This window comes from Streptosporangium sp. NPDC023963 (assembly GCF_040639135.1).
Classification (GTDB): domain Bacteria; phylum Actinomycetota; class Actinomycetes; order Streptosporangiales; family Streptosporangiaceae; genus Streptosporangium.
Genome location: NZ_JBEZZK010000011.1, coordinates 254,457 through 309,467, shown reverse-complemented (window position 1 = coordinate 309,467; position 55,011 = coordinate 254,457). Strand labels below are relative to the sequence as shown.

The 55,011-nt window shown below is 72.4% G+C and carries 44 protein-coding genes, 3 tRNA genes and 1 pseudogene; 25 read left to right on the top strand and 23 right to left on the bottom strand.

Translation table 11 applies throughout. The annotated features are described in order from the left end of the window. Positions 1-206 (bottom strand): ATP-binding cassette domain-containing protein (locus AB0F88_RS29695; RefSeq protein ID WP_362691193.1); only part of this gene is annotated, 206 nt, incomplete at its 3' end. Positions 207-437: 231 nt separating this feature from the next. Further along, the gene (locus AB0F88_RS29690) at positions 438-1,751 is read right to left on the bottom strand and encodes an ROK family transcriptional regulator (protein ID WP_362691190.1); all 1,314 of its coding nucleotides are present in this window, start codon (positions 1,749-1,751) and stop codon (positions 438-440) included. A 242-nt stretch (positions 1,752-1,993) separates the two neighbouring features. Between AB0F88_RS29690 and AB0F88_RS29685 the strand changes: the two genes are divergently transcribed. After that, entirely contained in the window at positions 1,994-3,277 is a 1,284-nt protein-coding gene (locus tag AB0F88_RS29685; RefSeq protein ID WP_362691187.1) for an ROK family transcriptional regulator, read from the top strand. 166 nt (positions 3,278-3,443) lie between these two features. Here the strand turns inward: AB0F88_RS29685 and AB0F88_RS29680 are convergent, their stop codons facing one another. Continuing rightward, positions 3,444-4,406: a 2-oxoglutarate and iron-dependent oxygenase domain-containing protein gene (locus AB0F88_RS29680; RefSeq protein WP_362691184.1), complete on the bottom strand. Its 963-nt coding sequence runs from the start codon at positions 4,404-4,406 to the stop codon at positions 3,444-3,446. Between the two features lie 246 nt (positions 4,407-4,652). Here AB0F88_RS29680 and AB0F88_RS29675 point away from each other — a divergent pair, with 246 nt between their 5' ends. Further along, the gene (locus tag AB0F88_RS29675; protein WP_362691181.1) at positions 4,653-4,943 is read left to right on the top strand and encodes a hypothetical protein; all 291 of its coding nucleotides are present in this window, start codon (positions 4,653-4,655) and stop codon (positions 4,941-4,943) included. Positions 4,944-5,121: 178 nt separating this feature from the next. Continuing rightward, positions 5,122-5,625 carry an NUDIX domain-containing protein gene (locus AB0F88_RS29670; RefSeq protein ID WP_362691178.1) on the top strand — a complete coding sequence of 168 codons (504 nt, stop codon included), beginning with the start codon at positions 5,122-5,124 and terminating at the stop codon, positions 5,623-5,625. A gap of 64 nt (positions 5,626-5,689) precedes the next feature. Here the strand turns inward: AB0F88_RS29670 and AB0F88_RS29665 are convergent. The 3 genes from AB0F88_RS29665 to AB0F88_RS29655 form a co-directional block, all read right to left on the bottom strand. Further along, positions 5,690-5,762, bottom strand: a tRNA-Leu gene (locus AB0F88_RS29665). A gap of 138 nt (positions 5,763-5,900) precedes the next feature. Further along, positions 5,901-5,973, bottom strand: a tRNA-Pro gene (locus tag AB0F88_RS29660). Positions 5,974-6,093: 120 nt separating this feature from the next. After that, a tRNA-Gly gene (locus tag AB0F88_RS29655) sits at positions 6,094-6,165 on the bottom strand. A 469-nt stretch (positions 6,166-6,634) separates the two neighbouring features. Here AB0F88_RS29655 and AB0F88_RS29650 point away from each other — a divergent pair. The 3 genes and pseudogenes from AB0F88_RS29650 (at position 6,635) to AB0F88_RS29640 (ending at position 7,205) form a co-directional block, all read left to right on the top strand. Next, positions 6,635-7,024, top strand: coding sequence for an alpha/beta hydrolase fold domain-containing protein (locus AB0F88_RS29650; protein WP_362691175.1), 390 nt, complete (start codon positions 6,635-6,637; stop codon positions 7,022-7,024). Next, positions 7,005-7,061 (top strand): annotated as a pseudogene (locus AB0F88_RS29645) (hypothetical protein); the annotation flags it as partial. The gene AB0F88_RS29650 and the pseudogene AB0F88_RS29645, both read left to right, overlap by 20 nt. Before the next feature lie 3 nt (positions 7,062-7,064). Then, positions 7,065-7,205, top strand: a complete 141-nt coding sequence (locus tag AB0F88_RS29640; protein WP_362691172.1) for a hypothetical protein — start codon at positions 7,065-7,067, stop codon at positions 7,203-7,205. Here the strand turns inward: AB0F88_RS29640 and AB0F88_RS29635 are convergent. After that, the gene (locus AB0F88_RS29635) at positions 7,182-8,276 is read right to left on the bottom strand and encodes a radical SAM protein (RefSeq protein WP_362691169.1); all 1,095 of its coding nucleotides are present in this window, start codon (positions 8,274-8,276) and stop codon (positions 7,182-7,184) included. The two genes, AB0F88_RS29640 and AB0F88_RS29635, sit on opposite strands and share 24 nt — an antisense overlap. A gap of 301 nt (positions 8,277-8,577) precedes the next feature. On the opposite strand from AB0F88_RS29635, the gene AB0F88_RS29630 reads away from it, so the two are divergent. The 7 genes from AB0F88_RS29630 to AB0F88_RS29600 are packed head-to-tail and all read left to right on the top strand — an operon-like array spanning position 8,578 to position 16,205. Further along, positions 8,578-8,802: a hypothetical protein gene (locus tag AB0F88_RS29630; RefSeq protein WP_362691166.1), complete on the top strand. Its 225-nt coding sequence runs from the start codon at positions 8,578-8,580 to the stop codon at positions 8,800-8,802. A 35-nt stretch (positions 8,803-8,837) separates the two neighbouring features. Further along, positions 8,838-10,004: a radical SAM protein gene (locus AB0F88_RS29625; RefSeq protein WP_362691163.1), complete on the top strand. Its 1,167-nt coding sequence runs from the start codon at positions 8,838-8,840 to the stop codon at positions 10,002-10,004. Further along, positions 10,001-10,900: a sugar phosphate nucleotidyltransferase gene (locus AB0F88_RS29620; RefSeq protein WP_362691160.1), complete on the top strand. Its 900-nt coding sequence runs from the start codon at positions 10,001-10,003 to the stop codon at positions 10,898-10,900. Before AB0F88_RS29625 ends, AB0F88_RS29620 begins: the two co-directional genes overlap by 4 nt. Next, complete coding sequence (locus tag AB0F88_RS29615) at positions 10,897-12,147, top strand: DUF6365 family protein (RefSeq protein WP_362691157.1); 1,251 nt, start codon at positions 10,897-10,899, stop codon at positions 12,145-12,147. Before AB0F88_RS29620 ends, AB0F88_RS29615 begins: the two co-directional genes overlap by 4 nt. Positions 12,148-12,154: 7 nt before the next feature. Continuing rightward, positions 12,155-13,066 carry a radical SAM protein gene (locus AB0F88_RS29610; protein WP_362691154.1) on the top strand — a complete coding sequence of 304 codons (912 nt, stop codon included), beginning with the start codon at positions 12,155-12,157 and terminating at the stop codon, positions 13,064-13,066. Positions 13,067-13,071: 5 nt separating this feature from the next. Beyond that, positions 13,072-14,379: a polysaccharide pyruvyl transferase family protein gene (locus AB0F88_RS29605; RefSeq protein ID WP_362691151.1), complete on the top strand. Its 1,308-nt coding sequence runs from the start codon at positions 13,072-13,074 to the stop codon at positions 14,377-14,379. Beyond that, positions 14,376-16,205: a radical SAM protein gene (locus tag AB0F88_RS29600; protein WP_362691148.1), complete on the top strand. Its 1,830-nt coding sequence runs from the start codon at positions 14,376-14,378 to the stop codon at positions 16,203-16,205. The genes AB0F88_RS29605 and AB0F88_RS29600 overlap by 4 nt, the downstream gene beginning before the upstream one ends. On the opposite strand, the gene AB0F88_RS29595 is transcribed toward AB0F88_RS29600, so the two are convergent. From AB0F88_RS29595 to AB0F88_RS29585, 3 genes are all read right to left on the bottom strand, one after another. Then, positions 16,116-19,016: a LuxR C-terminal-related transcriptional regulator gene (locus AB0F88_RS29595; protein ID WP_362691145.1), complete on the bottom strand. Its 2,901-nt coding sequence runs from the start codon at positions 19,014-19,016 to the stop codon at positions 16,116-16,118. The genes AB0F88_RS29600 and AB0F88_RS29595 overlap by 90 nt on opposite strands. A 2-nt stretch (positions 19,017-19,018) precedes the next feature. Then, entirely contained in the window at positions 19,019-19,876 is an 858-nt protein-coding gene (locus tag AB0F88_RS29590) for an ABC transporter permease (protein WP_362691142.1), read from the bottom strand. A 167-nt stretch (positions 19,877-20,043) separates the two neighbouring features. Further along, positions 20,044-20,997: an ABC transporter ATP-binding protein gene (locus AB0F88_RS29585; protein ID WP_362691139.1), complete on the bottom strand. Its 954-nt coding sequence runs from the start codon at positions 20,995-20,997 to the stop codon at positions 20,044-20,046. 192 nt (positions 20,998-21,189) lie between these two features. On the opposite strand from AB0F88_RS29585, the gene AB0F88_RS29580 reads away from it, so the two are divergent. The 7 genes from AB0F88_RS29580 to AB0F88_RS29550 all read left to right on the top strand — a co-directional run bounded on the left by AB0F88_RS29580 (position 21,190) and on the right by AB0F88_RS29550 (position 29,828). Beyond that, positions 21,190-21,861, top strand: coding sequence for an iron-containing redox enzyme family protein (locus tag AB0F88_RS29580; protein ID WP_362691136.1), 672 nt, complete (start codon positions 21,190-21,192; stop codon positions 21,859-21,861). Continuing rightward, the gene (locus AB0F88_RS29575) at positions 21,861-23,066 is read left to right on the top strand and encodes a radical SAM protein (RefSeq protein WP_362691220.1); all 1,206 of its coding nucleotides are present in this window, start codon (positions 21,861-21,863) and stop codon (positions 23,064-23,066) included. The genes AB0F88_RS29580 and AB0F88_RS29575 overlap by 1 nt, the downstream gene beginning before the upstream one ends. Further along, positions 23,056-23,244, top strand: a complete 189-nt coding sequence (locus tag AB0F88_RS29570; protein ID WP_362691133.1) for an aroma-sacti cluster domain-containing protein — start codon at positions 23,056-23,058, stop codon at positions 23,242-23,244. Before AB0F88_RS29575 ends, AB0F88_RS29570 begins: the two co-directional genes overlap by 11 nt. Positions 23,245-23,256: 12 nt before the next feature. Next, positions 23,257-26,265, top strand: a complete 3,009-nt coding sequence (locus tag AB0F88_RS29565) for an adenylate/guanylate cyclase domain-containing protein (RefSeq protein WP_362691130.1) — start codon at positions 23,257-23,259, stop codon at positions 26,263-26,265. Then, on the top strand, positions 26,262-27,089 hold the full coding sequence (locus AB0F88_RS29560; protein WP_362691127.1) for a S8 family serine peptidase: 828 nt from the start codon (positions 26,262-26,264) through the stop codon (positions 27,087-27,089). The genes AB0F88_RS29565 and AB0F88_RS29560 overlap by 4 nt, the downstream gene beginning before the upstream one ends. After that, positions 27,073-27,726, top strand: coding sequence for a GAF domain-containing protein (locus AB0F88_RS29555; RefSeq protein WP_362691124.1), 654 nt, complete (start codon positions 27,073-27,075; stop codon positions 27,724-27,726). The genes AB0F88_RS29560 and AB0F88_RS29555 overlap by 17 nt, the downstream gene beginning before the upstream one ends. Before the next feature lie 128 nt (positions 27,727-27,854). Next, entirely contained in the window at positions 27,855-29,828 is a 1,974-nt protein-coding gene (locus tag AB0F88_RS29550; protein WP_362691121.1) for a BTAD domain-containing putative transcriptional regulator, read from the top strand. 389 nt (positions 29,829-30,217) lie between these two features. Here the strand turns inward: AB0F88_RS29550 and AB0F88_RS29545 are convergent, their stop codons facing one another. Then, complete coding sequence (locus tag AB0F88_RS29545; protein ID WP_362691118.1) at positions 30,218-30,604, bottom strand: helix-turn-helix domain-containing protein; 387 nt, start codon at positions 30,602-30,604, stop codon at positions 30,218-30,220. A gap of 224 nt (positions 30,605-30,828) precedes the next feature. Here AB0F88_RS29545 and AB0F88_RS29540 point away from each other — a divergent pair, with 224 nt between their 5' ends. Continuing rightward, positions 30,829-31,119, top strand: coding sequence for a hypothetical protein (locus tag AB0F88_RS29540; RefSeq protein ID WP_362691115.1), 291 nt, complete (start codon positions 30,829-30,831; stop codon positions 31,117-31,119). A 123-nt stretch (positions 31,120-31,242) separates the two neighbouring features. On the opposite strand, the gene AB0F88_RS29535 is transcribed toward AB0F88_RS29540, so the two are convergent. After that, positions 31,243-32,559, bottom strand: a complete 1,317-nt coding sequence (locus AB0F88_RS29535) for an FAD-binding oxidoreductase (protein ID WP_362691113.1) — start codon at positions 32,557-32,559, stop codon at positions 31,243-31,245. Between the two features lie 315 nt (positions 32,560-32,874). Here AB0F88_RS29535 and AB0F88_RS29530 point away from each other — a divergent pair, with 315 nt between their 5' ends. Further along, a complete protein-coding gene (locus tag AB0F88_RS29530; protein WP_362691110.1) occupies positions 32,875-33,888 on the top strand; it encodes a glycosyltransferase in 1,014 nt (337 codons plus the stop codon). Positions 33,889-34,031: 143 nt separating this feature from the next. Here the strand turns inward: AB0F88_RS29530 and AB0F88_RS29525 are convergent, their stop codons facing one another. The 3 genes from AB0F88_RS29525 to AB0F88_RS29515 all read right to left on the bottom strand — a co-directional run bounded on the left by AB0F88_RS29525 (position 34,032) and on the right by AB0F88_RS29515 (position 41,282). Then, positions 34,032-34,523: a GNAT family N-acetyltransferase gene (locus AB0F88_RS29525; RefSeq protein WP_362691107.1), complete on the bottom strand. Its 492-nt coding sequence runs from the start codon at positions 34,521-34,523 to the stop codon at positions 34,032-34,034. 343 nt (positions 34,524-34,866) lie between these two features. Beyond that, positions 34,867-35,469 (bottom strand): hypothetical protein, encoded by a 603-nt coding sequence (locus tag AB0F88_RS29520; protein ID WP_362691105.1) that lies wholly within the window; start codon positions 35,467-35,469, stop codon positions 34,867-34,869. 89 nt (positions 35,470-35,558) lie between these two features. Further along, positions 35,559-41,282, bottom strand: coding sequence for a LamG-like jellyroll fold domain-containing protein (locus AB0F88_RS29515; RefSeq protein ID WP_362691102.1), 5,724 nt, complete (start codon positions 41,280-41,282; stop codon positions 35,559-35,561). A gap of 846 nt (positions 41,283-42,128) precedes the next feature. On the opposite strand from AB0F88_RS29515, the gene AB0F88_RS29510 reads away from it, so the two are divergent. Next, complete coding sequence (locus AB0F88_RS29510) at positions 42,129-45,482, top strand: BTAD domain-containing putative transcriptional regulator (protein ID WP_362691099.1); 3,354 nt, start codon at positions 42,129-42,131, stop codon at positions 45,480-45,482. A 158-nt stretch (positions 45,483-45,640) separates the two neighbouring features. Here the strand turns inward: AB0F88_RS29510 and AB0F88_RS29505 are convergent, their stop codons facing one another. Together AB0F88_RS29505 and AB0F88_RS29500 are read right to left on the bottom strand one after the other, a co-directional pair. Continuing rightward, entirely contained in the window at positions 45,641-46,618 is a 978-nt protein-coding gene (locus tag AB0F88_RS29505) for an aldo/keto reductase (protein ID WP_362691096.1), read from the bottom strand. Positions 46,619-46,706: 88 nt separating this feature from the next. Beyond that, the gene (locus tag AB0F88_RS29500) at positions 46,707-46,964 is read right to left on the bottom strand and encodes a DUF1918 domain-containing protein (protein ID WP_362691093.1); all 258 of its coding nucleotides are present in this window, start codon (positions 46,962-46,964) and stop codon (positions 46,707-46,709) included. Between the two features lie 111 nt (positions 46,965-47,075). On the opposite strand from AB0F88_RS29500, the gene AB0F88_RS29495 reads away from it, so the two are divergent. Further along, complete coding sequence (locus AB0F88_RS29495) at positions 47,076-47,453, top strand: metalloregulator ArsR/SmtB family transcription factor (protein WP_362691090.1); 378 nt, start codon at positions 47,076-47,078, stop codon at positions 47,451-47,453. Positions 47,454-47,699: 246 nt separating this feature from the next. Here the strand turns inward: AB0F88_RS29495 and AB0F88_RS29490 are convergent, their stop codons facing one another. From AB0F88_RS29490 to AB0F88_RS29470, 5 genes are all read right to left on the bottom strand, one after another. Further along, positions 47,700-48,152: a VOC family protein gene (locus AB0F88_RS29490; RefSeq protein ID WP_362691087.1), complete on the bottom strand. Its 453-nt coding sequence runs from the start codon at positions 48,150-48,152 to the stop codon at positions 47,700-47,702. 74 nt (positions 48,153-48,226) lie between these two features. Then, positions 48,227-49,141 (bottom strand): ABC transporter permease, encoded by a 915-nt coding sequence (locus tag AB0F88_RS29485; protein ID WP_362691084.1) that lies wholly within the window; start codon positions 49,139-49,141, stop codon positions 48,227-48,229. After that, positions 49,138-50,337 carry an ABC transporter permease gene (locus tag AB0F88_RS29480; RefSeq protein ID WP_362691081.1) on the bottom strand — a complete coding sequence of 400 codons (1,200 nt, stop codon included), beginning with the start codon at positions 50,335-50,337 and terminating at the stop codon, positions 49,138-49,140. Before AB0F88_RS29480 ends, AB0F88_RS29485 begins: the two co-directional genes overlap by 4 nt. Further along, the gene (locus AB0F88_RS29475; RefSeq protein WP_362691078.1) at positions 50,334-52,001 is read right to left on the bottom strand and encodes an ABC transporter ATP-binding protein; all 1,668 of its coding nucleotides are present in this window, start codon (positions 51,999-52,001) and stop codon (positions 50,334-50,336) included. The genes AB0F88_RS29480 and AB0F88_RS29475 overlap by 4 nt, the downstream gene beginning before the upstream one ends. Before the next feature lies 1 nt (position 52,002). Further along, positions 52,003-53,112, bottom strand: coding sequence for a BMP family ABC transporter substrate-binding protein (locus tag AB0F88_RS29470; RefSeq protein WP_362691075.1), 1,110 nt, complete (start codon positions 53,110-53,112; stop codon positions 52,003-52,005). A gap of 283 nt (positions 53,113-53,395) precedes the next feature. Between AB0F88_RS29470 and AB0F88_RS29465 the strand changes: the two genes are divergently transcribed. Further along, positions 53,396-53,908: a ribosomal protein L7/L12 gene (locus AB0F88_RS29465; RefSeq protein ID WP_362691072.1), complete on the top strand. Its 513-nt coding sequence runs from the start codon at positions 53,396-53,398 to the stop codon at positions 53,906-53,908. A gap of 157 nt (positions 53,909-54,065) precedes the next feature. Here the strand turns inward: AB0F88_RS29465 and AB0F88_RS29460 are convergent, their stop codons facing one another. Continuing rightward, complete coding sequence (locus AB0F88_RS29460; RefSeq protein ID WP_362691069.1) at positions 54,066-54,812, bottom strand: FCD domain-containing protein; 747 nt, start codon at positions 54,810-54,812, stop codon at positions 54,066-54,068. Positions 54,813-55,011 lie beyond the last annotated feature (199 nt).

Here is a 55,011-nt window from a genome sequence, read left to right as displayed (position 1 = left end):
GTGATCGTCCCCTCGTCGGGCTGGTGAGCGCCCGCCAGGGTCTTGATCAGGGTGGACTTCCCGGCACCGTTCTGGCCGAGCAGGCAGTGCACCTCGCCGGCGCGGACCTCCAGGTCGACGCCGTCGAGGGCGCGCACTCCGGGGAACTGCTTGACGATCCCTCGCATCACGAGGAGGGGTGCCGAGTCGGTTGACGGCTCCGGCATGGGGGGCCTCCGTGGATCTTCACGACAGAATCTCGATGGGATTTCGCTGCGAACTTCTATGACAAAAGGGACTTAGTTCCCAAAAGGGATCCCGCCCGTCCGGCCGGGCCGGACAGCACCAGCGTGGCGCCGCCGAGGTCGGCGTGAACGACGGCGTCACGAATCCGGTTTTCCGGTCGGACGGACGGGATGCTTGGGGGGCGGTACCGGGCTCTCACGAGGTACGGCGTCTCATTCGCGCTCCTTCTCGGGTGCCGGTGCCGCCAGGCGGACATCGATGGCGGTGGGGTTGGAGAGCACCCTCTCCGTGACGATCCCGGCGGCGCCGCGCGAGGCAGCGCCGAAACCGAGATCGGAGGCGACGAACTCGCAGCGGGCGACGGATCCCTCCACGCCCAGCCGCTTCAGCTCCGCCTGCGCGACCGGGATGAGCCGGTCGGCGAGCTTGGCGAAGTAGCCGCCGATGACGATGACGCGCGGGTTGAAGAGGTTGACCAGCGTGGCCGAGCCCCGCCCGAGCCAGCGGCCCACCTCTCCGATGGCCAGGTCGACCCGGGGATCGCCCGCGGCCCAGCGCAGCTCGATCTCGGCCAGCCGCTCCTCCGGGTCGCGCATCACCCCGTCGTGCATGCCGTAGGCGTGGTCGGGGGTGGCCATCCTGACCAGCGCCGCCAGGCCGACCTTCGTCTCCCAGCAGCCGATCCGGCCGCAGCCGCAGCGCTCGCCGGAGGGGTCGACCATGACGTGGCCCACCTCGCCGGCGAAGCCGTCGGCGCCGCTCAGCAGGCGCCCGCCCGAGATCACGCCGCCGCCGATGCCCACCTCGCCGGTGAGGTAGACGAGATCGGCCGTACCGGCCGCCACCCCGGAGGTGTACTCGGCGAGGGCCGCCAGGTTGGCGTCGTTGTCCACGCTGATCGGCACGTTCGGGGGCACTCCGGCGCGGACCAGCCACTCCGCCACGGGGACGCCGTACCAGCCGAGGTTGGGGGCGACGTCCACGGTGCCGGTGGCGGTGTCGACGAGACCGGGGACGGCCACGGTGATCCCGGCGATCCTGACCTCCAGGAGGTCGAGCTCGGCCATCGCCTCCCCTATCACCCGGGCCAGCTCCGTCAGGGAGCGCTCGGAGTCGCAGCCCATGGCGTCGAAGCTCACCCGCCGGTCGATCAGCACCCGGCCGCCCAGGTCGGTGGCGAAGGCGGCGATGTAGTCGACGTTGACCTCGAGGCCGAGGGCGCCGACGCCGGCCCCGTCCAGGGCGAGGGCCAGCCCGGGACGGCCGACGGCACCCGCGTGCTGCGGCCCGATCTCCTTGAGGAGGCCGCGGGCCTGCAGCTCGCTGACGAGACTGGTGACCGTGGTCTTGTTCAGGCCGGTCTCCATGGCGACGACCGACCTGGAGCGCGGGCCGTACTCGCTGACGTGACGCAGCACCAGGGACAGGTTGGACCGGCGCACCGTGGCCTGGTCGGCGGGGGTGCCGGCCGACCTGTTCGAGCTCGTCGAACCGCCGTTGCGACTGCCGGTCCAGCTACGGTGCACGCCACTCCCCTCAATTAATTTGCATGACTGGCCGAATTAAAGGCTCAGTTCGGACAGGGGCGCAAGGTCCGAAACGTTTCGATCTACGTAACGTTTTCGTAACATGGCTGCCCGTTTGCTCGATTACGTCACACGAACGACAGATATCGAGTTGTTATCGGGTCCGTGGTGCGCGACGGGACATCTCTGTGTTACAAATCCAATTAATTTCTATCCGAGACAAATAAAAGCCAGGTGACCGCGTGATCCAGGAGCAGCACCAGGCCCGCACGGTGGGCGGCACGCCCCAGGCCGCGGGTCACGCCTCGCTCCGCCGGACGAACCTCTCCCTGGTCCTTCGCCACCTGCGCGAGCACGGGTCCACCTCCCGCTCCGACATCGCGGAGGCCACCGGCCTGCACCGGGCCACCGTCTCCAACCTGATGGTCGAGCTCCTCGATCGGCGGCTGGTCCAGGAGGTGGGCGTCGACCACGCGGGCGCGGTCGGCCGCCCCCGGCGGGCGGTGGCGCTGCACGGCGCGCACATCGGCGCCCTCGGGCTGGAGCTCAACGTCGACTACATCGCCGTGCACGGCGTCGACCTCGGAGGCAACGTCCTGGTCGACCGCCGCCTGGGCTTCGACGCGGCCGGCAGCGGCCCCAGCCGCTCGCTCCGCGAACTCGGCCTCACGGCCCGCGACGCCATCGAGGAGATGACGCGTGCCGGGGCCGCCCCGGCGGGCATCGGGGTGGCGGTCCCCGGCCTGGTCGACGTCGACCACGGGGTGGTGGCCTTCGCCCCCAACCTCGACTGGCACGACGTGCCGCTGTCCGCCCGGCTGTCCTCCACCCTCGGCCCGCTGCGCGTGCCGGTGACGGTCGACAACGACGCGAACCTGGCCGCCCTCGCCGAATACACCTCCGGGGTGGCGGCCGGTACGGCCGACATGGTCTACCTCACCGGCGAGGTCGGCGTGGGCGGCGGCATCATCGTGGACGGCAGGCTCCTGCGCGGGGCGGACGGCTTCTCCGGCGAGGTCGGGCACCTGCCGGTCGACCCGAGTGGCGGGCGCTGCGGCTGCGGACGCTTCGGCTGCTGGGAGACGAAGGTCGGCCTGGCCGCGCTGGTGCGCATGGCGACCCCCGAGCGGGCGTACGGCCTCGGCTCCGGCCCGGTGCCCGATCCCGAGGAGCGGGTGGCCGAGATCGCCCGCGACCTCGCCGCCGGCGACAAGCAGACGCTGGTCGCGGTCGCCGAGGTCGGCCGCTGGCTCGGGCTCGGCGGCTCGATACTGGTCAACCTCTTCAACCCGCGCGTGATCGTCGTGGGCGGTTACTTCGCCACCCTGGCCGGCTGGATGCTCCCCTTCGCGCAGGCCGAGCTGGAGCGCCTGGTCGTCGCGGGCCCCGCGGCCCGCTGTCGTTTCGTCGCCTCCGACCACGGCTTCGGCGCGGCCTCCCGGGGCGCCGCGAACGTGGTGATCAACCAGATCGTCAACGACCCCACCGCGATCATGAAGCCGGCGCCGCAGCCCTCGGGCGCCTGAGGCTCGCGGCCCTCTCGGAGCGGTCCCCTCTCGGAGCGGTCCCCTCTCGGAGCGGCCCCCCTCTCGGAGCGGTCTCCTTCGGAACGGCCCTCTTCAGAGCGATCCTCTTCGGAGCGGTCCCCTTCAAAGCGACCCTCTTCGGATCAGGTCCTCTTCGGGGGAAGGTTCAGAGCACGTCCTCCCGCAGCCGCGGGAAGACCTTGGAGACCTTGGCCAGCAGATACTCACCGTAGGTTCCGGTGAAGGCGCGCAGGTCCTGGCCGTCCCAGCGGGCACGGCCGCCGCCGGCGGCCTCCCGCGAGGGCAGCGGGGGCACCTCCGCGTCCCAGGCGGGGTCGAAAAAGAACGGGAACGACAGCCGCTCGTTCCCGCTGACGTTGCGCACCCGGTGCGGGGTCGAGCGGTAGAAGCCGCCGGTGAGCCTGTCGAGCATGTCGCCGATGTTGCACACGAAGGTGCCGGGGATCGGCGGGGCCTCGATCCAGCCGCGGCCGGCGTGCACCTGGAGTCCCCCGTTGCGGTCCTGGGCCAGCAGGGTGAGCAGGCCGTAGTCGGTGTGCTCACCCACCCCCCACCCGTCGGAGGCGGGCGGGGCCGGAGGGTAGTGGAAGATCCGGAACAGGACGGTGGGGTCGGCGGTGTAGCCGGTGGCGAAGTAGTCCTCCGCGAGCCCCAGGCTGAGCGCGACACCACGCATGACCGACTGCCCGAGATCGGTGAGCCGGTCGAGGTATTCGAGGACCGCCTCGCCCAGCTCGGGCACCCGGGCGGGAAACAGGTTGCGGCCGTGCAGCGGCAGCCGGGCGCGGGGGTCGTCCTCGGGCAGCTCGGACCCGAAGTAGACGCCCTCCTTCAGGTCGGGACGGCCGGAGGTGAGCTCGCCGCCCACCGGGAAGAACCCCCGCCAGGCACGGCCTCCCCGCTCCATGGAGATCTCCGCCTTCACCTCGGGAGGCAGCGAGAAGAAGCGGCGGGCGGCGGTATCGAGGCGCTCGAGCAGCGAGGGCGGCACCCCGTGGCCGGAGACGTAGAAGAACCCGGTGTCGCGGCAGGCCCGCTCCATCTCGCGGGCGACCCGCTCGCGTTCCGCGTGGGACCCGCCCCGTACCAGGGCGCTGACATCGATCACCGGTAGCCGCTCCACCTGCCCATCATCACCCATCGACCCGTCGCCACGAGGCTGCGGCGTCTGAGGCGGCGTCGCCAGCGGTGGCGGGATCGAGGTCGGAGCTGGCGGGGTCGTCCAGGGTCGCGTACCGCTCGGCCTGCCAGTCCGACAGGTCCGACCGGCCCGGACCGAACCGGCGTCCGCCCGGCCGGGCACTCGCTCGCACCGGCCCTTGTGGAACGGCGGGACCGGGCGTACGGTCCGGCCATGGACGTCGTTCACCATCCGCGCGTGGCCTGGGAGGGCGCGCGTACCTTCGTCAACGCCGCCGACGGCAACGTCTACTGGTGGCTCAGCGACATGCTCGGGCGTTCCCTCGGCACCACGCACCAGACGAGACTTTCCGAGACGCGGCTACGCCTGCAACGCGAGGAGGCCTGGCCGGCCGAGACCGCGGCCTGGCGAGTACGCCTGGAGGACATGCTGCGCGCACGGCCTGACCTCGCACCGGTCGTGCTCCAGCTGGTCGCGGACACCTCGCGTCGCCTTTCTCCCTGAGGACGGGCACGCTCTCCCCGAGGACCGGCACGCTCTCCTTGAAGCCGGGCACGCGCGAAGGGCCGAACTCCCGCCGAGGACGAGTGCGCGAGAAGCCGCACCGCGAGTCGGGGGCAGGAGAAGGCGAGGCCGGGACAGGGCAGGGCAGGGCTGAGCGATCCCTTCTACGATCGGGGACGTGACCGCCCCCATCTCACGTTCCACCGCCCGGATCCTGCTGGTCGACGCCGACGAGCGCCTCCTGCTGTTCCGCTATCCCGCACCCGCCCGGTGGCCCGTCGAGCACTACTGGATCACGCCGGGCGGAGGAGTGGACGACGGTGAGACGCTGGTCACCGCGGCGGTCCGCGAACTGCGCGAGGAGACGGGACTGGAGGTCACGGAAAAACACATGGGGTCCGTCGTGGCCCGTTCCTCCGGCCTCACCTGGTTCGGCGACATCCGGGTCGCCGCGGTCGACTCGTTCTTCTTCCTGCGCGTCGGCGAACACACCGTCGACGTCTCGGGACAGGAGGAGCTGGAGCGCTCGGTGATCTCGGCGCACCGCTGGTGGACCCGGCACGACCTCCTGACCACCCGCGAGGCGGTCTTTCCCCTCGGCCTGGGGACCCTGCTGGCCGGTTTCCTGGCCGGAGACCTCCCCGCCGAGCCCATCCTGCTCCCCTGGCCCCACCACGAGTAGCGCCGGGCCGGCGGTGACGGGCGGGTGCCCGAGTAATCGGGCACCCGCCCGTCACCGTCTCGCGTGCCGCCCCAGGGATTCGAACCCTGATCATCCAGGTCCTGAACCTGGCGCCTCTGCCGTTGGGCCAGAGCGGCCGGGCGTGCCTCACGGCACGCCGGTGTCACGGTGTCGTCGTACTGCTCCTGCCGCCGTGCCGCTCTCCTCTCGCTCGTCATGCTCGTCTCGCTGTTGCTCGTGCTCGTGTCGCTCGTTTCCCCGTACTGCTCGTGTCGTCGGAACGGCAGGGCTCGAACCTGCGGCCTTCCGGTCCCTGGCCGGATGCTCTTCCTGCTGAGCTACGCCCCGTCACGCGTCCGGCCCGGCTGGCGTGGGCCGTACCGGACGCGCCGCGGTCCTGCCGACCGGGCGGGGGTCGCCACTCCCGTCGCCGAGTCCCAGTCCCATGCCCCGCTCCCGCGAGGGCAGAGCCGCAGCGGGGGTTCGAACCCCGTCCTGCCGGGTGGAAGCCGGCTGCCTTACCGATTCGGCCTCTGCGGCGTGTCTCCGGGAATCTCCCGGGGTGAATCCTTTCGTGCCCTCCGGGGAGAGTGCGTGAAAGAATTCGCGTTCAACGTGCTGCACTGTGGATTTGTCGAAAGCGGGAGACAGGCTCCCGCCCGCGGTGGTCAAAGCGGTGTCGTCTGGTTCCGGAAATGAAGAAGCCGCCTGGACCGGTGTCTCGGGCGGCTCGGCGGTTTCCCTCGCGAGGGTCATCCACCTGGCCGTCCGGGGGCCAGAGCACTGCCGTCGAGCAGCGGGAACGCCTCAAGCCCTCCCTGCCACACCGGTGATGCGCCGTAATTCACCGTCGTTCCTCTCCGAAGTGCGGAGCGGGTGCTCCTGCCTTTCTCCATTGAAGGGCAAAGGCGGCCTCCTACGCCAATGGTTTTATCCTCCCTTTCCGTCGACGGCGTTTCTCGGGACCGATGCGGAATTCACCGGTCGTGGTCATGCCGGATCGGCTCGGATGGATTCGGATGGGCTCGGCCCGTCTCGGCGGCCTTCGCGCCACGGGTCCGGGGCGGCCGAGCTGGGCATCGACCCCGAGCGCCTCGCGGTGAGCGGGATCAGCGCGGGAGGCGGCCTCGCCGCGGGAACCGCGTTGCTCGCGCGCGACCGCGGCGGCCCGGCCCTGGCGTTCCAGCTCCTGATCTGCCCGATGCTGGACGACCGCAACACCTCACCCTCCAGCCACGAGTTCGTCGAGGCGATCGTGTGGAACCGGGCGGCGAACCGGCTGGGCTGGAAGGCGCTGCCGGGCGGGCGGGCGGCGACGACGTCTCCCCGTACGCGGCCCCGGCCAGGGCGGCCGACCTGTCGGGCCTGCCCCGGCGTACATCGACGTCGGCGAGCTTGAGGTCTTCAGGGACGAGTGCTTCGACTACGCCCTGCGACTGGTGCGGGCGGGCGTCTCCACCGAGTTCCACCTCCACCCGGGGGCCTTCCACGGCTTCGACGCGATGATCCCCGAGGCGGAGATCAGCCGCCGCGCCGCCGCCGAGCGGGTGGTCGCGCTACGCAGGGCCCTGTTCGGCTGACGGCCCGCCCGCCCGCGGCGGCGAGGCCCGCGTCTCCGCGGCAGCCGGGGACCACCCCGCCGGCGCGACCTCCGGAGGGCCTGACGGCGAGGCCGCCGGGGAGCCGGGCGGCGGGATCAGCGCCAGCGCGCGCAGGAGCGGGTCGCGCTCGCCGCCGGCGCGCCTCAGCATGTGCCGGCAGATCCCGCAGATGCCGGAGAACTCCCGGCGGGCGAGGTCACGGTAGCGAGGCAGCGCGGTCAGCGCTCCGGTGCCCAGTGAGCCCAGCACCGCGAGGAACGGGTCGGCGGCGAGGTCGGCGAGCGCACGGCGCACGCCCTCGCGGTCGCCGGCCAGGCGATGCAGGTCCGGGGGCCCGGCCCCCATGATGACGTTCTCGTCGCAGCAGGCCGAGATCCGCCCGTCGTAGCGGACCGTCGGGGTGTGCGCGATCGCGCATCGGCCCAGCCGCTCGCCGGTCACGCGGCGGGGAGCGGGGAACAGGCCCCGGGCGCGGCCGTACGGCAGGGGCGCGACCGGGTGGATCTCGGCCCGGTCGGGCCATCCGGCCCCCAGCGCGCCTTCGAGGAGATCGCGCGCGTCCTCGATCTGGGCGGGGTCGTCCAGCACCTGGGCGACGAGCCACGCGCCCGCGTCCGCGACGGCCCGGGCCGCGGCGGCCACGGCGGCGCGCGGGCTCGTGTGGTGGGCGTCGACGCCCAGGACGACGCAGGCCGACATGCCCAGGACGGACCGGATCCATCCGGGGGGATCTCCCCCGGACCCCCAGTGACCGCTGGTGTAGGGGACGAGCGCCTTGCCCGACTCGTGGATCCTCCGGGCGGCGTAGGTGAGCCCGCGCCGCTCCGTGAACGGCTCCCCGCCGGAGACGCCGACGACCCGCAGGTCCTCGTCCGCGCAGAGCCCCTCGACCATCTCCTCGAAGAGGGCGTGGTCGGTGATGCGAGGGCCGTCGGTGCGGGAGTCGACCGAGCAGTGGGCGCAGCCGACGGGGCAGCGGTCGGTGATGAGGAGCAGCGCCGACCTGCCGCGTCGCCGCCGCAGGGCGTCGAGCTCGCCGAGCCTGAGCATGCCCCGACGGTACGCCGCCCGCGCCGCGCGGCGGTCGCCCGGCGGGACGGACGGGCCACCCCGCGCGGCCGCTTACGCCGTTCCCGCGGAAATCTAGGCCGGTCGGCCGTACGCGTAGGCCGAGGCCCGCGCCGTCCTGTCCGCGGGGGCGCGGCGATCGGCCGTCCGGCACCGGTCCCTCCGTCTCCCGTCCGGTCCGGAATACGCCTGCCAGGCGGTGGTTCGGGAAGCGCCGGATTCGTAGCTTGATCACGTGGGAAGCCCGACCGGCCCACGGAACCCCGTCCCATGGGAGGGACCAATGAGCGAGTCTCCACGCGTCCGCGATCTCGTGCAGCGCGCCGCATCCGACCCGGCGTTCGCCGAGCAGCTGCTCAGCAACCCCGAGTCGGTCGCCACCGAGTACAGCCTCGGCGCCGACCAGATCGACCAGATCAAGGAACTGGCCGGTGCCGGCCTGCTCCAGCCCGCCGTCCAGGCGCACACGGTTCCCGTCAAGGAGCCCGGTGGTGGTGGCTACTACTAAACCGCGCGGCCACTACTAGCTCTCCAGGGGGTGTCGTGCACTTCAACTCGATACTGGTCAGCGTCACCGAGATCTGCACCGTAGGCTGCCGGCACTGCGGTTTCACCGGCTCCACGCGGGACCGCCAGCCGACCGCGGACGACATCGGGCGCTGGGTGGCACAGGCGTGCGACAGCGGCATCCCGGAGATCATCTTCACCGGCGGCGAGCCCTTCCAACGGTTCCGGATGCTCAAGTCCGGGGTCGGGGCCGCCGCCGGCCATCCCGGCGCACCGCGGATCTCGGTGTTCACCAGCAGCTTCTGGGGACGCTCGCCCGCCGCGGTGGACAAGATCCTCGGGCAGTTGCCCGGCCTGACCCGGCTGTTCCTCAGCACCGACGTCTACCACCAGGAACGCGTGCCCACCCAGCACGTGGTCAACGTGATCGAAGGGGCCATCGCCCGGGAGATCCCGGAGATCAGCCTGTGCATCACCATCGCGGAGGACCACGAGGAGGAGCAGATCCGGAGCCTGTACCGGCGCTTCGAGGACCGGGTGCGAGTGCACGTGGACCGGGTGATCCCCACGCCGTTCATCAAGACGGCCCACCAGGTGGGCGTCCCCCCCGACCCGGAGAACTTCTCGGCCTCCTGCTATCTGGAGACCCCGCTGATCAATCCGAACGGCGACCTGTCGGCCTGCCACATCGGCAAGGCCGGGGCCTACGTCACGCTGTCGGACCTGGCCTACTTCATGGGCAACCTGCATGAGAAGTCGTTCCGGGAGATCCTCGACGACGCCGACCACAACTACGAGTACCAGTTCCTGCGCGTGTACGGGCCGCAGGGCGTGGCACGGATGGTCGCGTCCTCCCCCGCGGTGCGCAAGCTGTTCAAGGGGACGAACTTCACCAACGGCTGCGACCTCTGTTACAAGCTGCTCCGCTCGCTCGACGGGCGGGCCAGGCTGCGCGAGATCGCCGCCGACCCGTTCCAGCGCGAGCTGATCGACGCCGTCCGGCTGGTCCGGTTTGGCGAGCGGGCGCCGGACCCGCGGCGGCCCGCGCCCGGCGGCCCGGCGGGCCCCGGACTGCCCGGCCTCCCCCTGACCGGTCCAGATCTGCCCGGTCCCGTCCTGCCCGCGCCCGGTGCCACCGGGTCCGTGGTCGGTGTCCCGCTGCCGCTGATCGACGCTCCCCAACCAGTAAGGAGTGGCATGTGACGAGCACGAACCTCGTCGGACTCGTACCCGCCGCCGGCCGGGGCACCCGGATGGCCCCGCTCCGCTACCCCAAGGAACTGCTGCCCATCGTGTACGAGCCCGCCGAGGGCGGCGCCCGGCTGCGTCCCGTCGCGGAGTACGCGCTGGAGTCGCTGGCGGGGGCGGGGGTCGCCAGCGCGATCCTGGTGGTGGCCCCCTGGAAGCTGGAGGTCGTCTCCTACATCGGGGACGGGCGCCACCTCGGCGTCGACGTCGCCTACCTCTTCCAGGAGGAGGCGCGCGGCCTGGCCTGCGCGCTCGACCTGGCCCACGGGTGGACCAGGGGACGCGACGTCGTGTTCGTCATGCCCGACACGATCTTCACCCCGTCCGACGCGCTGTCGCGGCTGGTCGGCGTCTACGAGCGGACGGGCGCGGACCTCGCGCTCGCGGTCTTCCCCACGCCCGACGCGCACCGGCTGGGCCCGGTGGTCGTGCGCGGGGACCGCGTGCACCGGGTCTTCGACAAGCCCGCCGACCCGCCTGTCATGAACACCTGGGGCGCGGCGGTCTGGGGGGACGCCTTCGCGAGGCTCCTGCACGAGGAGCTGCTCCGGGACCTCGGCCGGGGCCCGGCGAACGGCCCGGTGATCGGCACCGCGAACGGCACCGCGAACGGCCCGGCGAACGGCCCGGCGAACGGCCCGGTGATCGGCGCCGCCGACGGCCCGGTGAGCGGTATCGCGGGCGGTCCCGCGGGTGAGCCGGTGCTCGGCCACTACTTCGACCTGGCGGTCCGGGGCGGCCTGCGGGTCCGGGCGGCCGAGTTCCCCGGCGGCACGTTCCAGGACGTCGGCACGCCGTTCGGCGTCCGCCGGTCCCTGGAGGGTCCCTCGCTTCTGGCGGTGAGCCCGTGAGACTCCTGTTCTTCGCGATGAGCAGCGCCGGGTACGGCGAGACGCTCATCGGCATGTCGCTGGCCCGCCAGCTCAAGCCGGCCGGGATCGAGTGCTTCTTCATCGTCGAGCCCATGTCGGAGAGGCTGCTGCGCGGCAGCGGGTTCCCGTACCTGGTGCTCGACAACTCGATGCGCGCGTTCGCGACGCTGCTGGTGGACGAGACGGTCCGCGAGTTCCGGCCGGACGCGATCATCCTGTCCGACTACTTCACCTACTGCGGCGTGTTCCCCAAGCGCTACGGCGTCGACCCGTGGTTCATCGAGCGGTACGGCCTGCCGATCATGCCGATCGACATCTGGGAGTGGGCCGGCACCGACTTCGCGGTGGACGTCTTCCACGGCAAGTCGATGAACGTCAGCCGGAAGATCATGGACATGCCCGCCCACCTGCGCCCGGCCCCGATCTGCCACCTCGAACCGGAGCCCGGCGCGTACCCGTTCCGGCTGTGGGAGGGCAACGAGCGGGTCAGCCGCCGCACCCGCCACCACCTGCGCGAGACGTTCGGCATGGCACAGGAGGACCGGATGGTGCTGCTCGCGGTGGCCGGGTGGCAGCAGGACAAGTACTCCGACGAGAACGGCGACCAGATGGCCGCGCAGGTCCCCGAGCTGATGGTGCACTACCTGCGGCAGCTGCCGCCCAGTGCCCGCTTCGTGTTCGTGGGCAGCGTGCCGCAGGTGCTGGCGGGGCTGGCCGACCGCGCGCACGTCATCCCGGCGTGCTCGCCGCACCGGTTCAACGTGCTGCTGGGCTCGGTCGACCTGGTCCTCACGCTCAACCTGCCCGCCACCACCCTGGCCAGGGCGGTGCTGTCCGACATCCCCGGGCTCGTGCTGACCAACAGGTTCGACGTACCGGACAAGCCGGACATCGACCGGGTGGAGGCGGAGCTGGGCGGCCTGTCGGAGGACGTGCGGTCGTGGCTGTCGCGGACCCTGCCCATGTATCCGTTCCGGATGTGGCCGCTGGGGTTCCACGGCTTCCTCGACCCCATCCTGGCGAACAACCCCTACACGTCGACGTTCGCCCACGCCGAGCTGCTCGACGAGCCCGCCGTGCTGTCGGCGCTGCACGGGGTGCTGTACGACCGCGGGGTCCAGGACGATCTGGCGCGTGAGCGGGCCGCGTACCTGGAGAAGCTGACCGATCATCCCGGCACCCCCGAGGTCTTCGCCTCGGCGGCGAGCCGCCTGGGCCTGGTGTGAGGTGGACATGAAACAGCTGAGCATGCACGTGACCGACCTGTGCAACGAGAAGTGCGGCTTCTGCGTCGTGGGGTCGCCGCTGGCGAAGTCCGACAGCGTGGTGTACGAGGACCTGATCCGCTTCCTCGTCGAGAACTCCGGCCAGGGCTACGCGTCGGTGAACCTGCACGGCGGGGAGCCGACGATCCACCCCCGCCTGTTCGACCTGCTGCGCACGATCAGGCTGCTGGAGTACCCGCGCGTGGAGATCCAGACCAACGCGCGGCGGCTGAGGGACCCGGAGTTCACCCAGCGCCTCGCCGACAACGGGGTCGAGCTGTTCGTGGTCTCGCTGCACGGCTCCACCGCGGTCGTCCAGGACTGCCTGACGCAGACGCCGGGCGGGTTCGACGAGACGATCGAGGGCATCCGCAACGCCAAGCGGTCGGGCGTCGCGGTGCGGACCAACACCGTCATCACCCGGCTCAACATGGGCCGGCTGATGGACATCTGCAAGCTCTGCGTCGACCTGGGGGTCGACCACGTCAACATCTCCAACCTGCACCCGGTGGGCAGCGGCTTCTTCGCCCTGGACATGCAGGCGCCCACGGTCGCCGAGACCCGGACGCACCTGCTGCCGGTGATCGAGATGATGCTCGCGTCGCCGGCGCGGCTGACGCTGGAGGGCTTCCCGCTGTGCGTGGTCGCGCCGCACGAGGAGCTGGCCATCGAGGACGGGACGCGCTCGATCCGGATGATGTACCAGGGCAGCGTCGTGGACGACTACGACGCGTTCATGGACGATGAGATGCGCTCGTACGGGCCGCCCTGCGACGGCTGCCCGCTGCGGGCGCAGTGCGGCGGCGTCTACAACGAGTACGCCGAGCGCCGCGGCTGGGAAGAGTTCGGCCTGCGCCGGCCGTCCCCCATCGGCGGGTGACCGGGGTGTCCCGGCGAATCGCGATCTGGGCGGGCGGCAGCCTGCCCAACGTCGGCGACCGGCTGCTGGCGGCGGTGACCGAGGCCCAGCTGTCACGCCGCCTGCCGGACGCCACCTTCCGGCACTTCTGCCCGTGGAGCACCGGGGCCGGCCCCGCGCCGCTCCGGGTGGACCGGGACGGGCGCTGGCCCGGCGCGGGCTCGTTCGACGCCGTCGTGATGGCGGGCGGCCTGTGGAGCGGCCCGCCGTTCCGGCACCCGATCATGCAGGTGTTCTGCCTGGGACCCGACCCGGGGGCGTTCGATCCCGGCGTGTGGGTCGCCTGGCACGGCGTGGGCCTGCAGGACGGCACCCCGGCGCCCGCGCGTGACGACTGGCGCGGCTACCTGGGGGCGGTCCGGGAGCGGATCGACCACCTGACCGTGCGCGGCGAGGCCGCCGCCCGGCGGATGGACGACGCGACCGGCGTGCCGGGCACGGCGGTCGTCCCCGACCCGGCCTTCGCCCTGGAGCCGCTGGAGCCCCGGGCGGCCCGGGCCGCCCGGTCCGCCCGGTCCGCCGGAACCGGGCGGCGCCGCCGTCCGCTGATCGGCGTCGCCGTCGGCGCCCCGGGGGTGACCTCGCAGCTGGTCACCCACCTCGTCGGCCGCGATCTCGCCGCGCGCGGCGCGGCCGACCCGGCGTTGTGCGTGCCGCCGGAGCAGGTCATGGCCGAGGCGTCGGAACCCGGGGAGCGCGCCGCGTCGCTGGGATTCGTGACGGAGCTGGGCCTCACCCTGATCGAGCTGGCCGCCTTCGCCGACATCGAGTTCATCACGGTGCCCAACATCTACGGCGACGAGGAGGCCGGCGCCAGGTTCGCCCGGGCGGTGCCGCGGGCCCGCGTCCGGGAGCTCCGCCTCCCCGGCGTCTCCGGCGGCGGCGTGTCCGGCGCGTCCACCGGGGCCGGCGAGCTCACCGAGGCCTTCGCCCGCTGCGACCTCGTCCTCGTCTCCCGCTACCACAGCGCGATCCTCGCGCTGCGCGGCGCGACCCCGTTCGTGGCGGTCGATCCCTTCTGGAGCCGCCGCAACGGCACGAGCAAGCTGCACGAGCTCACCGCCGGGCTGGGCATGGCGCACCGCTACTGGACGCACCGCGGCACGCATCCCGCCGAGGACCTCCTCGGGATCGTGGAGCGCGCGCTGGACGACGACCCGATCGAGGCGGACGCCTACCGGGACACGCACGCGCGGGCGACGGCGGCCTTCGACCGGCTCGCCGAGGGGCTGCGCTCCGCTCGGCCGAGAGTGACACTGGGGAGATCGTCATGACCCTGAAGGCCGTACTCGTCTACTCCAACGACGACGGGTTCTCGCTGGGGGTGGAGCTGATCCGGGCGGCCGTGGCCGAGCGGGTCCCCGCGTCGGAGGTCGAGCACCGGGTCTGGTTCCACGAGGACGTGGGCAGCCTGGCCGAGGACTATCTGGGGCACTACAACGCGTTCATGGCGCGGCTGTTCGACTACCGGCCGGATGTGATCGCCTTCTCCGCGTTCGTGTGGAACCACGACGAGTTCACCCGGATGGGGCGCATCGTCAAGCGGCACCTGCCGGACTGCCGCGTCGTGTGGGGCGGCGCCCAGGCCAACTCCCGGCGGATGGCCGCCCACCTGCTGCGCGAGTACCCGTGGCTGGACCTGGTGCTGCGCGGCGAGGCCGAGGAGGCGTACCCGCAGCTGCTGGAGACCCTGGCGCGGGACGGCGACCTGGGCGCGGTGGCGGGCGTCACCCGGCGGGACGGCGGCGAGCCCGTGCACAACGACGACCCGCCCGACGTCGACCTGGGCGCGCTGCCGCTGGTCTTCACCGCCGACAGGCTCCCCCTGGAACCGATCCTGCGGCGCAGGCCCGACGCGGTCCTGGCGTACGAGACGGGCCGGGGGTGCCGGCAGAAGTGCAAGTTCTGTCTCTACAGCGCTCCCAAGCTCCGCGCGTTCCCCATGGAGCGGATCGAGCGCGAGCTGGCCTACCTGCTGGACGGGGGCATCCCCTACCTGCGGATGTGCGACGCGCACCTGGGCATCTCGCGGCACCGGGCCATGGAGATCTTCGAGATCGTCGCCGAGCACAACCGGGGGACGGTGGTGGACGTCTACCCGGACGTCAAGCACGTCGACCTCGACTACGTGCGGGCGATGAACCGCGCCGGGTGCCGCGTGATCACCCTGGGCATCCAGTCGTCGGACGCCGACACCCTGCAACTGGCGGCCCGCAGGTTCGACCGGGGGCGGTTCGCCCAGGCCGCCTCCCTCATCCGCCGCCACCACAACCACGCCCTGGCCGCGGACATCATCATCGGCATGCCGGGCGACAACGCGGACAAGGTTCGCGACAGCATACGGTTCGCCTACGAGAGCGGCGTGGAGAAGGTGCACTTCGCACCGTTGATGGCCTTCCCGGGGACCGACTTCTTCGAGTACGCGGAGCAGTACGGGATCGAGTTCCTCGACTTCCAGCCGCCGCTCGTCGTCCGGTCGCGTGGTTTCAGCGCCGAGGACTACCAGCGGGCGATGGTCTTCGCCGGGCGGGTCGAGGCGCTGCAGGACGCCGCGCCCACGCTGCTGCGCTGCCTCATCGCGGTCCCGGACTGCGACGTCGCGGCCTGGGCCGAGCGCCTCGACCTGGGCTCGGGGGCCGACCCGGTGCCGCGTGTCGAGGAGGCGGACCTGCCGCCCGAGGTGAGGAGCCTGCTGCTCGACGGGCTCGCCTGGGACGCCGCGGTCCGCGCCCAGCGGGCGACGACCGCGCAGGACCCGCCGGGGCTCACCGACGACGCGCTCGTCAAGGGCGTCACGCCGGACGCCGTCCACTGGGCCGACCACCCCGTCCACCTGCTGCTGCGCGACTTCACGCTGACCTTCGACGCGCTGGCCCGCGAGCGGCAGGGCTACCTGTTCCCCCGGGGCGGCACCGTGGGCTACCCGCTGGGCGGGCCGCTGCTGGCGGCCTTCGAGGCGGCGGCCCCGGGGATCACGGTCGGCGAGTGGCGGGACAAGACGCGGGCGGGCTCAGCCACCGAGCTGACCCGTGAGGTGTGTGACTCCGCCTTCAGGATCCTGCACGCCACCGGGGTCGTCACGCTGCGCGGGGAGGATTGAGTCTTGGCCGGGGTCCCAGTCGGTGTCCCGGCCGGGGTTCCAGCCGGGGTTCCAGCCGGGGTCCCGGCCGGGGTCCCGGCCGCGCAGGGATCTGGCCCGCGAGTCGTACTCGCGGGCCAGATCCCTGCGCGAGGACAGGCCCAGCTTGGCGAACACGCTGGACAGCTGGGCCTGCACCGTGCGGGGCGACACGAACAGCTTCGCGCCGATCTCGCGGTTGGTCATCCCGCCGGACGCCAGCAGGGCCACCTGGCGCTCGGCCCTGGTCAGAGCCGCCCAGCCGACCCCCTCCCTCCGCGGCCCCCGGCCCCGCCCCGCGTAGGTGACGGCCTGGCCGACGTCCAGCCCGGCGCCTTCCTCCCACAGGGCGGCGAACCCGCCGGCGCCCAGCGCGGCCCGCACCCCTGCCAGGTCCGCCTCGTGCTGCGGCGCCACCGCCGGGGGCCGCGACAGCCCCAGCCGGTCGCGCAGCGACTGGGCCGCGCCGAACAGCCTGGCGGCGTGCTCGTGGCGGCGGTGCCCGGCCGCGAGCCCGGCCATGGCCTCCAGCGAGTCGGCCGTCTGGGCCCGCAGCCCCATGGCGGCTCCGGTCCGCAGCGCCGCGTGGTGCGCGGAGGCGGCACGGGACGGATCGTCGCGCCGGGTGACGCTGCCGAGGGTGAACAGGCATCGCCAGGCGAGCGGACGGTCGTCGGTCTCCCGGGCGCGCGCCATGGCCTCCTCGGCGAAGGTGAGGGCCGCGGAGGCCGCGGAGGCACCGCCGGAGCCCAGGATCGCGGTGCCCAGCCCGGCCAGCCCCATGGCCGCCAGCCGGGCGGCGGTCCGCTCGCCCACCTCGACGACCTCCGAGAACACCTCCCGCGCCGCCTCGTACTCGCCGACGTCGAGCAGCATCCTGCCGAGCGTGTCGAGGCAGTCCCCGAGCAGCGGCGGGGAGTCCGCGGAGCGGGCGATGCGGACCGCCTCGGCGAGCCGCTCCCTGGCCGGTCCGTAGTGGCCGCGACAGGCGGCCACCTCCCCCAGCCCCCTGAGCACCGCGGCCCTCCCCCAGACGTCGCCCATCCGGTCGGCGGCGGCCAGACTCTGGCCGAGCGCGCTCTCCGCCTCCGCGTACGCGCCCTGGTAGACGGCCACCTGCGCCAGGGCGAGCAGGCCCATCTCCAGGTTCAGTTCCGAGCCGCGCCTGCGGCCGACGGCGACGCACCGCTCCAGGGCCGCGCGGGCCCCGGCGAGGTCGCCGGAGGCGAGAAGGGCGCGGCCGAGCAGGAAGAGGGGCACGCCGCTCCACGCGTGGCCCATCGGGGCCGTGCCCCGGGCGGCGAGCTCGGTGAGGGTGCGGCCCGCCGACGCGGGCTCGCCCATCGTCCGCAGGCCCGCCAGCACCGCCAGCGCCCGCGTCTGCCCGGCCTCGTCCCCCAGCTCGCGGAACATGGCCAGCGCCCGGCGGCAGGCGTCCGTGGCGTCGGCGTACTCGCCCAGGGCGCAGGAGAGCACCGCGCCGCTCAGCTCCGCGGCGGCCAGCACCTCCGCGCGGACCACGCCGCCCGCGGAGACCAGCGAGGCGATCCAGCCGCGCCCCTCGCGCGGGCGGCCCCGCAGGATCCAGTACGTCTCCAGCGCGCTCGCCAGCCGCGCCCCGACCGTCGTCGGTCCTCCGGACACGCACCAGCGCAGCACCGCCCGCATGTTGGCGTAGGCGGCCTCGACGCGTTCCAGGTGCGGCGCGGCGGCGCCCGTGGCGAGCGCCTCCGCCGCCCGCTCGGCCAGTGCCGCGTAGTACTCGGCGTGGCGCGCCCGCACGGTCTCGGTCTCGTCTCCGGCACGCAGTTCCTGCCGGGCGTAGGCGCGCACGACCCGCAGCAGCCGGTAGCGGGTCACGGCGCCGCCGGTGTCGCACTCGACGAGGGACCTGGACACGAGCATGGCCAGCAGGTCGACGACGGCGTCCGGCCCGATGCCCGCGCCCGCGCAGACCCCCTCCACATCGTCGATGACGAACCCGTCCTCGAACACCGCGAGCCTGCGCAGCAGCAGCCGCTCGCCGCCGGGCAGCATCTCGTGGCTCCAGCCGATCGCCGCCTCCAGCGACCTGTGCCTGGGATGGGCGGTGCGGTTCCCTCCGGCCAGCAGCCGGAGCGGGTCGTCGAGCCGCTCGGCGATCTGCGCCGGCGACAGCATGACGGAGCGGGCCGCGGCCAGCTCGACGGCCAGCGGCAGGCCGTCGAGGCGGCGGCAGATCTCCCGCACCGCGTCCGCGGTCTCCGGGGTGGCGGGCCGCCCCTGCGCGGCGGCGCGCTCGGCGAACAGGCGGGCGGACGGCACCGCGTCCAGCGGGGCGAGGCGGCAGGTCACCTCGCCGGGGACGCCCAGCGGCTCCCTGCTCGTGGCCAGCACGCCGAGCCCCGGGTGGGTGCCGAGCAGCTCCGGGACGATCACGGCGCACCGGTCGGCGACGCGCTCGCAGGTGTCGAGCACGAGCAGCGAGGGTCCCTCGCCGGGGACGACGCCGAGATCCGCGAGGCCGGACCCTCCGGGACCGCCCCTTCCGGGACCGCCCGCGGGGCCGGGGGGAACGGGGGCGGTGGCGGCGGGGCCGTCGAAACCGGCGGCCAGGTCGCGGAACCAGACGCCGCCCGGATAGGCGTCGGCCCAGGCGCGGGTGTACGCGTGTGCCATCCGGGTCTTGCCGACCCCCGGAGCGCCGGTGAGCGTGACCAGCCGCGCCGAACCGAACAGGTCGCGCAGGCCGGCGAGTTCGGCGTCGCGGCCGACGAGGTCGCCGGACCAGTCCCGGGGCAGGTCGCCGCCCACCGCTAGGCCACCAGACGCCGGGAGAACGACCGCAGCGACAGCGCGCCCGTCACGAGCGTTCCCACGGTGAGGACGGTCAGCGCGACCGCCTCGGGCATGTGCGGGACGGCGGGACTCAGCGCGCCGCGCAGCGCCTCGCTCACGTAGACGAGCGGGTTCGCCAGGACGGCCGTCTGCAGCCACGGGATCGCCTCCAGGGCCGCCCAGGGGTAGTACACGCAGCCGAGCATCATGAGCGGGACGATGAAGATCGCGAACAGGGTGCTGAGCTGCTGGGGCGGGAGCAGCGTGCCGATGAGCAGGCCGATGCAGGCCGTGAGGAGGGACGACAGCACCAGGACCGCGACCAGCAGCGGCCAGCGCCCGAAGTCGATGTTCGGGGCCTCGCCCGGCGCGTGCACGAAAAGCACCGCGAGGAAGACGACCACCGCCGCGACCACCCCCTGGATCGCGCCCGCGACGATCTTCTCGACGCCGACGACCCAGACGGGGATCGGGGCCAGCGCCCTGTCGTCGATCTCCTTGGTGTACGAGAGCTCCATGACCAGCGGGGTCGTCACGGCGAAGATGCCCTGCAGCACGATGCCCGAGGCGACCAGGCCGGGGACCAGGATCGTGGCGAACGTCTCCGCGCGCCCGTCCGCGGAGAGCCCCTGGCCCGCCCCGTACCCGATCCGCGGCAGGACCACGGCGAAGACGAAGATGAACAGGACGGGCTGCACCACGGTTCGGGCCATGAAGGAGCGCAGGTCCCGCCGCAGCACCCGCAGGTCGCGGGCGAGCAGCGCGCCGAAGGTGCGCGCGTAGTGGCGCGACGCGGCCGGAGGCGCGGCCGGGGGCGCGATGGTCGATGCCGTCATCGAATCTCCTTGAGCGTGGAGACCCCGGGCCTTGGCCCCGGGGCGGAACCGCGGCGCGGTGGCCGCGTGGTTCGGAGTGGTTCGGAAGGGTCGCACCCGGGAGGCGACGATGCCGCCGCCTCTGAGCGGTGCCCGCGCGGTCCGGAAGGTCTTCCGCGAGGCGGCGGTCAATCCCGGTACTCCCGCCCGGTCAGGGCGAGGAACACGGTTTCGAGGCTGGGCCGGACGACCCGGACGTCGGCCAGCGCCAGCCCGGCGTCCTGGCCCATGCTCACCAGGAGGGCCAGGACGCCCTCCGGGGCCGGGGTGAAGACGCGCAGCCGGTTGTCGGCGACCTCGGCACCCGTGACGCCCGCCAGCCGCCCGGCCTGCGCGACGATCTTCTCCGGGTCGCCGTCGTAGGTCAGGGTCAGCACGGTCCGCAGGCTGGTGGACGCCTTGAGCTCGGAGAGCGTCCCGCAGGCCAGGACCGCCCCGTGGTCGACGATCGCGACCCTGTCGCAGAGTTCCTCGGCCTCCTCCATGTAGTGGGTCGACAGGACGACCGTCTGTCCCCCGTCGCGGATCTCCCGCAGGATGTCCCAGAGGTTCACCCGGGTCTGGGGGTCCAGGCCCGAGGTGGGCTCGTCGAGGAAGAGGATGTCCGGCCGGTGCATCAGCGCCCGCGCGATCATGATGCGCTGCGCCTGGCCGCCCGACATCTCGGTGACCTTGGACCCGGCGCGGGAGCCCAGGCCGAACCGCTCCAGCAGTTCGGCCGCCCGCCGCCTGGCCTCCCGCGCGGGCAGCCCGGCGTAGCGGCCGCGGAACTCCAGGTTCTCGCCCGCGGTGAGCTGCCGGTCGAGGTTGTTGTACTGGGCCACGACACCGATGCAGCGCTTGACCGCGATGGGGTCGCGCACCACGTCCGCGCCCGCCACCCTGGCCGTACCGCCCGTCGGGGCGATCCTGGTGGTGAGCATCCCGATCGTCGTCGTCTTTCCCGCCCCGTTGGGCCCGAGGAGGCCGAACAGCTCGCCCCTTCGCACCCGCAGGGTGAGTCCGGCCACCGCCTCGGTCACCCTGGACGAGCTCACGTAGGTCTTGCGCAGTTCGCTGGTCTCGACCGCGACGTCCGCCATGTCCGGCTCCCTCTTCGGCACGTGGCGCCCAGTGTGGGAGCGCCCGGTTAAGGCGCGCCTTGACGATGGTTGGAATCCGGTTTGAGACGTCGCGCCACCCCTGTCCGGGATGGATATCAGGCAGTTCCATACCGGGTTCCAACCGTTATCCAACCGGCCGAGCCGACACTTCGTTCAGACGACGGGAGCCCGATGACACCCCCCAGCATCACCTTGCGGGCGAAGATCGACCTGACCGGCCACGCGCTCCGCAGCGCGGGGAGCTCGCTGTGGCGGGCTCCCGACCCGCGACGGCGCTACCGCGACTACCTGTGCGCGATGCACATGGTCATCAGGGCGTCGGTTCCGCTGCTGCGGGTCGCGGCGGCCAGGTCCGCGGAGCTGGGCGAGACGGAGCTGGCCGGATACCTGGACCGGCACGCGGAGGAGGAGGCCGGCCACGACGACTGGCTGCTGGAGGACCTGGCGCTGATCGACCCCTCCGCGGAGGACGCGCTGCGCGGCACGCCGCCCCCGTCGGTGGCCGGGCTCGTCGGGGCCCAGTACTACTGGGTACTGCACCACCACCCCGTCGCCCTGCTCGGGTACATCGCGGTGCTCGAGGGCGAGGCCCCCTCCCCCGCGCTGCTGGAACACCTCGAGCGGAGCACGGGACACCCGCGGGCGGCGTTCCGCACGCTGTGGCGGCACGCCGCGCTGGACCCCGGGCACCGTGAGGACCTCGACCGGATGCTCGACGGCCTGCCGGCGGTGCGGGAGCGGCAGGACGCCGTCGGGACCAGCGCCCTGCACACCGTGCGCGCGGCGGCCGAGCTGCTGCGCGAGCTGGCCGGCGAGCCCGCCGAGGTGCTCTCGTGCACCTGATGGACATCCTGGCGCTGCGCCCCGTACCCGCCGCCGCGGTGCTCATGGCGATCACGCGGCGGTGCCCGCTGCGCTGCCGCCACTGCTCGACCGGCTCGCTGCCCGCCTCCGAGGAACACCCCGGGGAGATCTTCCAGCGCTTCGCCGGGACGTTCGCGCCGGGGGACGGGCCCCGGCTGGTCATGCTCACCGGGGGCGAGCCGCTGCTCCGGCCCCGCCTGGCCCGTTCGCTGGCCGAGACCGCCGCCCGCGGCGGCGCCCGCACGATGATCCTGTCGGGCATGTTCTTCGCCCCCCGGGTGCCCCCCGCCGCCGGCGAGGCGGTCCGGATCCCTCCCGCGATCGACGCGGCGATCGGCGCGGCCGACCACTTCTCCGCCAGCCTGGACGCCTTCCACGAGGAGGAGGTGCCCCGGGAGAGCGTCTTCGCGGTCATGCGGGCGCTGCTGGCGCGGGGCAAGGACCTCAGCTTCCACGTCACGGGGACCGGGCCGGGCGACCCCTACCTGCGCGACGTCACCGCGGCGATCCGGCGGGAGTTCGGCGACCGGGTGCCGATGCTGGTGGGCCGGGTGGGACCCGTCGGCCGGGCCCGTACCGCCGCGCTCGCCGTACCCTCGCCGCCCTCGCTCCCCGCCGCGACGGGGAGCCAGCCCGTGCCCGGCGCGCCGGCCGGGACCGCCTCGCGCGCAGCGCCCGCCGGGGCCGACGGAGCGGTGACGGCCTCAGAAGCCGGCCCGACAGAAGCCGGCCCGCCCGCCGGAGCCGGGACCGCCGGGAGCGCGCTGCCGTGCGCGATGGCCGCCTGGCCGACCGTCGGGTTCGACGGGACGATCACCGCGTGCTGCAACCAGGACGTCGTCGACCACCGTCCCGTTCCCGGTCACCTGCGCCTGGGACACGCGGGCACCGACGACTGGGGCACGGTCAGGCGGCGCTGCCTGGAGTCCGGTGTGCTGCGCGCCCTGAGAACGTACGGCCCGCTCTGGCTGGCCGGCGCCCCGCCGGAGCGGGGGTACTGCGAGACCTGCCGGAAGCTGAACGTGCCACCCCCCGCGCCGACGCCCGCCGCCGCCTTCGTGGAGCGGCAGGTCCGTGACCTGCAGCTGGCCGGCGGCGGCACGGGGTTCGCCAGGCGGTACGGATGTCCTCCCTACGACGACCTCGTGTCGCTCGGCCACCCTGAGAGGGACCATGACTTTTGACCCTGTTCGAGAACTGGCCCGCGCGGGGATCGACCTCACCCTCGTCAGCCCTGAGCAGCGCGAGGTCGTCCTCGCGCTGAGCGAGGCCGAGGTCGCCCTCCTGGCCTCCATCCACGAACGGCTGAGGGACAGCGCCCCCGAGGTCGAGGCCCACATCGTCGGCGGACTCCTGTTCTGATCGGGGACGATCATGCGATGCCCTTCCTGCCTGGCCGAGACACCGGGGCGGCCCCGGTTCTGCCCGTCGTGCGGCACGCGCCTCATCGCGCCGGCGGCGGAGGCGCGCAAGATCGTCACGGTGGTCTTCTGCGACCTGGCCGAGTCCACCGCGCTGAGCGAGCGCCTGGACCCCGAGTCGCTCCGCGCGGTCCTGATCCGCTACTTCACGCTCATGCGCGACCAGCTCGCCTGGCACGGCGGCACCGTGGAGAAGTTCATCGGCGACGCCGTCATGGCCGTCTTCGGCGTCCCGGAGCTGCACGAGGACGACGCGCTGCGCGCCGCCCGGGCGGCGGTGGACATGCAGGCGGCGCTCGAACGTCTCAACGACGACCTCGAACGCGACCTGGGGATCCGGCTCAGGGCCCGCATCGGCGTCAACACCGGCGAGGTCGTCACCTCGGGTCCCGGCCACGGCGAGCAGGCGCTCGTCGCGGGCGAGACGGTGAACGCCACCGCCCGGCTCCAGCAGCTCGCCGGGCCGGGGGAGATCCTGCTGGGCCCCGAGACGTGGCGCCTGGTCGGCCCCTCCGCGGTGGGCGTCGCGGTCGGGCCCCTGGTGCTGCGCGGCAAGCGGCATCCGGTCACCGCCTGGCGGCTGGACTCGATGCGCTCCGACGACCCGGCGGTGATCCGGCGGTTCGACGTCCCGTTCGTCGACAGGCGGGAGCCGCTGCACGAGCTGGACGGCATCCTCGACGGGATCATCAGCCGGCGCCACTGCCGCATCGTGACCCTGCACGGCGAGGCCGGGGTGGGAAAGACCCGGCTGGCGCGGCTGTGGGCCGAGCGCGCGGGGCAGCGGGGCGTCCTCGTCGGTTCCGGCCGCTGCCGCCCGTACGGCGCGGGAGGCACGCTGCTCGGGGTGGCCGACGCGGTGCGCGAGCTGGTGACGGTGGGCACGCCCGACCCCGAGGCCCTGGCCGTGCTCCGCGACGGCCTCCTGAAGGACGGCACTCCCAATCCCTCCCAGCAGGAGACCTCCTGGGCTCTGCGCAGCGTCCTGGAGAGCCTGGGGCGCTCCACGTACGTGCTGATCGTGCTGGACGACGTGCAGTGGGCGGACGGCCCGGTCTTCGACATGCTCGGCGACCTCGCCGAGGAGCTGCGCGACACCGCGATGATGGTGCTGTGCGTGGCCCGCTCCGACCTGTTCGACCGCATGCCGGACTGGCAGCCCGCCTCCCGGCTGGCCCTGCCCCGGCTCGGGCCGGCCGACTCCCGGTTCCTGGTCTCCGAGCTGGCCGAGGTGACGGCGCACGACGGCGCCCTGCTGGAGCGGATCGCCGAGCGCGCCGAGGGCAATCCCCTGTACCTGGAGCAGCTCGTGGCCATGCTCGGCGACGGCGGGGAGCCGCACGGCCTGCCGCTGACCGTGCACGCGCTCATCGCGGCCCGCGTCGACAGGCTCGGGCCCGACGCCAGGGCGATGCTGGAGTGCGCCACCGTGGTCGGCAGGGAGTTCAGCGTCGAGGAGCTGCGGGCCGTCTCGGGAGCCGACGAGCCGGACGAGCTGCTGGAGGAGCTCGGGCGCAAGTCCTTCGTCGAGCACCGCACGGAGGCGACGTTCCGGTTCGCCAGCGGCCTCATCCAGGAGGTCGTGTACGGCGGCATGGCCAAGCGCCGGCGGGCCGAGCTGCACGAGAGGTTCGCCGATTGGCTGGCCGTGGGAGAGGCCGGGGACGAGGCCGTCGGCACGCACCTGGAGCGGGCCTACCGGCACCGCGCCGATCTGGGTCCTCCCGACGACCACACCGTGCGGCTGAGCGGCGCGGCCGCGGCCCGGCTGTCGGGGGCGGGCACCCTCGCGCTGCGCAGGAGTGACCTGTCCAGGGCGGAGAAGCTGCTCAGCAGGGGTGCGGAGCTGCTGGGGCCCGCCCATCCCGGCTGGCCGCAGATCAGCGGGCGGGTCGCGGAGACCGCGATCACCCTGGGCGACGTCGAGCGGGGGCGGCTGCTGCTCACCGAGGTGCTGGAACGCGCGACGGGCGACGCGGACGCGCTGGTGGCCGCGCACGCCTCGCTCTACCTGAGCCACTTCGACCCCGCGGGGTCCTTCGAGGTCGCGCGCCGGGCCATCCCGGTCTTCGAGACGGCCGGCGACGACCTGGGGCTGGCCAGGGCCTGGACCATGGTCGCCCAGGAGGCTCAGGGGCGTGGCAGATTCGCCGAGACGAGGGGGATGCTGCAGCGTGCCCTGGGGTACGCCGTGCGGTCCGGCGCCGAGCTGGAACGCGCGACGATCCTGGGCAACATGGCCGCCTCCCTCTGGCTCGGCCCCGAGCCGGCCCCCGTCGCCATCTCCCGGTGCCGCGACCTGCTGGCCGCGCACGGCAGGGACCGCGGGACCGTGCGTGCCGTCGTCCGCTGCCCGCTGGCGGTCCTGCTGGCCACGCGGGGGAAGTTCGACGAGGCCAGGGCCACCCTCGCGGCGGCCGAGCGATCCTTCGCCGACCTGCGGCACGCGTACGCCGACGCGTTCATGCCGATCTTCTCCGCGGCCGTCGAGTCGCTGGCCGGGCGCTGGGACGTCGCCGGGGACCTGCTGCTCCGGGCGTGCGCCAGGGCGGAGGCGCTCGGCGACGCCCAGCTCCTGGTCACCGCCTCGCGTGATCTGGCCGGCACGCTGCTGCGCCGGGGGGATCTGGACGGCGCCGAGCGGTGGGCGGGCACGGCCCTGGAGGGCTCGCCGGGGGACGCGCCGATGAACACGGCCGAGCTGCACGCGATCCGGGCCGAGGTGCTCGCCGCCCGGGGGGCCGGGGACCCCTCCCGCGAGCTCATGGACCTGGCCCTGCGCGAGGCCCGCGGCACCGATTCCCCCACCTGCCGCGCCACCGTCCTGCTCGGCAACGCCCGCGGCCTCGCCCTCCTGGGGGCGTACGAGGAGAGCGGGGCGGCGGCGCGCGGCGCGGCGGCCGAGTTCGCGGCCAAGGGGCATCTGGTCGGCAAGGGGTGGGCGTCGGCGGTGCGGCGATGACCGCCCCTCCGGACCTCACGTGGCGGCTCGGCGCCGAGGACGACATCGCCGTGTCCGCCGCGGGCAACGCCGCCGTCACCCCGGAGTGGGCGTGGCAGGGCGCCACCGGGCGCGGCGTGCGGGTTTGCGTCGTGGACAGCGGGGTCGACCGTGACCATCCGATGCTCGCCCCGGTGCACGCGACCCACGCCGTGGTGACGGGCCCGGACGGCAAGGCCGTCGTGCGGGAGAGCGACGGCGCCGACAGCTGCGGGCACGGGACGGCGTGCGCCGGGATCATCCGCTCGATCGCGCCCGGGTGCGAGCTGCACAGCGTCCAGGTGCTGGGAGCGGGGTTCTCGGGAACGGGCGACGCCCTGGTCACCGGGCTCCGCTGGGCCATCGAGCAGGAGTTCGACGTGGTGAGCCTGAGCCTGTCGACCAACAGGAGACACCTGGCCGAGCCGCTGCGCGAGCTCGGCGATCTCGCCTACTTCCGGCGGACGGTGCTCGTGGCGTCCGCGCACAACCTGCCGGTGGAGAGCTTCCCCTGGCGGTTCTCGTCGGTGATCTCCGTGGGCAGCCACGCCGAGGACGATCCCGGCCTGATCCTCTACAACCCCCGCCCGCCCGTGGAGTTCTTCGCCCACGGATCCGACGTGGAGGTGGCCTGGCCCGGTGGCGGGAGCACCCGGTGCACCGGGAACAGCTTCGCGACCCCCCACGTCGCGGCCCGGTGCGCGCTGATCCTGAGCAAGCACCCCGGGCTGACGCCCTTCCAGGTGAAGACCGTCATGTACCTGACCGCTCAGAACGTGAGGAGGCCCGATGACAGGGAACGGTGAGATGGTCGCGGCCATCTCCGCCGCGGTCGCCGGCTCGGAGAGGGAACACCGGCTCCTGCTCCAGTCGATCGTCGACACGGCGCGCGTGATCTTCGGCGCCAAGGCCAGCTCGATCTTCCTGGTGAGCGAGGAGCACGGGGACCTCGTCTTCGAGGCGGTCTCCGGCGAGGGCGAGCAGGTGCTCGTCGGGCGGCGCTTCCCCGCCACGCGGGGCATCGCCGGGTGGGTGCTGAACGCCAGGGACGCGCTGATCGTCGACGACCTCTCGGCGAGCACCGTGTTCGCCCGCGACATCGCCGAGTCGACCGCGTACGTGCCGGGCGGGCTCATGGCGGTGCCGCTCGTCCACGACGACGAGGCGCTGGGGGTCCTGGAGGTCCTGGACCCCCACCCGCAGGCGCGGGCGAGCATCGACGAGCTGGCGCTGCTGACGCTCTTCGCCTCGCAGGCCTCGGCGGCGCTGCGGATCGTGCAGCGCAACCGCTACGCCCGGCGGGTCCTGGACGGCACCGGGGCCGAGTTCGGCGACCTCGTGTCCATCGTCTCCGCGCTGGCGGGCGGGACCGCGGAAAGACGGCGGGCCGGACTGCGCCTGATCGGCTCGCTTCACGAGCTCCTGGTTGACAACCAGAGCTGACCAATTCAGGCAGGATTCACCCATTTACTAATACTAAAGCGCATATATCATGACAATTCCATGAGGCCGCCTCACGAAACCTGATTATCCTTCCTAAGTCGCCTGACCAGTCAATGGAGAATTCCGCCGTGGGTGCAACCGCAGTGCGCGAGGAGGCAGAGGCGGGAGAAACCACTTTCGCCGTGCTCGGCCCTCTCGAGGCCCGCCGCAACGGCAGTCTGGTTCCGCTCGGGCCCTTCAAGCAACGCGTGCTCCTGTCCCTGCTGCTCTGTCACGCCAACAGGATCGTGCCGGTGGACCAGCTCAGCACGGCGGCGTGGAGCGAGGAGCCGCCCCGGACCGCTCTGAAGAACGTCCAGGTCTACGTGTCCGCGCTGCGCAAGAACGTGCTCGGGACGGCCAACCGCGACCGGTTGACCTACCGCCCCCCCGGCTACCAGCTGCGGCTCGGTCCGCAGCACCTCGACATCCTGGACTACGAGACCCTGGCACGCAGGGGCCGTCAGCACCTGCGCGACCGCGAGATCACCAAGGCGGTGGACCTGCTGCACGAGGCGCTGAAACTCTGGCGGGGCGACCCCCTGCCCGACATGGCGCAGGTGCCGCTGATCAGCGACGAGCTCTCGCGGCTGCACAGCGAGCGCATGTCGGTCTACGAGGACTGGGCGGAGGCGCAGCTCATCCTCGGACACCACGCCCACATCATCGACTCCCTGGAGGAGAACGTCCGGAGCCATCCGCTCAGGGAGCGGCTGCGCAGCACGCAGATGGTCGCGCTGTTCCGCTGCGGGCGGCAGTCGGAGGCCCTGGCGCAGTATGAGGACATGCGCCAGACGCTGGCCAGGGACCTCGGGTTGCAGCCCAGCCCGGTCCTCGAACGGCTCTACCGGGCGATCCTCGCGGGCGCCCCGTCCCTGGACAGCCCGTCCTCCGACGGCCCGCAGCACCTCGGCACCCCGCTGTTCGGCGGCCCGCGGCGCGACGGCGCGGCCGTGCTCAGGGCGCGCTCCTCGACCGGCAACGGCCATGACGTCATCGCCCACCTCAGCCAGCTCCCCCGCGACCTGGCCGACTTCACCGGCCGCCGCGAGACCGTCCAGGACATCCTCGACGTCTTCCGCGCCCGCCGGCACAGCCCGCCGGTGGTGATCTCCGGTCCGGCCGGAACGGGCAAGACGGCGCTGGCGGTGCACGCCGCCCACCTGCTTCGCGAGCGCTTCCCCGACGGACAGCTCTTCGTGCGGCTGCGTACGGCGGGCGGCCGGGAGCGCTCGATTCCCGACGTGCTGGCCGAGATCCTGCGCACCTGCGGCTTCGACGGCGACCCGCCGCGCCGGGCCGGCGAGCGGGTCGCCGCCTGCCGGGCCTGGCTCGCGGAGCGCAGCATCCTGCTCATCCTCGACGAGGCGTCGACCGCCGCGCAGATACGGCCCCTGCTGCCCGGCACCGGTGACAACGGGGTGCTGATCACCGGCAGGAGGCGGCTGAGCGCCCTGGAGTCGGCGCACCACGTGGCGCTGGAGGGCTTCACCCCCGAGGAGGGCGTGGAGCTGCTGCGACGGACCGCCGGCGCGGAGCGCGTCGACGCCGACCCTACGGCGGCCCTGAGCGTGGTCGGCACCTGCGGCAACCTGCCCCTCGCCGTCCGCATCGCCGGAGCGCGGCTGGCCGCCTCCCGGCACGTCCTGCTCCCCCTGTTCGCCGACCGCCTCGCCGACGAGCACTCGCTGCTGGACGAGCTGTCGGTGGACGACCTGTCGATGCGCGCGTGCGCGGCCACCTACGAGCGCGACCTCGGGCCCGACCTGTGGGCCTCGCTGCGGCGCCTGGGCGCGCTGCCGACCGGCGAGTTCACCGTCGACGACCTGGCGGCGCTGATCGGCTCCGACGCCCGGCTCGCCGCGGGCGTCGCCGACAAGCTGGTCGAGGCCCACGTCGTCACCGCGGAGTCCCGGCCCTCTCCGGTCTACCTGATCGCCGACTGGCTGCGCCTGTACGCGCGGGAGCGGCTGGAACGGGAGGAGTCCGCGGCTCAGCGCACGGCGGCCGAGAGGCGGCTCCGCAGGGCGCGCGCCCGCACCCGGTCGGTCCCGGCCCGGTGACCGATTCCCGGACTCGATAAAAGCGCGCCAAAAAACAAAAAGGCCCTTAAAAGGTCTTTCCGTATTTCCCTTAACGGGCCGAGCCTCGGCGGGCCGCTCCAGGGGAAGCCGAAATGCCGGAAGGCTCGGGAGAACCGGTAAAGGGAGTTTTTCCAGGACCGAAAATTCCGGCACCCCTTTTACCCGTCCCGCTTACTCCGCCCGTCCCGCTTACTCAGCCCGTCTCGCTCGCTCAGCCCGTCCCGCTCGCTCAGCCCATCCCGCTTACTCCGCCCGTCCCGCTTTTCCGGCCCCGGAGTCATCGACCGGTGCGGTCGGGCGTCCCCACCGGGCTCCGCCTCCGCCCGGGGCCTTCCACGGCCTCGACGCGACGATCCCCGAGGTGGAGATCAGTCGCCGGGCCGCCGCCGGATGGGTGGTGGCGCCGCGCCGGGCCCTGCTTCGCCGGCGGAGGGACGCAGGCGTACCAGCCGCATGGCCAGGTGGGCCCGGAGCCTGCCCGCGGAGTCGGCGAGGGAGAAGCCGAGGGCCTCCTCCGCCCGCGCGATGCGCGCGGCCAGCGAGCTGTGGTGCAGGTGCACGGCGACGGCGGCCCGGCGGACCGTGCCCTCGGCGCCCTCGGCGCACAATGCGCGCACCGCCTCCAGCGCCTCGGCGCCGTACGGCCGCCGTGCGAGCTTCTCGACGGCTCGCACGTCGGGCAGGGCGGCGATCTCCTCGTCCGGCACGTGGGTGGCGAACAGGGCCGGCGCGCCGAGACCGGCCCAGTCGACCACCCGGTCCGCCGGGTGCGGACCGGTGAAACGCAGGGCGGTGCGGGCCGCCGCCCAGGATTCGGCGGCTCCGGCTCCGGGCGTCTGCGGCCCGACGCCGACGCGCCAGGTGTCCGGTATCCCGGGCGGCTCGCCGGGCCCGTCGATCGCCGGGCCTGGGCGGCGGCCCGCTCCAGGGTGACCTCCGCCGCGCCCGCGAAGCGCTCCAGGACGATCTCGTCGAGGCCGTGCGCCGTCCCCTCGCGTTCCATCCAGACGGCGCCGAGCTCCGAGCCGAGCCGGCGGTGGAGCACCGGGCCGGAAGGCTCCTCGCACGGCTCGGGGACCCCGCCGGGCACGACCCGCGTCCGCCTGCCGGTGACCGCGTCGACGAGCCCGACCGGGCACTGCGCCAGGCGCGCGGTGGCCTGGAGCAGCACCGGGACGCCGGCGTGGCTCCGCACCAGCACGTCGAAGTAGGCGATGACGCGGACGGCGCTCTCCGCGTCGGAGTCGAGCGTCGACAGTCGCAGCAGTAGTCCCTGCACGGCTCCACACCAGGTCGCCGCCCGCGCTCCCGGCCAGAACAGCGCACATCAAACGGCTCATACCGGACATGACACGCCCGAAACGGCGTACCAGGCAGCGGATCGGACGGCCCGTCAGCGCAGCACCGGGTAGTTGGCGCGGATGAGGCCGTGCGGGTCGCGGGAGCGCTTGACGTCGCGCAGCCGGGCCAGCACGTCGCCGGGGAACGCGGCCGCGGCCCGCTCGCCGGGGCTCAGCGAGGTGTAGGGCTTGCGTCCGCTGGTCCGCGGGACCAGCGCGCCGGCGATCCCGTCCTGGCGGGCCCGTACGGCGCCGGCGGCCTCGGGCGAGGGCGTGAGGCCGAACATGGCCAGCAGGTACGGCTCGGCCAGGTGCCCGCAGGCTCCGCCGCCCTCGGCCGGGCGGGACAGGGCGCCGCCGAGATGGCGGATCTGCACGCTCAGCAGCGGTTCGATCGGCTCGGCCAGCAGCGTCGCCGCGACCGCGTCGTCCAGGCCGGTCAGCAGTTCCCCCCGGTTCCGCCCGGCCCCGGGGGCGAGGGGCTCGGCGCAGACGGAGCCCAGCTCGGCCACCGGCAGCGGGCCCCGGCTGTCGGAGATCACGCCGTCGATCTTGTCCAGGCGGCGCAGCAGGTCCTGAGCCTCCCCCGTCTCGCCCAGGAACGTCACGTCCACGGCGACCGTGGGCGCCGCTCCGGGGAAGTGCAGCAGGTCGAACCAGACGCTCAGTTCCTCGGGGGCCTCGGCGGTGATCTCCCGGAACGCCTGGAGCACGCGCGGGGCTCTCTCGGCGGGCCACAGGACGCGCCCCCCGTACAGGTGCGGCGCCGGATGCAGGTCGAACTCGACGGCGGTCACCAGGGCGAAGTCACCTCCTCCCCCGCGCAGCGCCCAGAACAGCTCGGCGTCGGACGCGGCGTCGACCGTGGTCCGCACGCCGTCGGCGCCGACCACGTCGAAGGCGCGCACGCTGTCGGCGGCGAAACCGTGGCGGCGGCCGAACCAGCTCAGGCCCCCGCCCAGGGTGTAGCCCACCACGCTGGGCCCCGGGGAACTGCCGGCCAGCCCGGTCAGGCCGTGCGGCCCGGCGGCGGCGAGCACCTCGTTCCACCTCACCCCCGCGCCGACCCTCGCGGTGCGCCGTTCCGGCCGTACGTCCACCCCGCCCAGCCGCCCGGTACGCAGCAGGATCGCCCCTTCCACGTCGCCGCTCGCGCCGTGTCCCAGCGGCTGGGCGGTCACGCTCAGCCCGGCCAGGCGGGCCCAGGTGACCAGCGCGGCCACGTCGTCGGCGTCCTCCGCCTCGACCACCGCCAGCACCGGCTGGTCGACCGCCAGGTTCCACGCCCGCCCGGCCCGCTCGAACCCCTCGTCGCCCGCCGCCAGCACCGGTCCCCTGACCGCGCGCCGCAAATCATTCCCGATCGTCATGATCTCTCCCTTTCGCCGTACCCACTCTCGGACGACCGGGCTGGGATCGAGCTGAGGTCGAGCTGGGATCCGGGCACGGCCCCTCCGCCGCGAGGTCACGTCGCGATCCCGCGCCTTTGCGGACGTGCCCCTGACCTGGGACCTGCTCGCACTTGACCGTCTTTTACCACCTTCTACTGCGTTTCAGCGTCTATAGGGTCAAAGCGGGAATGCGGCTCTGTCGACACCGGCGTCGTCATCGCCACCAGGCCCGGGCTCAACCTGGCCCTGGCCCAGCTGGCCGCGCCGGGCGTCATCACCGTCGGCCAGGAGCACGTGGCCCTGCGGGGACAGCCACAGGAGGTGCAGGAGCTCATCAAGCGCCGCTACCGCGAACTCGACGCGCTGGTCACCCTCACCAGGGCCGACATGCGCGACTACCGCGCGACGCTGCGGCGCAAGCCCGGGAAGCTGGCCAGGATCCCCAACGCCGTGCCGCCCATGAACGGCGAGATCTCCAGGCTGGAGAACAAGGTCGTGGTCGCCGTCGGCCGCATGACCAGGCTCAAGGGCTTCCACCGGCTGATCACCGCGTGGGAGACCGTGGCCGCCGCCCATCCCGACTGGACCCTGCGCGTCTTCGGCGCGGGACCGCAGGAGGACAACCTGCGCGCCCAGGTCGCCGAGGCGGGGCTGCAGGGCAGGGTCGAGCTGCCGGGCCCCACCGCCGACGTCGGCGCCGAGCTGGAGAGGGCCTCGGTCTTCGTGCTCAGCTCCCGCCACGAGGGCTTCCCCATGACGATCCTGGAGGCGATGGCCAAGGGGCTGGCGATCGTCAGCTTCAACAGCCCGCACGGCCCCAAGGAGATGATCACCGACGAGGTCGACGGGCTGCTGGTCAAGCCGCGTACCGACGCCAACCTCGCCGCCGCCCTCATCCGCGTCATCGAGGACGAGAAACTGCGTCACCGGCTGGCCCGGGGCGCTCTGGCGACCGCCGCCACCTACGACGTGGAGTCCGTCGGCGCCAGGTGGGACGCCCTTCTGGAGGAGCTGCTGGCCCGCCGCGACGGCACCTATGTCAAGCCGGTGCCCGCCGTACCGGCCCCCGCCGAAGAGCCCGCACCCGCGGCACCGGTTCCCTCGGGAGAGCCGAGGCCCGCGGTGCCGGACCCCGGCGGGGACGAGATCGTCTCGCGCCAGGGCGACAGATCGAGGCCCGGATACCGAAGCGCCATGCGGCGAGCGTGTCAGGTGTCCAGAAGGCGTGACCGGGCGGCGGGAACCCGAAGAGTTCGAGCTGGCGTCGCGAGGCTCGCTCGACGAATCGGCGACACCTCCGCCCCGTAGAGCTCCGGGCTGCCGCCGGTGCGGACGAACCCGTTCTCGCTGCCGGCGGCGCCGTCGCGCGGATACCAGTTGGGGCGGGCGGGCGCCCCGGCTTTCCCGGAGCAGGCGGGCGGCCGACCCCGCCGAGCTCAACCGGGTAGCGCTCAACCGGACGGCGTGACCGGGGACCACACACCGAACCACTGCTCGGCGCCGTACTCCTCGAACCGCTCCACCTCGGTGAACCCCAGCTTCGCCGCGAGGCGCATCGATCGGTCGTTGGCGGTCTGGGTGCTGAGCACCACCGGCTCGCCGGGAAGCGCGCCGGTGACCCAGCCGAGTGCCGCCGCGCACGCCTCGGCGGCGTACCCGTATCCCCACGCCTCCGGCAGGAACATGTAGCCGAGCTCGGCCTCACCGCCATCCGGACGGACGTGACCCGGACGCTCGGCGTCGCGCCGGTCGATCTCGACGATGCCGATCATCGCCCCGTCGAGATCGGCCACGAAAAGGCCAGGGCGCCGCCCGGGCACGGCAGGCAACGCACGTTCGAGCTCGTCACGCGGCCGAGGGCCACCGATGTAGGCGCCCACCTCGGACGAGGTGAACAGCTCGATGAGCGCCGCACGGTCCCGGGCCTCGGGCTCACGGAGCACGAGCCGTTCAGTCCTTATCGGGGCGGGTGGCCAGGCGACGGGACCGAGTTCAGCCATGGCGGGCAACCTACCGCACGCCCGTGAGGGCGATCCGAAAGAGAAGGCCTGGCCGGAGTGGGTGACCCGCGTCCTCAACGGAGACCAGGACACCTGACACCGAGGGGCCGGGGCGGCGCCGGTGGACGGCCATCGCCGTCCTTCGAAACCACCGCGTCGCCCAAGCCGCCAGAGGATGAAAAAAGGTTCAGTGGACTCCTTCCGGGAACCGGGGCTCTCCAGAGATCAGGCGTCCACCAAACCGGATAACCTCCACATCTCCCCACGCGAGCTCATGGCGTCACAGTTACCATGCGCCTGGGACGATACGACAAAAGGTATGTTCACCATCGAACCATGTCTCGTCCAGCGGCTCGCCGGTGATACGGCCGATCACCTCGAGGAACGCGTTCTCCTGAGTTCCGTCGGGCCCATCAAACCGCACACCGGTCATGTTTCTCGCGAACAACCCGTCAGGTTGCTCGGGAGTATTGTCGGCCCAGCGGAGATAATCCACGAGCCGGCCATTTTCCACCAACACGAGATCCTCGGTCCCCTCGACATCCGTGGTGACCATGGAAAGCAGGCGCTCGCCCTCTCTGGTCAGGCTCGCGCGCATCGAATCATGCAGCGAATAGGTCCCGCTGATCTGCAGGACGTGCGTCCATCCACGGTGGTGGCGCCCGATCCACAGTGTGTCCTCCATGCTGTCGCCAACACCGAAGGGATACCAACGCATAGCGGTTTGCAGGTCACAGCGAACCGCGGACGCCGCTGTCACCCTACGGACCACTTCGTCCTCATCCGAGCACTCGACCCAGGTGCTCAAGAAGTAGTCGCCGAGCCCTCTCGAGCGCACGATCTCCCATAGCCGGGCATCGGTGTCGTGCACTTCTCGGTCATCGGTCATATGTTTTTCCTTGAAAAGCGGGGTTCATTGGAACGGGCGGAGTCACTGGCTCGACCGTCGAGCCAGTGACTCCTGTGCGACAAGGCGCCTTATGGTTTGGTGCGGACCAGGAATGGGTCCCCGTCGTTCACAACACGGTTGCGCGAGTAGAACCAATTGAGCCATCGCAGGCCATGGTTCCCGTTATGGTCACCGTTCAGCGCTCTGATGGAATAGTGACCGTTTGCCTTAGAGGCGCCCTGGTTGGTGCTGGCGAAGGGATACTCGTCACATTGTCTTCCCGTCTGCTTGTAGGACGTGTATCCGGGATACTGGAAATAGTATTGACAAAGCCCGTCCGGGTATCTCTGCCCATCTATAACAGTCGATTGCGAGAACTTCTTGCGATTGGCATCCTTGGTGGTCTTGCTGCCCCGGGTCAAGTTCTTCCCAGCCGGAGTGTTCCGGGCGGCGTCGGCGTTTCCTGGGATGTTCTTCGGCTGGGGATTCGTCTCGGGCAACGGCGGGACGGTGGCGCGGTTCCGCTGCGGGTCCAGCGCCATGGCGATGTGGTCGATCACCTCGTCCATCGGCAGCCCGCGATCGATCGCCTCCTGCTTCGACATGGTGAAGACCGGGATCGTGAGGGGGTCGATGCAGCCTCCATCGTGCACCCCCGCGGTGTTGCTCACGGCCGCGGCCCTGGTCGTGGTGAAAGCCTCATCGCCTTCTGGATTCTCGGCTCCCTCGCGGATGGAGTCGCAGCGGAAGTTCGGCCTCCACATGTACTTGCCGCCACCGACCGGCGCCGTGCCCACGAGCTTTCCGCCGTCGATGCCGAGATTGTCGAACGTACCCGTCGGCCAGAGCGGGATCGGGAACCGGCCGTACGTCTGGTCTCGTTCGTCTCCCTCCCCGTCACTGTCCCAGTCCCCGAGGCGGTTCATGAGCTGCGGCGCGATGGAGCACATGTGCGTCTCGTCACCGTCGGTGAGGTTCGTGTCGCGTGACTCGAAGCGGAAGTAGTCGTCCGGGTCGGACTGCCACTCGGGAACGCTCACGTAGCGCTGTTTGGCGCCCGAAGGAAGTACGCAGGATGATCCGGCCTCACCGCCGGCATCGACCTTGAGCCCGATGTGGTATTTGCCCAGCCCGCTCTGCGGAACGCGGTCCCCGTCCTCGTATACCTGGATGTTCTGCAGCCTGGTCCACAGGGCGATGTTCCGGGGCTTCAGACCGCTCGCACCGCTATTCACCACATCCGTTCCGGCGGCGTTGCCGAGATAGGTGTGATACACGGTCGCGACCTCCACCGCGAAGCCGTCTACGACGGTCGGCTTGACCCCTTCAGGGTTCAGCCAGTTCTTGGTGTACTCACCCACGCCGACGTACTTACTCCAGCATGCGCTGTACGGGGTCTGAATGTTCTGATTCTCCCACCAGCCGAAGCTGGCGTAGGGCCAATTCGAGGACCTGCGGGCCGCCATGCAGGTTTCGAGCGACGCGTGGTGGTAATCGAAGCCCGTGCCCGCCGGCGCTGTGACGGCCGGTACGGCGGGCGTGGCGGATACCGCGGGCGCGGAGACACCCACTCGCAGATCCTGCCAGCCGGACCATGCCCCAGCTTCGCCGTCCACGCTGGCGCGGGCTCGCCAGCGCACCTGTGCGCCCTTCTCCAGAAGGCCGGCCGGAACCTGTAGCGTCCTGCGGGAGCCGGTGGCCTTATCGCCCGCCCTGCCGGTCCAGACAAGCTGCTTGCGTGCCGACGACTTCACCGGTTCACGGATGACCTCGACCTCCGCCGTCACCGGACGGCCGCGCCCATCGGTCACCCACGCCTCGAACCGGGGCCGGAGAGTCTTGACCCAGGTGCTGCCCTTCGCTTTCGTGGAGTCCTTCACGGTCAGCTTCGCGAGGGTGGGGGTGGCCTCCGCGGTAGTGATATCACCGGATCGCGCGGCCGGCGCCGCGACGGCCGCGGGAGCAGCGGTCCCGACGGCGGTGTTCATGTCGGCCTGGATCTGGGCCGTGGTCTGGGCGATGTCGTAGACGCGGACCTCGTCGATGAGGCCGCTGAAGTACTCGCCCCACACGCTGTTGCCGCCCAGCCGCAGCGGGCCGGCGTCCGCGTACAGATCACCGGTGAACGGCAACTGGCTGACCTGGACGCCGTTGACGTACAGCCGGGCTGTGGTGCCGTCGCGGGTGAGGGCGACGTGGTTCCAGGTATTCGGGGACAGCGGTGCGGTGCCCTCGGGGGCCACCACCTCCGACGCGTCCTCGGCGGGCATGAGCCAGCCTGAGGGGACCGCGCCATTCGAGGCGTACAGCCCGTAGGCGGGGGCGATGCCGTCCTCGTCTTCCTTCATCAAAACGGTGCGCCAGTTGTTCACGGTGGTCGGCCGCACCCACGCCGACAGGGTCAGGCGGTTCGACAATCGCAGCGACGGGGAGTCGGCGACGGTCACCCAGCTCGAGACGCCGTTGAACGACAGCGCTTTCCCGTGCTTACCGCTGGTGACCCGAGTGGTGTCCAGGGCTGTACCGGTGTTGTTCCGGCCCGAGGAGTCGGACACCGTCGTTCCGGAAGCCTCCTCCATGCCATACGCCGCGACCAGCCCGGTAACGGGAGTGGGCGGCGTCGGTGTGGGCGTGGGTGTAGGCGTGGGGGTGGGTGTGGGGGCCGGGGGGGTGCCGGCGACCGGCGTGTTCATGTCGGCCTGGATCTGGGCTGTGGTCTGGGCGATGTCGTAGACGCGAACCTCGTCGATGAGGCCGCTGAAGTACTCGCCCCACACTCCATTGCCCCCGATGCGCAGGGGACCGTCATCGGCGTACAGGGGACCGGTCAACGGCACCTGCGCAACGTGCGTGCCGTTGAGATAGAACCGGCTGGTGGTGCCGTCGTAGGTGAGAGCCAGGTGACTCCACGTGTTGACGGGAAGTGGTGACGTGCCGCCGACCTGTGAGGCGCTCTCCTCTTCGGTCTGCAGCCATCCGGAGGGGACAACGCTGTTGGAAGCGTACAGTCCGTAGGAGGCACCACCCTCCTGGGTGAGTTCCTTCATCAGCGCGGTGCGCCAGTTGTTCACGGTGGTCGGCCGCACCCACGCCGACAGGGTCAGGCGGTTCGACAATCGCAGCGACGGGGAGTCGGCGACGGTCACCCAGCTCGAGACGCCGTTGAACGACAGCGCCTTCCCGTGCTTACCGCTGGTGACCCGAGTGGTGTCCAGGGCTGCACCGGTGTTGTTCCGGCCCGAGGAGTCGGACACCGTCGTTCCGGAAGCCTCCTCCATGCCATACGCCGCGACCAGCCCGGGAACCCCGGCGGGCGGAGCCAGCGTGGTGAAAGACCACGGGTGTGGGGTCATCGTGTTCCCGGCGGCGTCCTTCGCCTCGCTCGCCGTCGCGGTGTACGTGACGCCTCTGCTGAGCGGAGCGGACGGCGTGAAAGTCAGGACCTTGTTCTCCTCGCTCATCGCGAGGGCGCCGGCCACTTCCGCTCCGGCGGGGTCCTTGACGATGATCCGCGCCTGCGACACCGGCTCACCGAAGGTCGCCCGTACCGGCGTGTCGACCGCCACGTTGGCAGCATCACGAGCCGGGACCGTCTCGACGACCCCCGGCGGCGTGATGTCGGGCGGTGCGGTGGTGAAAGACCACGAGTGGTCGGTCATGGTGTTGCCCGCGGCGTCCTTCGCCCCGCTCACCGTGGCGGTGTACACGGTCTCCGGGATGAGGCGCTGTTCCGGAGTGAAGGTGACGACCTTGTCCTCCTCGCTCATCGCGAGGACGCCGGCCACTTCCGCTCCGGCGGGGTCCTTGACGATGATCCGCGCCTGCGACACCGGCTCACCGAAGGTCGCCCGTACCGGCGTGTCGACCGCCACGTTGGCAGCATCACGAGCCGGGACCGTCTCGGCGACCCCCGGCGGCGTGATGTCGGGGCCCTCCGTGCTGAAGGACCAGGTGTACGGCTTCATCATGTTGTCCCAGATGTCGAAGCCGTCCCATACCTTGGCGGTGTACGTCATGCCGGGTGTGAGAGGCTGCGCCGGGGTGAACACCATTGTGGTCGCGTCGGTCGGCTCGTCGTACGACTCGGCGAGGGAGCCGGTGAGCACGGCTCCGGAACCGTCCCTGACCTCGAGCTTCCCGCCGACGGTTTCCTCGTCGAAGGTGGCGGACACCTTCGTGCCCAGGGCCACACCAGTCGCCTGGTCGGCGGGCGACGTAGACGTGACCCGGGGCGGAGTACCGTCCTCCCCGTTGCCCTGCGGCACGTCTTCGTAGCTCTCCCCTTCCAGGGGGAGCAACTGGGTCAGGTCCACATCCGCGTCCGCGTAGCGGTGTGATGCCAGCGCCTTGGCCTGCGTCTCCACCATCGGGACGAGGCCGGTGTCCTCCGGCGTGTGCTCCTCCCAGGCCACCGCCTGGTCATAGGTGGGGAACGAGGTCAGTTCCTCACGCGTGCTGAAGACGACCCTGATTCGCTCCGCCGGCTCGAAGTCGACTTCGAGCTTGGGCGGGTGGGCACCTGCGCTGCAGCAGTAGTACTCATTCGTGCGGTAGCGGCGCCAGTTGGTGATGTCGGACTCGTTGCCGGCGGCGAGTTGGAAGCCGTAGTTCGGCTCACCGTCGGCCCATGCCTGGACAATCCCGTTGACGGAGTGAATCAGGTCATGCTCGTAGTTCATGTAGCCGCGGGTGCAGCCAGGGAGATAGGCGCCGTACTCGGTGTCCGCGCCTGCGCTGGTGGCCAGCGGCTGGTTGCTCCATGTCAGGGTAGAGACATCCCAGCGCTGGGTGACGCGGCGGGCGGTGATACCGGACCCGACACTCTCCCCGCAGTCATTGGACAAGTGGTTCCACAAAACCAGATCAGCGTTCTGGACCCTCCCGCCCCGCAGCGGAGAGTCTTGGGGGATCTCATCGAAGCGGATGTAGCTGCGCCAGCGCACCGCCCCGCTGTTGGACTTACCCACCAGGATCCGGTCCAGGCTGCTGTTGTAGTAGCCGTCCTGGTAATCCAGGCTGTTGACGAAGGTGTCGTTTCCCAGGGCGGGTTCCCACCAGTCGGAGTCGACGGCCATCAAGGTCACCGGGTAGGAAACCGCCGGATCGGCGAGGAACGTCACGTCGGGGGTGAACACCAGGGTGGAGCTGTCCTGCTCGACCCTCACGGCGGCCTTGCCGACCTTGCCTGCATCGATCGGCCCGTTGCCATCGGCGGCCACCGCGTCGAGCAGCGGCGCCGGCCGAATGTCGGCGATCTTCTTGTTGTCTTCAGCCAGCAGAGTGGGCTGCCCGGCAGCATTCGTGCCGTAGGACATGCCCCCGGGCAGGTCCACCGGAAGCCGGAAGGTCAGCGGGCCTGTGGGCCGCTTGCCGATGACGATCCGCTGCCGGAAGCCGGTCGCGGTCGCGGTAACCACCAGGTCTATGTCTTCTCCGTAGACGGACTGGTAGGTGGCGGTGTTTCCGGTGAGCTTCGGCTTGGGCAACTTGCGGGAAGCGGCGATCTCCGCAGTGCCCTGCGCGCTCTTGCTCTTCACCAAGGCGGTGTCATCGCCCACCGACAAGGTCAGCTCGCCCCTGACGGCTTTAGGCTTGATGCCCCCGTCCTCCTCGACGAGGTTGGTGTCGATCGGCGTGAAGCCCTTACCCTTGCCCTTTTTGACCCGGATGGGCTGCGCGTGCAGCTCCATCCGCAGGGTCTTGCCGTCGGGATTGGCGAAAACCGTCGTGGTCTCGGTCTGCTGAGAGGGGATTTCTATCCGCTTGCCGGTCTTGGCGGCTTCCTCCTTGGCGGCTTCCACCACCTTGTCCACAACCGGTGTACCACCCTTTGGCGCAGGCGCAGGTGCGGGTGCGGGTGCGAGCTGCGCTTGCGCCGGGGTCGGCTCCTGCTCTGCCCATGATGGGACTGCGGCCAAACTGACGATCATCATCGCTGACAGTCCTGCCGCGAGGACGTTCACGAATCGGCGTTCGCTGCGTCTGTAATGAGGTAAGGGGGGCGAAGCCTTCCTTACCCCTGCATTCAATGACACTGATACTCCTGCGCGCATGAGTATGGCCCGCACGGCGGTGCGGGTCATACGAACAAGGATTCGACTTGCAGGAAACTATCAGGAAAATTTACTTATAGAAAGGGAAATGATCAAGCTAAATGATCACGAGTTGTCGAATGAACGGCAAACACGAAAACGTATAACGATCAAGAAAAAAATCAGTCGGCGGACGCGGCGGACAACTCCACACGCCCGTCCCTCGAAATCCTTGACGTTCCCGCTGACCAGGGTCCGTCCGTTCACCATGGCCGTCGCGGCGATCGAACCGTCCGCCGTGAGGAGCGGGCGGACGGCGTTCAGCCGAACCCGCTCCTTTGCGACCTCGGAGATGGCGGGAACGACGCGGTCGCTGAACTGCCGGTGAGGTCCGTGGAGCCGGCGCTCCAGAACCGTCGCCCGCGCGGGGGCGCTGTGCCGGCGGCACTCGACTCCGCGGCGGATCTCACCGACCGCCAGGTTGCTGAGGCGGAGTGTGGGTCCGTGAGCCCCGCCTGTCCGGTCCTTGACGTGCGGGCTCCCGCTTCGCTTGCGCGCTTCGGGGACCACAGCGGAAATGACGGTGGGGGAACGTAGGCTTCCGGCTGCCATGAAGAAAGAGGACGCATGCCGACGAGCCTGACCTTCCGGCTGTTCGGCCCGCTGGAGGTCGCCGACGAGACCGGTGCCCCGCTCGACCTCGGCACCAGGAAGCAGCGTGCCCTGGTGGCGATGCTGGCGCTGGAGCCGGGCAGGGTCGTCTCGCTGGACCGCCTGATCGACGAGCTGTGGGCGGGCGAGCCGCCCTCCGGCGCGACGAGGACCCTGCAGGCCTACATCGCGCACCTGCGCAAAGTGCTGGAGCCCGGCCGCACACCGCGCACGCCGCCGGGGGTGCTGCTCACCCGCGAGCCGGGTTACCTGCTGGCCGTCGCTCCCGGCCAGGTCGACCTGGCGCGCTTCGCGGCGGGCGCGCAGGAGGGCCGCAGGGCGCTGGCGCGCGGCGACCACGGGGAGGCGCTGCGGGTGCTGGAGGAGACGCTGGGCCTGTGGCGGGGTGAGCCGCTGGGCGAGTTCGCCGGTCAGGGGTTCGCCCGGCCCGCCGTCGCGCGGTTGCGCGAGCTGCGGGCCACCGCCGTGGAGGACGGGTTCGAGGCGCGGCTGGCGCTGGGCGAGGGCGGCGCCTGTGTACCGGACCTGGAAGTCCTGGCCGAGGCCCACCCCTACCGGGAACGGCTCTGGGGGCTGCTGGTGCTGGCTCTGTACCGGGCCGACCGGCAGGCCGACGCGCTCGCCGCGCTGCGCCGGGTCCGTACCCTGCTCGCCGACGACCTCGGCATCGAGCCGGGGCCGCAGCTGCGGCGCCTGGAGCGGGCGGTGTTCGAGCAGGCCGCCGAACTGGAGATCCACGGCGTCACTCCTGGCCCGCTTCCCGATGCGGGCCCGTTCCCGGTGCCCGCCGCGCCCGTCCCGCTCGCCCCGGCCCCGGCCGTGACGGGAGACGGGGCCGGGACAGGGGACCTCGTGGCCGGTGAGACGCTGGTCGCCAGGGAGGCGCAGCTACGCCTGGTGGCCGAGCGGCTGGCCTCGGCGCGGCGCGGGGAAGGCGGGGTGCTGCTGGTGACCGGGGAGGCCGGGATCGGCAAGACCCGGCTCGCGCGGGCCGCGGCCGACGAGGCCGCCGGGCGGGGTTTCCGGGTCGCCTGGGGCCGCTGCGTGGACGGCGCGGCACCCGCGTTCCGCCCCTGGATCCAGGTGTTGCGCGAGTGCGGCGGGGCGAACCCCTTCCACGGCGAGGCGGCGTCATCGGCCCCCGACCCCGACGCCGCGCTGTTCGAGCTGTACGAGCGGGTGGCGGCGACCCTGACCTCCACCGGCGGCCCGCTCCTGGTGGTCCTGGAAGACCTGCACTGGGCCGACGCCTCCTCGCTGCGGCTGCTGGCCTTCGTCGCGGGCGAGCTGGCCCGCCACCCGGTGCTCGTGGTGGCGACGCTGCGTCCCGAGCCCGGCGACCATCCCGCGCAGCTGCGCGACACCCTCGGCGCGCTGTCGAGGGAGCCGGGGACCGTACGCGTGGAACCGGCCCCGTTCGGCGCGGGTGACGTGTCGTCGTACCTGCGGCTGCGGCGGATCCCCGAGGATCCCGGGCTGGTCGACGTGCTGCTGGAGCGGAGCGGCGGCAACCCCTTCTACCTGGGCGAGCTGCTGCGCCTGCGCGAGAGCGAGCGGTGCCTGGCGGCCGGGCTGCCCTCCGGGGCGCGCGACGTCATCGAACGCCGGGCGGCCAGGCTTCCCGAGGAGACGCGGGAGCTGCTGCGGGCGGCGGCGGTCACCGGGCGCGAGGTGGAGGTCGACGTGCTCGAAGCCGTCACCGGCGTCCCCGCCGAGCGGGTGATGTCCCTGCTGGAACCGGCGGTGGCGAGCGGGCTGCTGGCCGAACCGCCCGGCGGCCCCGACTACCGCTTCTCCCACGCCCTGGTGCGCGACGCGCTGCTGTCCGGGCTCGGCCGCCTGGCACGGGCCCGGCTGCACCTGCGTACGGGCGAGTGCCTGGAGACCAGGCCGGGCACCGAGCCCGCCACGCTGGCCCACCACTTCGCCGCGGCCGCCAGGGTCGGCGGCGCGGCCAAGGCGGTGGAACACGCCTCTCGCGCGGCCGGGCGGGCCGCGGCCCAGCTCGCGTACACCGAGGCCGTCGAGCTGTGGGAGCTGGCCCTGAGCTCGCTGCCGGCCGGCGGCGGCGGCGACGGCGGCGACAGGGCCAGGTGTGCGCTGCTGACCGAGCTGGGACAGGCCCGCCGCACGGTGGGGGACGCCGCGGCGGCCCGCCGGGACCTGGACGAGGCGATCGAGCTGGCCCTGCGGCTGGGCGACAGGGACGCCCTGATCTCCGCGATCACCGTCTCCGGCGGGCTCGCCCTGTGGTTGTGGCGCCCGTACGGAGTGGTCGACGCCGCGATGGTCGCCGTGCTGGAGGACCTGCTGGCCGGGCCGCTCGACGACCGCGACCGGGCCGCGCTGCTGGGCACCCTGGCCGTGGAGCTGCACTACGGGCCGCGCCGCGCCGAGGGCGAGCGGCACGCGGCGCGGGCGGTGGAGATCGCCCGCGGCCTTGACGATCCCGCGCTGCTGGCTCGCACCCTGAACAACTACCTGCTCGCCTGCTGGGTGCCCGGCCGCAACCCGGAGCGGCTGCGGGCCGCGGAGGAGATGCTGGCCCTGCCCCGCCTGCCGCGCGCCACCGAGCTGGTGGCCCGGGTCTTCCGGATGGCCTGCCTGCTGCGCGCCGGTGACCTGACCGGCTGGGATCTCGACCTGGCCCGCTGCGAGCGGCTGATCGAGGAGGTGCGCCGCCCCGAGCTGGAGGCCATGGTCCGCATCGCCCAGACCGCCAGGTGCACCCTGGAGGGCCGCTGGGCGGACGCGGAGTCGCTCGTCACCCGTTTCGGGGAGATGCGGTACGGCTCCAGCCTCTGGGGGCAGGAGTTCCGGCTGCGGCTGACGACGTTCACCTGCGACCGGGGGCGCGGCCGGGTCGCGGAGACCCTCGACGGGCTGCTCGCCTCGGCGGAGGATCCGTCGATGGCGCCGCTGCGCCCGATCGCGGTGCTGGCCGCCCTCGACTCCGGCCGTCCGGACCTCGCCCGCGAGCTGGTCGCCCGCTGGGGCACCGAGGTCGCGGACGACTGGATCGCCGACTTCCTCGTCCCCGTCTGGGGCCTGGTCGCCGCCCGGCTCGGTGTCCCCGACCCGGAGGAGCTGTACGACCGGCTCGCCCCGTACGCCGGCCGGCTGATCGTCTCCGGGACGGGCAGCGCGGCGTGGGGCTCCACCCACCTGGTCCTCGCCGAGCTGGCGGCGCGGCTGGGCCGCGCCGGCCGGGCCCGGGAGCACGCCCGCGAGGCGGCCGAGACGCACCGGCGGCTCGGCCTCGCCTACCTGGAGGAGCGGAGCCTGCGGCTGCTGGCCCGTCTGAGCTGATCCGGCCTGCCGTCTCCCGGATGTTCCGGCCCGTTCTCCCGGCCGCTCCGGCCCGCTCCCGCAGCCGCTCCGGCCCGCTCCCGCAGCCGCTCCGGCCTGTGCCCTCAGCGGCTCCGGCCTGTGCCGGGCCGCCCGGGCCCGCCGGAGCGGCCGGCGGGTCACCAGCGCTGGTGGACCTGCGGGCGGATCAGCTCGTCGTAGATCTCCCGCACGCTCGCGAGGGTGGCCTCGGGCAGCGGGTCCACGGCGGCGGCGGCCGCGTTGGCGCGGGCCTGCGCGGGGTTGCGGGCACCGGGGATGACCACGGAGACGCTGGGCTGGTCGATGATCCAGCGCAGCGCGAACTGCGCCATGGTGGTCTGCGGCGGCACCAGCGGAGCCAGGCGGCGGACCGCCTCCAGGCCGGTGGAGAAGTCGACCCCGGAGAAGGTCTCGCCGACGTCGAAGGACTCGCCGTGCCGGTTGTAGGTGCGGTGGTCGTCGGCGCCGAAGACGGTGGACTCGTCGTACTTGCCGGACAGCAGGCCGCTGGCCAGCGGGACGCGGGCGATGATGCCGACCCCGGCCTCGGCCGCCGCCGGGAGCACCCTCTCCAGCGGCTTGAGCCGGAAGGCGTTGAGGATGATCTGCACGGTGGCCACGCCCGGCCGGGCGATCGCGGTCAGCGCCTCGTCGCAGGTCTCCACGCTCACGCCGTAGGCGGCCACGCGGCCCTCCTGGACGAGGGTGTCGAGGTCGTCGAAGACCCTGTCGGTCGCGTAGACCGGGGTGGGCGGGCAGTGCAGCTGCACCAGGTCGAGGGTGTCGACGCCGAGATTGGCCCGGGAGCGGTCGGTCCACGCCCGGAAGTTGTCCAGGGTGTAGGCCGACGGCTCCTGTGCGACGCGGCGGCCCATCTTGGTGGCCACGGTGAGCCCCGGCCTGGCCTTGATCAGCTGCGAGACGATCTGCTCGCTGCGCCCGTCGCCGTACACGTCGGCGGTGTCGACGAAGGTGACCCCGGCGTCCACGGCGGCGTCGAGGGTGGCCAGGGCCTCGTCCTCGCCGACCTCACCCCAGTCGGCCCCCAGCTGCCACGCGCCGAGCCCGACGACACCGATCCGCCTGCCTGTTCTTCCCAATTCGCGCTGTTCCACATCAGCGATCGTAGCCCGCACGACGCGGCGGGAATCACCGGCACCCGGGCACGGCAGGCAGGCGGGACGTGCGGTACGGGCCCCGGGTCTACCCCGGCACGCCCGGCATCACGTGCGCGTCGGGGCCGGGGAAGACGAGGCTTTCGTGCTCGTCGCCCTCCCAGCGGACCACGTAGGGCGGGCTTCCGTCCTCGTGGCGTAGCTCGATGATGAATCCGATCTTGCGGGGAGCGCCGTCGTGGGCACTCTCCACGATCAACCTGTCGCCTACGGTCGCCTTCACTGTGGCCTCCTGGATCAGCTGGATCAGCAGGGTGCCGGTTCTCCGGCCGTCCTCCCCTTCCATGGCATCACTCTGCGGCACATTCGTCCAGGTCAGGAGCGCGGCAAGGTCGACTGGAGGGCCTCGCGGGCTTCAGACTTTACTTATATAAGCCGGTCCTGAGACAGTGAGGTCATGCACGCGCTCGACGTTCTCGGCGATCCGGTCCGGCGCCGGATCCTGGAGCTGCTCGCCGACGGCGAGCTGGCGGCCGGTGAGATCAGCGCCGTGGTGCAGGAGGAGTTCGGGATCTCGCAGCCCGGCGTCTCCCAGCACCTGCGCGTGCTGCGCGACAACGGGTTCGCGACGGTACGCGCCCAGGGGACCCGGCGGCTGTACGCCGTCGATCCGGCCCCGCTGCGAGAGGTGGACCGGTGGCTCGACCGCTACCGGCACTTCTGGAACCAGCACCTCGACGCCCTGGGCACCGAGATCGCGCGGGGAAGGCGGGAGCGTCGCCTCAGGGAGGCGGAGAACCCGGCGCCCCCGGGCACGGCCGGGAACGGCACCTGACCCCCGCCCGACTCCCCCTCGGCCTCCCGCTGCCCGCCCGACTCCCTCCTGGCCCCCCGCTGCTCCTCCGACTCCCCCTCGGCCTCCTGCTGCCCGCCCGACTCCCTCCTGGCCCCCCGCTGCTCCTCCGACTCCCCCTCGGCCTCCCGCTGCCCGCCGACGTCCCATGCCCCCGATGCCCCCCGTCCGGCTCCCCCGCGAGCCCCGCGAGCCCTCTCCCAGGAAGCGGGATCCGGATCTCCCCTCTCAGGAGGGGCCCGCCCACAGCCTGCGTACCGTGGCGAAGACCCGCTGGTTGTGGGAGATCTCGACGACGTTGCCGTCGGGGTCCTTCAGGGCGCAGATGTAGCCGACCGGGCCGGGCATGTCGCGGGGCTCCCAGTGCAGGCGGCCCAGCTCGCGCGCCCGCTCGGCGATCTCCTCGACGTCGGCGCGCTCGGGCACCTCGATGCCGAGGTGCGCGAACGGCGTCAGCAGCCCCAGCCGCCCGCCCCTGTCCTTGTCGAACGAGACGAGCACCAGGACCATCGGGGTCTCGGCCTGCCCCTCGTTGGAGAGCCAGGCGCTCTCCCCCTCGGCGTCCTGGAAACGCTCGACGACCACCAGCGGCGTCAGCGACGTGTAGAACGCGATCGCCTCGTCGAGATCGCCCGTGGGCAGGGCGACGTGCGTCCACCGTGCCCGGGTCAGATCACCCATGAAGATCCCCCACTTCCTCCGGGCCGATCCGGGTGGTCTGCGCCGACCCGGCCGGCCGCCGGTGTCCGGGACCCTCAGGTGGAGCCCCGTTCGAAGGGCCGCCCCAGCGCTCCCGGCTCGCGGCGCCGGTTCGTGAAGAGCAGCATCGCGAGCAGCGCGACCAGGTACGGCGCCGCTATCAGCAGTTGTGAGTTCAGCGTCAGGCCCAGCGCGGGCAGCGCCAGGCGCATGGCGTCGGCCAGGCCGAAGAGCGCGCAACCGAGCAGGGTGCGTCCCAGTCGCCAGCCGCCGAAAATCACCGCCGCGATGACGATGTACCCACGACCGGCCGTCATGTTCTGGTTGAACGAGCCGACTTCGCCGACCGCGAGGTACGCGCCGCCCAGCCCGGCCAGCGCGCCGCACCACAGCAGTGCCTGGCGGCGGCGCGCGTTGACCCGGATGCCGCCGGCGTCGGCGGCCCGCGGCCGCTCGCCGACCGCCCGCAGCTCCAGGCCCCACCTGCTGCGCTCGACCAGCCACCAGGTCAGCGGGACGGCGACGAGGAGCAGGTAGACCGGCCAGCGCTCGACGAACAGCGGGGCGCCGATCAGCGGGATGTCGCGCAGCCAGGGGACGCTGACCTGCGACACCTGGTGGGAGCCGAAGTCAACGATCGTGATCAGGTAGCCGGTCAGCCCGAGGACGAGGGCGTTGAGCACCAGGCCGGCCACGAAGGTGTTGATCTCCAGGCGGTGGGAGAGGTTGCCGTGGACGAAACCGACCAGGAGCCCGATCAGCACGCCCGCGACCAGCCCGGCGGTGGCGCTGCCGGTGGCACCGGCCGTGGCGACCGAGCCGAACGCGGCGCCCAGCATCATCGCCTCGACGGAGATGTTCATGGTCCCGGCCCGCTCGGCGAGGTACTCCCCGCACGCCGCGAAGGCCAGGGGCACGGTGAGCCGTACCCCGCTGGACAGGATGGTGGAGACGTCGTCCGCGGTGATCATCGGGCGGCCCCTTCGGCGGCGGGCGCGGAGCGGTGCCCGGCGCGCGCGGCGCGGACGCCGGTCCCGCGGTGCCGGAGCACGGCGATGACGGCGGGCGGGGCGACGAAGGCCAGCACCAGCAGGGCCTTGACCACGTCCACGACGAACGGGGGCACCCCGGTCGCGGCGAGGAAGCCGCCGCCGGAGCGCAGCACGCCGAACAGCAGGGCGACGGGTACGGCCGGCAACGGCCGGTTGCGGGCGATCAGGGCGACCAGCAGGCCGTCCCAGCCGATGCTCATCGCCATGCCGGGCTGCAGCCGGTGCACGCCCACCGGGCTGGTCAGCAGCACGGCCCCGGCCAGCCCGGCGAGGGCGCCGGAGACGGCCAGCGCCGCGCCGCCCAGCGCGCCGGCGCGTACCCCGGCGTGCCTGGCGGCGAGCGGGTTGAGGCCGAGCATGGTGAGCCGGAACCCCCACCGGGTGCGGGCGAGCACCGTCGCGACGATCACGGCCGCGGCCACCGCGATCAGCAGGCCCCCGTTGACCTGCAGGTCCGGGTACTCCCCCATCGAGCCGAGCAGGGCGCTCTCCGGCAGCGGGTTGGACTGCGGCGCGACGACGGCGTCGCCGACCCGCGACTCCCGCAGCAGCCACGGCGTGTTCACCGCGAACGCGACGAGCTGCTGGGCGACGAAGGTCATCAGCAGCGTGCTGACCACGACGTCGACGCCGCGCAGCCGGTACATCAGCGAGCTGAGACCGGCCCACGCTCCACCGGCCAGCGCGGCGGCCGCCAGCACCGCCACCAGCAGCGCCGGGCCGGTGACCGCCAGGCGCAGGCCCACCCAGGCGGCGAGGAGGGCGCCGACGAGCACCTGACCCTCCTGGCCGATGTTGAACACGCCGGACCTGGCGCTGACGCACGCGCCCGCGGCGACGAGCAGCAGCGGCGCCGCGTACAGCAGGGTGGAGGTCCAGGCCGCCGGGTCGGCCACGCTGCCCTGGAGGAGGGCCCGCACCGACGCGAGGGGGGAGCCGCCGGTCACGGCGATCAGCAGCGACGACAGGGCGAGCGCCACGGCCACGCCCGCGACGGTCGCCAGGCCGGTCTTCCAGACCGGCGCGCCGGGACCGGGGACGAGAAGGGCGAGCAGGCGGCGGCCGGACGGGTCCTGTGCGAGGTTCCCGCCGGGATCTCGAAGGGTCCCGTTCACGCGGCCACCCCGCCCACCAGCATTCCGAGCCGCTCGGCCGTGGCCTCCCCCGCCGGCAGGACGCCGGTGATCCTTCCCGAGGAGATCACCGCGATCCTGGAGGCCAGCGTCATGACCTCCTCCAGCTCGGTGGAGATCAGCAACACGGCCGTTCCTCCCGCCGCGACGTCGCGCAGCCGCCGGTACACGTCCTCGGTGGCGCCCACGTCCAGCCCGTGCGAGGGCCGTGCCGCGACCAGGACGGCCGGGCGGGCCGAGAGCTCGCGGGCGAGCACGACCCGCTGCCGGTTGCCTCCCGACAGGTCGCGCACCGGGGTGTCCGTCGACGGGGTGACGATGCCGAACTCGGCCACCAGGCGGCGGGCCACGGCACGCGCCTTTCCCCGGTCGAGAAACACCCGGCCGCTCACGGCGTCCAGCGACTTCATGACCAGGTTCTCGGCGACGCTCATGTCCAGCACCAGCCCGGCGCCGTGCCGGTCCTCGGGCACGACGCCGAGCCCTGCGGCGTGCAGCGCGCCCGGGCGGTGCGGATCGACCGGCCGCCCGGAGATCTCGACCGACCCGGAGTCCGGTACGACGAGCCCGGACAGCAGGTCCCCCAGGGCCGACTGGCCGTTGCCCTCGACCCCGTACAGGCCGACGATCTCGCCGGGGGCGACGTCCAGGCTGAGATCGGACAGGACGGGCACGCCGTCGAGGGTGAGGGTCAGGCCGCGCAGCCGCAGCGCGGGCGTGGGCGCCGGGACACCCGCCCTCCTCGCGTCCGCCTCACCGGTTCCGTGCTCCTCGTTCGCCGACTCGTTCGCCGACTCGTTCGCCGTGCTCTTCCCGTTCCCGTTCGCGGACCCGCGCGTCCCGAGGGGGCCGACCGGCAGCAGGCCGGGGGCGGCGGCCTCGGTGCCCGGGGAGACCTCCCTGCCGACCATCCGCCGGGCCAGCTCCCGCGGGTCCGTCTCCGCGGTGGCGCTCCGGAAGACGACCTTCCCCCCGCGCAGCACGGTCACCCGATCGGTGGCCGTGGTGATCTCGTCCAGCCTGTGGCTGATCAGGATGACCGCGCGGTTCTCCGAGCGGACCACGCGGCGCAGCACGCCGAACAGTTCCGCCGACTCCGCCCGGGTCAGCACGGACGTCGGCTCGTCGAGGATGAGCACCGCCGGGTCCCGGTGCAGGCACTTGATCAGCTCGACCCGCTGCCGCTCGCCCGCGGAGAGCCGCGCCACCCTGGCCAGCGGATCGACCGGCAGGCCGTAGCGCCGGGAGATCTCCCGCACCCGGTCGCGGGCCACGGCCTTGTCGATCTTCCCGGTGTCGCCCAGGATGACGTTCTCCCAGACCGTCAGCGGGTCGATCAGGCTGAAGTGCTGGTGCACCATGCCGATGCCGAGCGCCGCGGCCTCCCTCGGATCGCCGATCTCGACGGGCTCGTCATGGCGCAGGACGGTCCCGGAGTCCTTTCGGACGAGCCCCGTCAAAATCTTCATGAGCGTCGACTTGCCGGCCCCGTTCTCGCCGAGCAGGCCGTGGATCTCGCCCTCGTACACGGTGAGGTCCACGGCGTCGCAGGCGACGACCGGACCGTAGCTCTTGCTGACTCCCCGCAGCCGGAGGGCGGGCACCGGTGGCGGGGTGAGGCCCCTCGCCCGTTCGTCTTCCGTCACGTCAGGAACCGAGCCTCTTCACTTCCGCCTTGGGGTCGATCCTCCCGCTGCCGACGTCGGCGATGAACGTCTTCAGCCTCTCCTCCTGCTCGGGGGTGGGCTCGCAGATCCTCACGGTGGGGAACGGGTCGACGCCGAGCTTCCAGACCTTCTCCACGCCCATCCGCAGCTTCGCCTCGGCGAAGTCCTCCAGCGCGGCCCCGAAGTAGTCTCCGGGGCTGAAGAGCACCGAGATGTCGAACGTGGGCGCGGTGGAGGCGCACCGGTCGGTGCCCGGGGTGAGGGTGAGCACGCCGTTGGCGTCGGCCAGCTCCGCCGACGCGTCGGTGGCACCGCCCAGGTAGGGGTAGACGACCTTGACGCCCTGGCTGATCTGGGCCTGGGTGGCCTCCTTGGCCTTGGCCGAGTCGTTGAGGTCGCCGCTGTAGGTGACCGCCAGCGTGGCCTCGGGGACCACCAGCCGGATGCCCGCCCGAAAGGCCCTGGCCGCCGCGGTGGTGAAGTCGACCTCGGGGCCGGTCACGAACCCGGCCTTGGTCGCGCCCTTCTCCTTCATCAGCAGGCCCGCCGCGTACCCGGCGGCCAGCAGGCTCTGGTCCGCCTCGTCGGTGGAGAGCATGATCCTCGGGGTCTGCGGGATGTTGTCGGACGAGGGGACGTACCAGGCGGTGCCGGCGCACACCGGCTCCTCGGAGGCGGGGATCGCGTCCCTGAGGTCCGCGGCGCCCAGGGCCACCATGTCGACCTTCTGCCGGCACAGCGCCCGCGCGGCGTTGAGCGCCTCGCTGGTGTTGACGCCGCCGCGCTTGATGATCGTCCAGCCCTTCGAGGTGGCGAACCGCTCCGCGGTGTCGACGAAGCTCTGGTAGTAGCCCTTGTCGTTGATGTCGCCGGGGCTCAGCACCCCGATGACGACCCTGCCGTCGCCGTTGACGTCCGGCTGGCCCGCGAGCACGGTGCCGCCGTCCGTCTTCGCTCCGGCGCCGGCCGGGGCGGGGCTCGTGGCCCGGGGTGCCGTGGCGTCGCCGCTCGCGCACCCGGCCAGGGCCACCGAGGCGAGGCAGGCGGTCAGCGCGGCCGTGACCCGGCCCGTTCGATGGAATGCGGCCATGACGATCCTCTCGATCTGATGCGCACGCGCCGCCCACGGGGCGCGGGTGGGGAACGAACCCTGGTCGCGGGAATGGGGGTACGGGCTTGCTGCGGGCAGGTCGGGACGCTGCCGTGTGGACGCTGCCATTTAACAGCCGCCGCCGTCCGTCGTGTCCACCGCCCACCGGTGGCCGGAGAACCCCCCGGTCGCGGGCCCCGGCCGGAAAGCCTCCCGCTCCACTTCTTCACCGAACCGTTCACCGACCCGCGCGGCCCGCGCGGGTCCGGCGTACGATGCGGGCATGCCGAACCTCGGGCCCGTTGAGCTGCTGATCATCGCCGCCCTGCTCGCGGTGGTCCTGGCGATCGTCGTCGGTGCCGTCATGGCCGCCAGGAGTGGCGGCCGGGCGGTCTCCGGCGGCCGGGCGCCCGTCGCGCCGCTCACGCCGCCGACGTCCCAGAGGCTGTACGAGACCGTCACCGGGCTGACGCGCCAGGGCCGCAAGATTCAGGCGATCAAGGAGCTGCGCCAGTACACCGGGCTCGGCCTGAAGGAGTCCAAGGCGATCGTCGACGCCGTGGCCGCGGGGCACGACATGTGGAGCCACCCCCTCATGAGCGGTTTCCGCCCCGCCCGTCCCATCGTCCCGCCGGGCGCCGGTGCCGCGGGTGCCGCCGCTGTCACCGGCCCCGACCTGGCCACTCGCGTACGCGAGCTCAAGGCCGCCGGCCGCGCCGAGCAGGCGGTCTACCTGGTGCGCGGCGAGACCGGCATGGGCGAGCACGAGGCCGAGCTGTTCGTCGACACCCTCTGAGCCCTCCCGAGTCGACGCCCCCGAGCCCTCCCGAGTGAGCCCTCCCGAGCCCTCCGCCCCCTCCCGAGCGTCCTCTCCCGAGCTCCCCGCCCCCCCTGCGCTCTGGCCCTCCTGCGGCTCCGGCCCCTCCTGCGCTCTCCCCGGGACCGTGGAGCGCTCAGTCCGGTCCGGCCGGCCGGTCCTCGACCCCGACGAACATGGTCCGGTGCAGCACCTCGACGTGGCGGCGGGTGATCTCCACCGCCCTCAGCGGGTCGCCCGCGGCCAGGGCGGCGACGAGCTCGGCGTGCCCGCGGTTGGACTCGCGCAGGTGGTCCAGGGGAAAGGGCAAGTAGTAGCGGTAGAGCTCCCGGGCGACCGAGCCGTACTGCTCCACCGCGGACGGCAGGCCGGTGGCCGCGGCCACCCCCATGTGGAAGCGCTCGTCGCAGGGGCGGAACTCGGCCCAGCTGGAGGCGCGGTCCATGCACGCCACCAGCCGTTCCAGCTCCTCCAGCCGCCGCGGGTCCGGGCGCGTCGCGGCCAGGTGCGCGATGCCGCACTCCAGGAGCAGCCGCTGGTCGATCAGCCGGTGGACGTCGGCGGCGGCCGACCGGTAGGCCTCGATCTCGCGCACCCCGCCGGGCGGCGGCCGCTCGGCCACCAGGGTTCCGCCGCCGCGCCCCCGCCGCCGCTCCAGCACGCCCTCGTCGCAGAGTGAGACGAGCGCCCTCCGCACGGTGATCTCCCCTACTCCGAGGGCGCGGGCGATCTCGTCGGCGGGCGGCAGCCGCTCCCCGGGTTTCAGCAGCCCCAGTTCGACGGCCATCGCGATGCGGGCCCGAACCGTGTCGAGCGCGTTGAGCCGCCGGATGCCGACCAGGGCGGGGGCTTTGAGCACGATGTGGGGGCCGCCGGACGACATATCACCACCGTACTTATCAAAAAATAGATCATAGTGATCGAAATTGCTTTAAATGCTCATAATGAGATATTTTTTATTTCTAGTCGGGAAGCAGGTGTGCCGTGTCGCACCTCCTCTCCACAACGCTCGCCCAGTCGGCTTCCCGGCGGGCCGGGAACGGCTTCGTGGTGTTCGACGTCCCGGGGCGGGCCGGCCGATG

Coding starts and splice junctions, on each gene's coding strand:
- AB0F88_RS29610 (WP_362691154.1), top strand. CDS start 12,155: ATGAAACAGCTGAGCATGCACGTGACCGACCTGTGCAACGAGAAGTGC.
- AB0F88_RS29600 (WP_362691148.1), top strand. CDS start 14,376: ATGACCCTGAAGGCCGTACTCGTCTACTCCAACGACGACGGGTTCTCG.
- AB0F88_RS29580 (WP_362691136.1), top strand. CDS start 21,190: ATGACACCCCCCAGCATCACCTTGCGGGCGAAGATCGACCTGACCGGC.
- AB0F88_RS29470 (WP_362691075.1), bottom strand. CDS start 53,112: ATGGCCGCATTCCATCGAACGGGCCGGGTCACGGCCGCGCTGACCGCC.
- AB0F88_RS29555 (WP_362691124.1), top strand. CDS start 27,073: ATGACAGGGAACGGTGAGATGGTCGCGGCCATCTCCGCCGCGGTCGCC.
- AB0F88_RS29485 (WP_362691084.1), bottom strand. CDS start 49,141: ATGATCACCGCGGACGACGTCTCCACCATCCTGTCCAGCGGGGTACGG.
- AB0F88_RS29675 (WP_362691181.1), top strand. CDS start 4,653: ATGGACGTCGTTCACCATCCGCGCGTGGCCTGGGAGGGCGCGCGTACC.
- AB0F88_RS29460 (WP_362691069.1), bottom strand. CDS start 54,812: ATGTCGTCCGGCGGCCCCCACATCGTGCTCAAAGCCCCCGCCCTGGTC.
- AB0F88_RS29490 (WP_362691087.1), bottom strand. CDS start 48,152: ATGGGTGATCTGACCCGGGCACGGTGGACGCACGTCGCCCTGCCCACG.
- AB0F88_RS29535 (WP_362691113.1), bottom strand. CDS start 32,559: ATGACGATCGGGAATGATTTGCGGCGCGCGGTCAGGGGACCGGTGCTG.
- AB0F88_RS29500 (WP_362691093.1), bottom strand. CDS start 46,964: ATGGAAGGGGAGGACGGCCGGAGAACCGGCACCCTGCTGATCCAGCTG.
- AB0F88_RS29570 (WP_362691133.1), top strand. CDS start 23,056: ATGACTTTTGACCCTGTTCGAGAACTGGCCCGCGCGGGGATCGACCTC.
- AB0F88_RS29520 (WP_362691105.1), bottom strand. CDS start 35,469: ATGACCGATGACCGAGAAGTGCACGACACCGATGCCCGGCTATGGGAG.
- AB0F88_RS29585 (WP_362691139.1), bottom strand. CDS start 20,997: ATGGCGGACGTCGCGGTCGAGACCAGCGAACTGCGCAAGACCTACGTG.
- AB0F88_RS29465 (WP_362691072.1), top strand. CDS start 53,396: ATGCCGAACCTCGGGCCCGTTGAGCTGCTGATCATCGCCGCCCTGCTC.
- AB0F88_RS29635 (WP_362691169.1), bottom strand. CDS start 8,276: ATGCTCAGGCTCGGCGAGCTCGACGCCCTGCGGCGGCGACGCGGCAGG.
- AB0F88_RS29565 (WP_362691130.1), top strand. CDS start 23,257: ATGCGATGCCCTTCCTGCCTGGCCGAGACACCGGGGCGGCCCCGGTTC.
- AB0F88_RS29575 (WP_362691220.1), top strand. CDS start 21,861: ATGGACATCCTGGCGCTGCGCCCCGTACCCGCCGCCGCGGTGCTCATG.
- AB0F88_RS29560 (WP_362691127.1), top strand. CDS start 26,262: ATGACCGCCCCTCCGGACCTCACGTGGCGGCTCGGCGCCGAGGACGAC.
- AB0F88_RS29630 (WP_362691166.1), top strand. CDS start 8,578: ATGAGCGAGTCTCCACGCGTCCGCGATCTCGTGCAGCGCGCCGCATCC.
- AB0F88_RS29510 (WP_362691099.1), top strand. CDS start 42,129: ATGCCGACGAGCCTGACCTTCCGGCTGTTCGGCCCGCTGGAGGTCGCC.
- AB0F88_RS29590 (WP_362691142.1), bottom strand. CDS start 19,876: ATGACGGCATCGACCATCGCGCCCCCGGCCGCGCCTCCGGCCGCGTCG.
- AB0F88_RS29650 (WP_362691175.1), top strand. CDS start 6,635: ATGGATTCGGATGGGCTCGGCCCGTCTCGGCGGCCTTCGCGCCACGGG.
- AB0F88_RS29495 (WP_362691090.1), top strand. CDS start 47,076: ATGCACGCGCTCGACGTTCTCGGCGATCCGGTCCGGCGCCGGATCCTG.